This is a genomic window from Asticcacaulis taihuensis, from assembly GCF_900100255.1.
Classification (GTDB): Bacteria; Pseudomonadota; Alphaproteobacteria; order Caulobacterales; family Caulobacteraceae; genus Asticcacaulis; species Asticcacaulis taihuensis.
Window position 1 is genome coordinate 1 of sequence record NZ_FMTS01000011.1, and the last position, 56,291, is coordinate 56,291.

Consider the following 56,291-nt stretch of genomic DNA (forward strand, 5'->3'; position numbering starts at 1 on the left):
GGCTGCCGATATCGACGCGCTTGCCGGTGGCGAAGTCATAATAGTGCCACGAGCCGGGATCGTCACCGCCCTGGGCGAACAGGATCATCTGCGCCGGATCGCGGCCCATGGCAGCGACACGCACGGACTGGCCCGGCGCCGTATCGAGCGCGTGCCGGTAGATATCCGCCAGGTCAGGATCGAAGAAGGTGTAGGTGGTGATCTCGCCATCATGGGCAAAGCCGGACAGGGCGCCGCTCTCCGGATTGAAGATCGGCCGGTCCTGCGCGGCGTCTTCGTCGAGCGGCGCCGACAGCTTGCCATCGGCCGCCAGTTCGTAATAGCGGAAGCGGCGCGGGCCGTCCGCGCCGGGATCGGCGGCATCGAGGATCAGCAGGGACTGGCCGTCGCGCCCCAGACCGGCCAGAAACGGCGCGAAGGTATGCGCCTTGGCGTCGATCTTGCGCGTCAGGATCGGCGTCCATTTGCCGTCCTTGCGCATCTCGATGCGGAAGGTTTCATCGAGATAGGTGTAGGTGGCCCGAACCGTCGGCTGGCCACTGGCATCGGTCAGCCAGTCATCGACATAGCTGCCGATCCGGTCGAGATCGCCGCCGTGGTCATCGACGATCCGTCCCCGGCCGGTATCCGGATCGACCTTCCACAGATAGACGCGCTGCGCCACCTGGCCGGCGATCGACTTGTCACGCAGTTCCAGGAACGGCCCCACCAGTTGCATCTTGCCGTCTACCGTCACGGCCTTCGGCAGCCCAAGCGGCATTCCCTTGTAGTCGCCCCCCATGCGGTCACCGAGGCTTATGGATTGTTTGTTGCGCAGATCGACGATCGTTCCCGCCTCCTGGGACCGCACGCCATACTGTGCGCAGGCCGGCGGCGTAAGCGTGCTTTGCAGGATAAGACTCAGGATCGGGTCCGGTGAAGTTACGTCCGTGCCGGAGCCGCCATTGAAGCCGCTGATAGACATGGCTGCGCTAAGATCGGACTGAGCCTGTGCCGATTGAAAATTCTGCCGCAGACCAGAAGGACACGTGCCCCGCAGGCCTGTGTCCGTAGCGGATAAGAGGATATGGTCGTTATCCAACCAGGTCATGGCCGATAACGGATCCTCGCTAAGCTTAATGACCTGGTTTGTGCCCTCGGTCACATTATAGGTTGTCAGGAGACGCTGGCCACCCTTGCGGGTCACAAAGGCAAACCGGCTGCCATCGTCGGATAACGCAATCTGTTCAATGCGTGGAGATTGGGTAAAAACGTCCAAAGGCGGCGGCGGAACCTCGTCCGCGGGTTTGGGCCGAATGGCGCCCTTGACAATGACCTCGGTTGAGTCAGTCGGAGTGGTCTGCGCTCCCACCTGTGTAGCGGCTAAACACAATATGACGGCCAGAGCCGTAAGACACCTCGTCATGATATTCCCCTCCTTGTTGTTTATCTGACAATGACATTTAGCCGTCGTCAGTCCCCCTTCTGTCCTTAAATCCCAGACTCCGGGATGGACAACCGACCATTGGCTACACGGATACAAAGTACGCTTACGCCAGTTAGTAAAAGCGGCCCCCTGCGGGTAACGGTGGCGACTGACTCTGCCGGATATTCATGAGACCCGTTCAAACAGTTGTCCCCTAGAGCACTTTTCGGAAAGTGCTCAAAGCAAGGAATTAGAGCGTTGATCTGATGCAATCAGATCGGAAAACGCTCTAAATATTTATCTTCAGACGTTCGGTTGTCCACCCGCATTTTTCAACTAAAAAGACGTCGATCAAGCCTTTTTGGGCGGCAGACTAACCCCGGCCTGCGACTGCTGAACATACTGGATCGTTCCGTCCGGATTGTAATACAGATAGTCGAGGCAGACACATCGCCGCCCGGTAGCTCCTGCTTCGCCGTTCAGGGTCAGGGTGGCCTTATGATAGAAGAAGTACCACTGGTCCTTGAATTCGATAATGCCTGGATGGATCGTGAAGCTGTTTTCCGCCGTGCCGGTAATCAGGCCACGGTAAGTCCACGGTCCGGTTATGGTATTGGAGGTCGCGTAAGCAATCGTTTCCATGCGCTTTTCTTTGTCCATAGACGCATAGGTCAGGTAATAGAGCGCGCCACGTTTATGCAGCCACGGGCCTTCGACATAATCCGGCAGATCGAAGGTGCGGACCTCACCATCCAGTTCGATCATATTGGCCTTGAGTTTCGCAAAGTAGCACTTGCCATTGCCCCAGACCAGCCAGGTGGTGCCGTCCGTATCCTTGAAAACCGTCGGGTCGATATCGTCCCAGGAATGAGGACCGTTTGGCGTCGTCCTGTTATTGCCAATCAGCGCCGTGCCCCGGGCATCGACAAAGGGGCCGGTCGGGCTGTCGGAAACAGCGACGCCGATGGCCTTGCCCTTGTCGGAATCATCATGCTCGACCGCCGCGTACAGATAGAATTTGCCATTGGCATGAATCACCTGCGACGCCCAGGCATCCCTCACAGCCCACTTGAAATCCGTCGGTTTCATGATCGGGCCATGTGGCGTCCAGGTCTTCATGTCATCCGATGAATAGACCAGCCATTCCGTCATGTTGAATAACTGATCGCCATGCGCTTCATCGTGGCCCACATAGAGATAGACTCGTCCGTCATAAACCAGCGGCGCCGGGTCGGCCGTAAACGCGTTGGTAATGATGGGATTGGTACCGGCCGGCGGCGCTGTTTCGGCGTGCGTTATGCCGGCCTGACTCACTGCGGCGGCAATGGCGCCGCCTCCCAGCATGGCCAGCGATTGACGACGGGTGTGAAACTTCATGGGGTTCCCTGACCTTTTATTTAGACGGTTTGAGCGCATTCCTGCGGACACTTCGGACGCAGCGAAGCACCGTTCCTTAATTGATATTCTTGCGTTCCAGGGTCAGCCGGCTATCCCGGCAATAGGCGCAAGCATCTCCCTGAAATTTCTGCGCGGCAGCGGGCAGTCCCTTCAATTGCCAGTCGAGCCAGTTGACAACGACCTCTGCGGCCACACCGCCGTGCGGCTGCATGTAGGTGCCGCCATGTCCTACCGGAATATTGACCAGGGCCGCCGGCAGGCCGGACAAACGGCTGAAATCATCAGTGCCGTTCTTGTAGGCGATATCTTCCGGGCCACCGAGCACATACAGGGCCGAGCCGTGCAAACGGCCGAGGACCGACTTGTCAATGTCGATGCCCGAAATCTTCATCGCTGAGTCATTGAACACGCCGCTGTTCATCACCACGACGGTACGCACACGCGGATCAGGCGCCACGGTCAGGGCCTGCAGACCGCCGCAGCTCCAGCCAGACACCGCAATCTGACCTGTGTCGATCCGACCGTAATATGGACTGCCCGCCCTGCCATTTTCATGCATCACCCAGTCAATGGCATCGGTCAGCTCACTGGCATTGGTCGGCGCCGATAACTGGCCGTTGGTCATCTGGGGCGACGGCGGCGGTGCCGCATGGCGGGCGGGATCAACCCCCAGGGCAATGGCCACATAACCATGCGAGGCGATTTCCAGCAGGTGGTTTCTCGAACTCGTGCCGTCCGCGCTGCACGCACCATTGCCGAAGATGTAAACGCCGAGCTTTTCCCCTTTCAGCGCCGCCATATCCTTCGGACGATAGACCACATGCGCCGGCAGGGTGGAGTCTTCTTCATAGGTCGCCGGATAGGCGCCGCTGCCCTGTTCCACAGCCGCCTCTGATGACGCGGATACCTGCCAGGCCAGTACAGGGCCGGGGGAAATGGCGAAGCCGAACATCAAGGCCGCCAGCACAGACCCCGCCCGCGAAAAGGGCGTTGAAAATCCGCCAAAAACCTTGCGTGTACGCGCACCATTCCCCTTTGTCATTTTCCACCCGCTTTATATTTGTCTGATTATTGATAACGGTAACATATCGCTATTCTGGCGACAAGCCTGATTGACCGGATGGAGCGATTTATCGGATGTAGCGCTCCAGGAAATCCGGATGTCGCGCCATGAGACTGACACCCGCCGCCACCTGTCCTTCGATACGTTTCATACGCGTTTCCAGTTCCGCCGCCGGCATGATATCCGCAATCGGATGGTAGCGCTTTGGCCGGATATTCTGGCCGTGCAGGACGGCAAGCCAGCTAGTCTCATCGAACAGTTCGTTATCGTGACGATACAGACGGGCGTTTTCAGAGTAGACCGCCAACCGGTCAGCCAGGGTCTGCGGTATCTGCATAGTCCGGCAGTAGTTCCAGAAAGGACTGTCATCACGCTGAGTGGCACAATAGTGAAGCACGATGAAATCGCGCACCTGCTCGTATTCCAGTTGGGTGCGCCGGTTGTAGTAGTCTATGTCCGGTTGATTGAATGTCTTGTCGGGAAAATTCTCCATCAGGCGGGCGATGGCCGACTGAATCAGGTGGATCGATGTCGATTCCAGGGGCTCCAGAAACCCGGAGGAAAGACCAATGGCGACGACATTCCTGTTCCAGGGGGACTTGCGAACCCCGGCCTTGAATTTCAGGAAATTCGGTTCTGAGGTTACCGGGCCGTCCAGATCACGATTCAGGCCCTCCAGGGCCTCTTCATCGCTGATGAATTCACTGCAATAGACATGGCCATTGCCTGTGCGCGACTGCAGCGGAATGCGCCATTGCCAGCCCGCGCTTTTCGCTGTCGCGCGCGTGTAAGGCAAGGGGGGGGCCACGCGCTCACACGCCCGCGCCACGGCCCGGTCACACGGTAAATAGGCGCTCCAGTCCTCGAAGCCGGATTGCAGGGTCTGCTCGATCAGCAGCCCGCGGAATCCGGAACAGTCGATAAACAGGTCGCCGGGAACCGTTTCGCCCGTTTCCAGCGTGACGCTTTCCACGTGACCGGTTTCAGGCTGCCGGGACACATGGCTGATCTTGCCCTCCGTGCGCTTCACGCCCCCTGCCTCGGCAATTTCACGCAGATATCGGGCATAGAGACCGGCATCAAACTGGAACGCATAGGAATAGGCGCCAGATGACGCATTAAGGCGTCCACCTTCCGGCTTCTGAAACTTGCCCAGACGCGCCGCCTCTACGATCAGATTATACTTATCCAGAGGCTGCGCCTTGCCCATCTGATCGTAACGCAACCAGGAATGATGAAAGTGAAGCGAGTTCATGGGCTCGCCATAGGCGCCGAACGGGTGAATATAGCGCTGGCCCAGACCGCCCCAGTCTACGAACTCAATGCCGGCCTTGAAGGTGGCGTGGGTACGGCGCATGAACTCGCTTTCATCAAGGCCCAGGAGCCTGTTGAAATAAAGAATATGCGGGATGGTCGCTTCCCCTACCCCCACCGTCCCTATGGCTTCAGATTCGATCAGGCGAATGCTGATCTCATCATCGCGCAGCAGCCTGGCCATCGCGGCAGCCGTCATCCAGCCAGCGGTTCCACCACCGACAATCACAATTTTTCGAATTCTGAGATCGTTCATGCCGAAGCCACATCAATGGAGGTGAGCCTGCGCGCCGCGCAGTAGTTTTGAATAAAGTCCGCGTGGGTGGCCATGCGCCCCACTTCATTGATCATGGCCACACGCATGGATTCAAGACTTTGACTGACTTCGCCCGGCGGCAGATTACGGACAATCGGATCATAGGACCTGGGCAGGATCCCCTGTCCCAGGAAAACAGCAACCCAACTGGCTTTGGAGAACAATTCTTCTTCATAACGAAACACGCGGCCGACCTGCCTGAAAAGCTCAATCTTGTGAACCAGACTGTCAGGCAGGGACATGGTGCGGCAATAATCCCAGAAGGGGCTGTCACTGCGTTCAGTGGCGCAATAGTGCAGGATGATAAAATCGCGCACCTGTTCGAATTCCGTCTGCATATGACGGTTATATTCATGGCGCACGATCTCCGGCGCCGGCAGGTCGGGATACAGGGAGATAAAGCGGCTGATACCTTCCTGGATCAGGTAGATCGAGGTTGATTCCAGAGGTTCAAGAAAGCCTGCCGAAAGACCAATGGCCACGCAATTCTTGCTCCAGAACGTTTCCCGATGACCTGCCCTGAACTGAATGCGACGCGGTTGGCCGATCATTTCACCATCGAGATTGCGCATGAGTATCGATTGAGCCTCGTCGTCACTCATAAAATCGCTTGAATATATGTGTCCGTTTCCGGTCCGCTGCTGCGTCGGGATTCGCCACTGCCAGCCGGCTTTACGTGCGGTTGAGCGCGTGAAGGGCAGCAGTCCGCCGGCGTGTTTACAGGCGACGGCCTGCGCGGTATCGCAGGGCAGCCAATGCTTCCAGTCAACGAAGCCGGCGCCCAGCGCCTTCTCGATGAGCAGGGCTCGAAAGCCCGTGCAGTCGAAGAAGAAATCACCCTCTATCACGCTCTCGTCATCGAGATGGAGGCGAAGGATGTCTCCGGTATCCGCATCCTGATCAACGGTGCGCATCTGGCCTTCAATCCGCCTGACACCGCGTGTCTCGGCATATTTGCGCAGGTAGGCGGCATAAAGTCCGGCATCAAAATGATAGGCGTAGCGAAGATGGGACCGGAGGCTGCGCGGATTGGCATCCGGCAAGGCGAAGCGCTCTTCCAGGGCCGCGACAGCACACAGGCTGTAGCGATGGATGGGCTGCGGATTGCCGCCGTTGCGACTGTGAAGCCAGTAATGATGAAAATCTATGCCGTTCATATCGACGCCGTGACTGCCGAAAGGATGGACATAGACATCTCCCTTTCGCCCCCAGTCGACGAATTCGATGCCCAGCTTGAAAGTCGCCTGCGTGGCCTTCATGAACTCGTCTTCCCGGATTCCCAGAAGACGGTTGAAGTTGATGATATCTGGTATCGTGGCTTCGCCCACGCCGATTGTGCCAATGAGTTCGGATTCGACCAGCGTGATGGACACATCCTTGGACGCAAGAACGCTGGACAGGGCCGCCGCCGTCATCCAGCCGGCCGTGCCGCCTCCAAGTATAACGATTTTTTTGATGGGCCTGGTCACGGTTCAAGTCTCTTGCTGTCTGAGGTAGCGCATGAAATTTTGCATGTAATCTGTGTGGTTCGGCATCGCACTCACACAACGTTCGATATCCTGTCGCATGCCGGACAGGAATTGCCGTACGCGATCGCGGTCCGCCCGATCGGCGATGCGATCATATCGCCCTGGGCGTCTACCCATACCATAGCTCAGGATCAGCCAGTCTTCCTGGGTAAAAGGTTCCAGATCATAGGCAACATGCAGGCCGCGGCTTTCAAACTGCGCCAGCTTGGCCGACAGCCTTTCATCGATCGGCTGGGCTCGGGCCGCCCGCCAATAGGACGTATCGGGAAAGGCGTGGCCTTCGTAGAAGGCGCGGTGAAACAAACCGGCATTGCGGTAGTCTTCGTCATATTGCCGGTTGAATTCCCGGCTTTCCACCCGCATGTCACGGGTATTGGGAAGAAGCGACAACAGGCGGTCTACATCTCGTATCAGCAGGACCACCGGCGCGGCTGTCAAGGGCTCGACCACACCCGCAGCCTGACCGATGGCGACACAATTGCCGGCCCATGCAATCGGATGACGTCCGATCGGAACTTCCGCTACGGCGGCGCCTTCCGGTACAGCGATCAAAGCGGCCTGACCAGGCATCTGAGGATCGAAGACGGTCAGCGTAGCGACGTGCGATTGCAGGGGCGTATCGGACACCCAGCCAAAATCACATCCCGTCAGCGTCCGGACAACACCTTCTGCCCCGGACAATGGCCTGTACTGCATATGCGCCGCCAGGCGTCGCTCTGCCTTAAACACCACACCCAGGGATGAAAGGAACACAGCCCCGGCGCCAGAGCCATCGACATACAGGTCAGCAACCAGTTCGCGTCCATCCGACAGCCTGACCGTTTCGATGTCACCGTCGTGGACAACGATGTCCGCTATCTCTCCCGCTGCAATATCGACACGGTCTCGCGGCACCATCCGCTCGAAAAAGCGTCCCCAGTCCAAGGGATCGATGTGGTATCCGTACTCGGCGCGCGACAGTGCGTGTCTCCGATCCTCCGGGGGATGCGCAAAAGCGCCTTTTTGTGCCGCCACGGCTGACACCAGGAAAGGTTCAAGCTCGAAGATATTTTGCTGGGACAGATAATGGTGGAAAAGGACACCATCGATAATCGGCAAGGGTTGCTGAAAGCATTGCGTCCAGGCAGCGCCGCCCCAATTCTGATAGCGGGTGCCAAATGAAAACGAGGCTTCAGAGCCTGACAGAAGTTCGGGTTCCGAAATGCCCAGGTTTAAATTGAATTCATACGTCGCAGGGGGCGCTGTATTTCCATAGAAGATATCGGACTGTTCACTCCCCGCTATCCGCAGCCAGGTCAGTTGAATCTGATCCGGAAGCTGGCGCGCCAGGGCGCAGACGGTCATCTGCGCTGCGAGACCATTGCCGCAAACGACAATTTTTTTGACATTATCATCAGATTTATGCAGTGCCACCGTCTTATCACCCCTTCGCCATCAAGGGGCCCGTATCGGAAGCCGCGCGCACCTGCTTTATGTACTCCGCCTGACCTGATGCCCGCTCAACCGAAGACCGGATTCGACCGCGCAGGGCATCAGCGCCCTCTGCGATCTTGTCGCGCATCGCCTTGTCAGCCCTCAGGTCATGCCGTCGCGGGATCAGGTTCTGCCCCAGAAGGACCGCGACCCAGCTCGGCGGCAGAAAGACGCCAAATTCGTAACGAACCAGATGTCCCCGCGTTAACCAGGCATCAATCTTCTCTTGCAGGCTGTCCGGCAGGGTCATATTGCGGAAATATCTCCACATCTCGCTGTCATCACGTTGCGTAGCCACATAATGGAGAAGCAGGAAATCGCGCACACGTTCAATATTCAGCGACATGCGGCGGTTGTATTCTTCGATGTCAGACGCCAGAAACTGCTTGTCTGGAAATATCTGCAACAATTCGGTGATGCCTTCCTGAATCAGGTGGATCGAGGTCGATTCCAGCGGCTCAAGAAAACCCGCCGCCAGACCGATCGCCACGACATTCTTGTTCCAGAACTGACGCCGGCGCCCGGTCGTAAAATACAACTGGCGCGGCGCGGCCAGGGCGGGTGCATCGAGATTGTTCAAAAGGCGTGTCGCGGCTTCGTCATCCGTAATGAAATCGCTGCAATAGACATGACCATTTCCCGTGCGATGTTGCAGGGGAATACGCCATTGCCAGCCGGCCTCCAGGGCCGTAGCCCGCGTAAAGGGCGTCAACGGGCCTCGTGACTCGCACGGGACCGCTATCGCCCGGTTACAGGGCAGCCACTGGCTCCAGTTGTCGTAGCCGGTATGCAGTGCCTGCTCTATGAGGATGCCGCGAAAGCCCGAACAGTCGACAAACAGATCAGCCTCAATGTCCCTGCCGTCATCCATTTTGAGGTGCGAGACGTGGCCGGTTACGCTGTCCAGACTCGTTTCTACAACCTTCCCCTGGACGCGCCGCACCCCCTCGGCTTCCGAAAATTGCCGCAGGAATGCGGCGTAACGTGTGGCGTCAAACTGGTAGGCATAGCCAAAGGTCGATTCAATATCTCCTTCATTGGTAGAGGGATGGCGGAATTTACCCTGCTCCGCCAGCATGATGCCGTAACAGTATTCGTCGAGACGCTCCCCCTGCCCCAACCGGTGCCAATAGTGGTAAAACGGTAGGCCGTCGATTTTCTGTCCGTAATCGCCGAACGGGTGAATGTAGCGATCCCCGATCCGGCCCCAATTCCGAAACTCGATCCCCAGCTTGAAGGTGGCTTCGGTGGCGCGCATGAACGCAGCCTCGTCAATCTGCAAGGCCGAATTAAAACTGCGGATAGCGGGCAGCGTCGCTTCACCGACACCGACCGTGCCGATTTCATCAGATTCAATAAGCGTGATAGCGACAGGAAGACCGCGCAATTTATGCGACAGGGCAGCGGCCGTCATCCAGCCTGCCGTACCACCGCCGACGATGCAGATTTTTTCAATTGTCCCCGGATGTGCAGTCATCGGCTCCTACCTGTCAGCGGTCCAGATTATAGTACGGTCTCCACCACTCCAGGTTCACCCTGGTTGCCAGCGTCGACTCAAATATTTGCAGGCGCGTCATGGCTGCCCGCCATTCAGCCTGACGAATATATTGGCGGTGAGCCGCCCGTTTCGCGGTGCGCTGTCATAGGCAAAGCCCGGACCGATCCTACCGGAATGCAGCAGACACCCCTGATACATAACCAGGCGATTAAACCGCGCTGCGGCAAAAAAAACAGGCTCACAGAACGGATTTGTATCATCGGCAAACCCGGTTTCCATCTCGCTCAGCCGCAGCCCGTCCTGACGAAGGGCTGCCCTTAAGGCCGCTGAATTCGATACATCCGCACGCTCAAGCCCCGTAGCGATGTGCCGATAGAAAGCCGTCCCGCTATCCTCAATGGTATGCAGGTGGTGGATGATCGCAATCACATTCGGATCATCGAAATCAAAATGTGGAACACGCTGCACGGGACGCAAGGCCTCCGGCCGGGTCGTCACCAGCGAAAAACTCGCCTCCATGACAGAAAAGGCAGGCGCCCCAAATTCGCTGCGCAGGAGTGGCGCCGCCTGGCGCAACAGGGCCATAACATAGGCGGAGGCTTCATCCCCAGGCGAAATCTGCCGCCTCAAGCCAGGGTAAGCCGTTTCCTTTTCCTCCGGAAAAGGCGCCAACGCCTCGGCCAAATCCACCACACGATCCGCATTGGCAAGAAAATCGTCAGCAAGCAGCACACGAGATCCGGAAACGCCAATATCGTGTCGCTCAACCTTCATACGCCAACCCCGTTTCCGGCCAAACTAAACGCACCTGTGTTGCGCGGCAACCTTGTCCGTAAAAAATTTGAGACACACCCAAGCAGACAATACGCACAATCTAAAAGAGGTGTCGCGTTCTCGGCGCGACACCTCAAACACACACAGCGGTAGCAATTTTTCGGGAGAAGAAGAATTGAAACCAAATAAAAAATATCAAAATGTCAGACATTTTTCAAATGAAAATTGTAAAATAAAATTTATAATTTTTTCATATAAGTATTAACAATAAAAGAGGCGAGCCATTATTAGTATAATGGCCCGCCATCACTTATGCCTGAAAAACGATTTCTCTTAGAGCAAAAGAGCGAAATCCTATTGTTTCATTGATGCTCTGAGCTCTTCTGCCGTTGATTTGGCCTCAAAGATATCAGGCTGCTTTGTGGCCCCTTCAAAGTTAGCCTCGTCGCCGTTCCCCATCTGGATAATCAGAACAGCCTGGACCGAGGTTTTGGGACGCCATTTTTCCAGCACGTTTTGCGGGACATCGCCACCACCGTAGCCGCCGGACATTCCGGCCCCCATGCCCATGCTTCCGCCGCCGGCAGACTGGTCAGTGCCCGTGCCCGTGCTGGCCGTTGCCGTATTACCCATAAAGTTGCCGGTACGGCCCGCCACATCTTCGGCGCTGCCAACCTCGACCTCTCGCACAGAAGAATTGAGGACCGCAAACCACTCAAAACCCGATTCCTGCGTAAATTCAGCCGCTCGCAGCAAAGCATAAGACGCTGCCTGATCACGCTTCATCTTCTGATCGCCGGTATAGGTCACCACATAGCGATTTTTTTCGATTTGGGTCGTTGAATAACCCACCCCGCCCTTAGGCCCCGCGGCCTGGTAAACGGGTGCCTTGGCTATAGCGCTAACAGGCAAAACCGCAGACACGCCAAGCAAAAGCAAAGCTGACGCCAGAGTGAAAGAGTGTCTCATATTCTGCTTCCTCTTATATTTTAATTTCACGAGGCTGCATTTAACCATTGGGCTTAATACCGCCACTTGAGATGGCCTATCTCAAAAAACCGTCACTAAAGCGGCTTTTGTTAAGTTTAATAGAAATCCAATATCCAGCCTAATCACTTTGTAATCAGGCTGGATATTGAATTCGGAAGTGGGGCAAGGAGTCATGGCCAGAGCCAGACCCTTGCCGGGCACACCCTTAGTACTGATAGCGAATGTCAAGCACGAAGCGACGATCATTCAGGAAGCTGAAGCGATCAACGCGCGTACCGTCGGCATTAATCTGAGCCGTCGCCTTGTTCTTCGTGTCCGTCAGGTTGGAAGCGTTCAAAGCAATCTGCAGATTTCTGTTGACGTTATACTTGATCGACGCATCCACCTGGCCGTTGTCCGAGTTGAAGACCGGGTCGCCGGTGATGTAGTCACGATAGGTCAAGAGGTTCTCGGAACGCCAGTTATAGGCGATACGACCTTCCCACTTGCTGTCCTGGTAGATACCTACGATGTTGTAGATGTACTTGGACTGACCCAGCAGATTCTTCACACCAAAGCGATAGATGGTGCCGAAATCGTCTGGTACGCCATTGCCATCCGCATCGATATACGCCGGAGGCGGCGTGGCACTGGCATCAATATAGGTGAAGTTGGCCTGCAGGCCCAGGTGCGAGAACGCGCCGGGGAGGAAGTCATAGAACTGCTGATAAGCCAGTTCCACACCCTTGATCGAGGCCGTATCCTGGTTAACCTGACCGCCATAGACAACATTGACCGTCTTGCCATCCAGAGTCATCGAACCGAGGGTCTGATCACCGCCCTGGATGATGTTCTTCAGATCCTTCTGGAAGATACCTGTCGAAACCATACCGCCCTTGAAGTACCACTCCCACGACAGATCATAGCTGTTGGCCGTGGTCGGTTTCAGGTTGGGGTTACCGCCCGTGACACGGATCTGGTCGAGCGAGATATTTTGCACGCCACGATCAATACCGAACAGAGGATCCTCCACGCAAGTGGTTGCCGGAGCGACCGGAACGCATGGCTGGATAGTCGGATAACTGGTCCGGGTCGTGATCGCACTGGTCGTTTGGCCTGCGCGGAGATCCGAAATATTCGGACGGCTCAGATTTTGGCTGGCGCCAAAACGGATGAGCATTTCACTGTTCAGGTTCCACTTCAGGTTAAACGAGGGCAGCCAATGCGTATCTTTTTGAGACACGGTCTGCGCTTCCGACTTACCGATATTCGCATCTCTCGGGCAGGCGCGGTTAATCTTGGTCGCGTCCGTATAGCCAGCAGTCGTGTCGGCTGCTGTGAGAGCTGCGGTTGCAACAGTCGGGCAAAGCCAGACCGTCGTTTCCGGCAGGAAGTCTTGCTCAGCATCATGCGATTCGGCATCGGCAGTCCGTACAGTCTTTCCGTCAGAATTCACAACCGGCGTCTGCTGATCAATACCGAAGGCGCGATAAGCCATGAAGCCATGTGAATCCAGGGTCGTCGTGGTGTAACGCACGCCGAAATTACCATCGAGCGACATGCCATTGTTAAATTCCTTGCCGAAATTCAACATCAGATAGGCGTCAGTGGTCTTTTCACGCACGTCCGAAATGTTCGCGGGATCGTATTTCGGCGTACCATCGGCGTTCAACTGCGCCACGTACGGAATCTTGGACGTGCCATCAGCATTGGTGAAGGTCGGCTCGTTCTTGATATAGTTCTGCATGGCCACCGGATCGAGCAGCAGGTCAGACTTGATTGCCAGGACCTTGGTATTCGAACCCTGCAGAACGCCACCACGATAGAAGTCAGCGAAATCAACTTCTTCATAGGCCGGCGTCTTTTCGGATCCGAATAGACCCAGACCCGAACCTGCCCAGGCCGGCGCGACGCCCGACCAGTTGACGCCAGCGTTTGCGTCGGTTTGGCTACGATCGGTATAGCGCGCGCCGAACTTCACCGACTTGAACCAGCTCTCGCCGGCAAAGTCATACTGGACATCGGCCTTGTAGCCCGTCAGCTCGCCCGTACCGTTATGGTGGCCGTCACCGGCATAGAGCCAGAAAGCAGCGTCCGGATCAGCCGTGCTGGTCTGGACGCCCGGCGTATAGGCATAGGTTGCATTGCCATTACCATCAACGCCGGTCTGGACGTGACCCGCCACGATATCAGGATGGATCTGTGTACGGGGGTCCGTAGTCAGGGTCAGTTCCGGATGATCCAGGCCTTCCACGACGTGAGCAATCGCGTAGGTTTGCGAACCACCCCAGGTTTCGTTAGATTTCGCCGAGGCCGTAGTCTTTTGTGCGTCAAGCTCGACATACAAGCGCTCCGTCGGGCGCCACTTGAAGTTCAGGCTGAGATCGTCGGTAATCGTTGTTTCTTTCTTACCGATACCCAGGACCTGAGCACCAAGACCGTAGGCGCCGGTCCAGCTGTCGAAGTTATTGGTTATGGTACCCGACGTCATATAGCCGCCATCGACCGGAAACTGGGTTTCGCAGTAGTCAACAGGTCGCACAGGCGAGGTGCTCACCGCCGGAACGTTACACCTGTTGAGTGGCGTTGTGCTGTTATCAAAAGTTGCGTCGGTAATTTGGTAACGCTGATTGTTGCCGCCATCGGGGAAGGATTCGAGCGTATGCTCGACACTTACCGTCTTGTTGATGACCCGGATATACTTACCGGTCAGCTTCATCGTATCGTTTTTCCACTGCGCAGCCAGATAGGCGCTGGCGCGGTCACGATCGATATCGCTGGTACGCATCTGGAAGCCTTCGATGGCCCCCACAGTCTTACCAGGAACAATCTCGGTTACGCTGGATGGTTCATTAGCCGCGTCCGTCGGATTGCCGGTATTCGGACCGCGCGGAATCGGCGCAGGCTGTTGCCAGCCGTTATAGGCGGACTTCAGATTGGAGGTCGAGACCGCCCCCATCAAGCCAATCTCACCAATGCTCGTCTGCCAGCGATTGCCGATAATGGCATTATATGATGGCGAGAACTTCTTGGCGAGGTCGCCATAGTTTACGTCCATCGAAACGGCGGCGAAATAACCCTTGCGGTCGAACGGTTCAAGGGTGCGCAGGTTGATCGTGCCACCGATACCGCCCTGAACCAGATCGGCCGAGCTGTTCTTGTAAACGTCAACGGCGCCGACGAGCTGCGGCGGGATGCTGGACCAGTCCAGCGAACGACCGCCATTGGCCGTAAAGGCGTCGCGGCCGTTAAATTCCGAGCGAACGAAGCCCAGACCACGGATCAGGTTACCGCGGCCTTCAGGCGACGGAAAGTCAGGACTGCCACCGAGCGTAAAGCGCGTAACGGTAACGCCAGGCACACGAGCCAGGGCCTCAGCAACCGACAGATCCGGCAGGGACGCAACGTCCGAGGCCGTGATCGAATCAACAAAAGTATTGGCCTTGCGCTTTAGGGTGGCCGCAGTCTGAAGCGAGTTGCGGATACCGGTGACGATGATAACCGGCTCTTCATCGGCCGGCTTTGCGGTATCGTCCGCAGGAGTGTTTTGAGCGGCAGGCGCCGCATCCTGCGCGAACACGGCAGGCGCTACAAAGGCAGCCGCAAGAGCGGTCGATCCCAGCAACAAACGATACATTACGGAACGTGATTTCATTATTAACTCCCCGAAATCATGAATTTTATAGGTTTTTTTTAACGCGATATGGTCCGTTGAAACGGAATCGACAACTGTGAATTTATGCTGGACAGCGCAATACTGGCCATCGCAAAGGGTCACGAACCCGCATTTCGGCACCATGGCCGATCCCTTAATCCTCCCTGTGTTTTTGTTAGCAACGCCCCCTCCACCACAACGGCGGATGTTAGCGCTACCTTATAGTCAGACAATACATGGCCTATTTTCCGGCGCAATCACCATTACGGAACTGTAACATCTTTTTAAAACCATGTTGCGCCAATAACACTATTTTTTGCCAAAAATGTCAAAAATGTATGACATCGATGCCATTCATCAGCGCATTAAATTAAACATTTGTTTTTAAATAATCTTTTCATCCCATTGAGAGCGCATACTGAAAAGTGCAATTCAGGAGAACACAACCAAGATTTCATGGCCAAAAGCTGTTTTCATATGCGGCATTTACCTTCAGTAAATCGTGCAAATTTTCGCCACATTTGAGATGTCAAGAATGATGGCCCGCCCTGAAACCGGCCCGAAAGGCAGCCAAAAAGCAGTTTATTTTGATTTCAGCAGAGCTTAATTATGCCTCGAACCTCTGTATGGCGCGATGTTGATACGGCGAGATTTTAACTGTATGAGATTCGCATGACCATAAAGGCAAAAGTCTCACCAGAATCCGCAGTTAAAGCTCATACCTATACTGCGCCTGCCCTTGAAAAGGGGTTCAATGTTATTGAACTTCTGGCTGAGCGCCCCCATGGCCTGACCGTCTCAGAAATTGCGGCAGGTCTGGGATTGTCGATGAGTGAGATTTTTCGCATCCTGATGGTGATGGAACGGCGAGGATGGCTGAGGCGCACGGCAGGCGACAGGCTGCGAGTGGCCACCAAGGTGCTGGACCTGGCTTTTAAAGCCACCCCGGCAGAGGAATTGATACAGGTCTCGGCGCCATTCATGCGTGAACTGGTGCAGCGTGTCGAGCAATCCTGCCATCTGGTCATAGGTAACGGTGACAAGGGTCTGGTGGTCTTCCGGCAACAGACGCCGGGGCCAACCGTTTTTGCCGTTCGCATTGGCGCAGAAATCACGCTTGAGGAAACCTGCTCAGGCCATGTTCTACTGGCGTATGATGCGGCTGATTTGAACCCGGAACGTGTAAAGGCAGCCCAAAGCGGAGTCCTTGCCACTCCGCTGCAACGCATTCGCTCTCGTGGCTACGAAATGATGAAAAGCGCCAGAACCCTGGGCGTCACCGATATCAGTTGTCCGATCTTCGACGGTCAAGGCCGGGCTATCGCGGCCTTGACCATTCCGTATCTGCAACTGGTTGACGGAACACAAACGGTCGAAAAAGACGAAGCCCGCGATTGCCTCCAGGAAATCGCAGCCCGAATTTCCGATGAAATGAACGGCACCCGGTAACACTTCTGTTAGGTTGACCGGCGCCGAGGTGCAAAAGCGCTGGCTATTGCCACCAGCGGAGATTACGGGCTCTGCACAGAAGAAGAGCCCGAAAAGTGCCCCGCCGTTCTCTTAGCGTGGCACCTCTGCCTACAGGATCAGGTCAGTCCGTGGGCATCGAGGATAGCCGCGCAGGTCGATTTCAGCAGGGTGGCGACCTCCGAAGGTGTCCGGCTCTCGATCAGGATGCGGAACATCGGCATACTGGTGGCGCCGAACAACAGGTCGGCGGCGTCGGTCCTGGCCTTGTCCTCGCCGCTCATGCGCGCCAGCAAATTGGCGAACAGCAAACGGCGGCGTTCATTGCGGGCATTGATCGCCTCGGCAAATTCGGGATCGAGACCGGCGGCGCTGTGCAGCTTGGTGAACCCCGGATGGCTGCCCCAGAATTCGCACATCAGGTCGATGCAGGCAAAAAGCGCTGCCCTGGGGTCGGGCAACTGCATAAGCTCGCGCAGCCGCATGAGACCGCCCTTTTCGGCATTGGCGTCGAACACCGCTTCCAGCAGACCGCGCCGTGAACCGAACTGCTTGTAGACCGTCAGCCGCGTGACTCCCGCTGCCTTGGCAACCGCTTCCATGGAGACCATGGCCGGCCCGTCATTGAGCAACTGGCTGGCAGCCGCGATCACCGCGTCGCGCTTTTTCGCGGCGGCGGCCTCGCGTTTGGCGCTGACATATGGACGGGATTCGGAAACTTCAGGGCACATGACGCTTGCAATTCAATTTACGGCGTGTATATCTATTATTTCAGTAAACGTATTGTATATCACATTTTACTGACCAGACCGGAGTCTGCCATGCAAATCCTGATCATCCTAGCCCTTTCCTTGCATGTGCTCGCCGCCATTTTCTGGATGGCAACTACGGGTATGCTGGCGCGTGCCGGCGGGATGGGGGCGGAGACGCTGTTCCCTAGACAAATAATTGCGGTGGTTCTGGTCGTGCTGACAGGCGGGTATTTATGGAGCCAGCTCCATACGGGTGGGTTCGGCACCTATGAAAAAGTGCTGGCGGCAGGGGCGGCGTGCGCCATCCTGGCCGCTGGCATCCAGTCCATAGGTGTCGGTGTCAGCTTAAGAGCGCTAAAAGGCGATCAGGGGGCCGGGGCGCGCAAAAGGATCGCGGCCATTCACCGGATCGCCGCGCCGCTTCTGGGCATCTGTTTGCTGTGCATGGTGCTGGCGCGATATATCTAGCGCGTCCACGTAAACAGGGGTTGCGGCTCGACCTGCCAATGACCGTCTTCGCGTCTTCTGACCGCGTAACCTGTGGCTGATTGGCACCCCTTGGCGCAGTCGCCATCGACCTGGACATACAAACGACCGTCGGGCAACTGCCGGGGCAGGATCATACGCCGAATTTTTGGCTCCCCATCAGCCATCGAGAAACCCATGGTCAGAACCTGCGAGGCACAGTCAGGTCCAGTCTGGGCCTCATGATCCCAGAACAGGGAATCGACCGGCTGGATCTCTCCACGCGCACGCTCGGCGCTCAGGACGACAATGGCAATGTCACAAAGATCACCCACCTTTGGGTAGACCGGATTTGCCAGCCAGGTATTGTCATCTGTCTGCGTATGCTCGACGCGCCAGCCATTGCCTGTCACCGTCGTTGTCCGGGTCGTCGTCTGGCCGTCACTGGATACGGTTTCGCTGCGCGTTTCGTGATAGGGACCGCTGTAGACTACGCATCCCGCCAGCGGCAGCATAACAGCCGCAATCCATCTGTTTTTCATTTATCCCTCCCCTATTTTTGCGGGGTCAGGATACCACACGCCAGACGCGTGACAAGCCTGACTACGCCGGGCGCGGGCTGGCCAAGGCGGTGTAAAGCTCCGGGCGACGATCACGGAAGAAGCCCCAGGCGGCGCGATGGGTATTCAGATAGTCGAGATCGAACGACGCGACCAGCACGCCCTCTTCCGTGGCGCCGAATTCAGCCACCTTGTCGCCGCGATTATTGGCGATGAAGCTATGGCCGTAGAAGGTCTGGCCGGCACCGTTCTGCGGCGAGATCAGGCTTTCGGTGCCGATACGGTTAGAAGCAATCACCGGCATGACATTGGCCACCGCATGGCCCTGCATGATACGCTGCCAGGGCGCGGCGGTATCGAGTTCGGCGTCATGCGGCTCTGAGCCGATGGCGGTCGGGTACATCAGGATTTCGGCGCCCAGAAGGGCCATGGCGCGCGCCGCTTCCGGATACCACTGGTCCCAGCAGATACCGAGGCCGACCCTGGCATATTTCGTACTCCACACCTTGAAGCCGGTATCGCCGGGGCGGAAATAGTATTTTTCCTGATAGCCGGGGCCATCGGGGATATGGCTCTTGCGATAGACGCCCATCAGGTCTCCGCCGGCATCGATCATGACCAGCGAATTGAAATAGTGCGGCCCTTCCTTTTCGTAGATCGAGGTCGGGATGACAACATCGAGTTCCTGCGCCAATTTCTGCATGGCCAGCACGCAGGGGTGTTCGCGCCAGGGAAAGGCGGTGGCGAACCAGCGCTCTTCCTGGGAGACACAGAAATATTCGCCCTGGAACAGTTCGGAGGGCAGGATGACCTTAGCGCCTTTCGCGGCGGCCTCGCGCACGAAGGCTTCGGTCTTTGCGATATTGGCGGCCATATCGGGACCGTACGAGGTCTGGATAGCGGCGACGGAAACGGTACGGGTCATTACGGAACTCCTCATGACATGAATATCTTATCCTCCCCACCTGGAGGGGAGGTGCCGAGCAAACGCAGTGCGTCGAGGCGGAGGGGTAAGGCCCCACATTCCAAACGGCGTTTTACCCCTCCACCGTCCGTCTTTCGCCTGAAGGCTTCGCCGGACGGTCCCCCTCCCCTCCAGGAGGGGAGGATTAATCGGTCTATGCCTTAATCAACGGAACCTGTTGGCTGATGCAGTGAAACGAACCGCCGCCGGTCAGGATGGCGCGCGACGACAAGCCCAGCACCTGGCGTTCGGGGAAGAGGCTTTGCAGGGCCTCCACCGCCAGTTCGCCGGGGCGTTCCTTGTAGATCGGTACCACCACACAGTCATTGGCGATCAGGAAATTCATATGGGAAGCCGGCACGATTTCGCCATCCTCGTCCAGCACTTCGCCGGGCGACGGAATGCGCACCACCTGGATCGGTTGTCCGCGCGAGTCATGCTGGGTGGAAAGCAGCTTTGCCGTGGCGTCATACACATCGGCATTGGGGTCTTCGCGGCCGAACGCCACCGGACAGGCCACCACGCCGGGCGCCACGAAGCGCGCCAGGTTATCGACGTGGCCATCGGTATGATCGTTCAGCAGACCATCATCGAGCCAGATGACCTTGCGGATGCCGAGCGCCTGAAACAGGGCCTTTTCGGCCAGGGACTGCGTCCAGCCGGGATTGCGGTTCGGATTGAGCAGACACTGGCGCGTGGTGATGGCCGTGCCGTAGCCGTCATGATCGAGCGCGCCGCCTTCGAGGATGAAATCCTGCAGTTCCTGCGGGAAACCATCGGCGGTGCTGATCTGGAGCGCCACCTCATCATCGTGCTTCAGATGATACTTGCCGCCCCAGCCATTATTCTGGAAGCTGACCGGCAGGGCCTGGTGCAGGTCGTCGTCATCGGCATCATCGCTGACATAGATCGGGCCCGTATCGCGGAACCAGATATCGCCGAAGCTGCCATCAATGATTTCGAGCTTGGTCAAATCCCCCAAAAGCTCTTCGGCCGCGGCGCGGGCCTCCGTCCCCATGACCATCAGCCTGACGTGCTCATCACCGAGTTCGCACAGGGCACGTACCAGCGCCGCCACCTCGGCCTGTGCCGGGATCAGGTCTTCCTGCCACAGGTTTTCATGGCTGGGAAAGCCCACCCACATCGCCTTGTGCGCTTCCCATTCCGCCGGAACACATCGTGTCATTCTGGATTTTCCCTGCCGATTGGCCTCTACGGTAACCATTCCGCTGCGGCGCCGGTCTATGGTCTGGCCTATTAGCACAGCCCTTCCCGATTTGGCCACCGCCCGCACAAAAAAACGGCCCCCGCAAGGAGGCCGTTTCTCTTTATTTCCAATATTTCCAGGATGAATATCCTGGCAAGGGCAAAGCCCGCCGCCGCCTTTGCGGCGAGCCATGCGGCTTGAGCTACAATTAGAAAGCGGTGTGCAGCGACAGCATGACCGTGCGCGGCGCGCCGACGTTGAACGACGGCTTGTTCGAGGCAGCGACCGTGCTGCTGATCGAACCGTAGTAATATTCGTCCGTCAGATTTATCACGTTGAGCTGGGCGTAGGTGCCTGGCTTGAGGAAAGCCAGGCCCGGCAGATCCCAGCGCACCGAACCATTCAGCACAGTGTAATCCGGTGTCTCCAGGTCGTTCAGGTCGGTGGCGAAGCGCTTGCCGACATATTTGCCGCTCAGGTTAAAGGTGAAGTCGCTGAGCTTGTAGGTCATGCCCAAAGTTCCCATCCAGTCCGGTACTTCCGGCAGGGACTTGCCCTTGGTATTAACCGTCGCCGTAGCGCCCGAAGCGTAATCGCTGAGGATCTCGGTGTCGGTATAGGTCAGGCCGCCGAAAAGCGACAGGCTGGAGGTCGGTGCCCAGGCCGCCGAAGCTTCGAAGCCCTTCAGATCGACACTACCGACGTTACGATCGAAGTAGCTGTCCGAATCCGGATCATAGGAAGACACGATACGGTTTTCGTACTTCTGCGCCCAGACATCCGCCGTGGCGGTGAAGGTCGAAGAGGTAAAGCGGTAGCCGAGTTCGATCGTCTTGTTGGTTTCGGGCAGCGGGTTGGCCGGCTTGACCGTGCCGGTGCCATCGACGATGACGCCATAATAGTTATCGGTACGCGGGGCCGACAAAGCTTCCGAGTAGTTGACATAGGCCTGGTTGGCGTCGGTGATCTTGTAGGTCAGGCCGAGGCTCGGCAGGGTCTTCGAGAAGTCGACATTGGTGTGATACGGCTTGATGAAGGCGGTGTGCTTGATGTCGGGTTGGCCGGCAACCGGATTTTTCGTAGTCAGGTAAGGCTTCGTCGGGTCGAACACGACGGTGCCATTGCCATTGTCGATCACAGGCGTACGCGTGGTGCAGAACGGCGCATAGGAGCCCGAACCGTCATCCGGCGAGTAACAGTATTGGTTCAGGTCGCGTTCCATCTTCTGTTGCTTGACGCCGAGCGAAACGAACAGCTTGTCTTCCAGGAAGTGACCGCGATATTCGAGGAAGAAGGTATCGACATTGGCCAGCGAGAAGCGATAGCGGCGCTCGTGCGTCGACCCGTCCTTGCCAATAATGCGGATGCTCTCGTCGTTACGCCCGCCAAACGGATCGATATAGATGCCGTTCTTGTTGTAGTTGCCGTTATCATCCACCACCAGGGTGCTTTCGCCGCTCTGACGGGTACGGCCGCGATCGAACGAGGCGCCGAAGCGGATGACATCACCACGGGTGAAGGTATAAACACCGGTAGAGGTCAGCGAATAGCGGTTGGTCACCGTCGTATTCGGATTGTAGATGCTGACGCTGGTATTAGTCGCCTTGCCGTCGCCGTCGATATCGACGCCGGCCAGTTCCGAATAGTAGAAGGTGCGGCCGGAAACCGACATCTTGCCGTCGACTTCGCTGATTCCGCCCGTGCCGCCGCCATTGGCCATGACATACTGATAGGTCGGGTCAACCGTGAAGAAGAAATGATCGCTGATCACCCACTTCGAATAGCCGCGGATATTGCCTGTATTGGACGGGTTAACGTTATTGATGCCGGCGCTGTTGTAATATTTACCGTTGGCGGCAAAGTTGGCCAGGGACTGACCAAAGATGAAGCGGTTGCGGTTTCCATTGTAGTTGCCGCGCACGCCGAAATAGCTGCCATTGGCCAGTGGCTGATAGATGTTGAAATTGTACTGCTGCTTCTTCAGCTTGCCATTGTCCGTCGGCGATTTTTCGATCGTGAAGGTGTCGTAGTTCTGGTTCGAGGCGGCAAACCACGCCTGGGTGCCGAACGGGCCAACCGAACCGGTATTCAGCATCAGAAACTGACGGTTGTAGTTGAAGGAACCGGTCGAAATGGTCGCCTCGACACCGAAGGTATCAGAGGTCTTGCGGGTAGTGTAGCTGACCGTACCGCCGGAAGCCGAAGCGGTCATCGAGTCAACGTCGGTGGCGCCGGTGATGACGGTCGCCGACTGGATCAGTTCCGGATCGAGTTGCTGGTTGGTGTAGATGGCGTAGTTGCCGGCGTCGTTGAGCTGGACGCCGTCCATGGTCAGCGACACGCGCGAGCCATCCAGGCCGCGCAGACGGACGTTACCGCCGGACGAGCCGTAGGGGTCGTTGTTGGTGAAGTTATAGCCAGGCGCCAGGTTCAGGGTTTCGGCGATGGTCTGGCCGGCAGACTGCGCGCTGATATAATCCTGCCCGATGGCGGTTTTGGTCTTGGTGCCGGTTTCCTTATTGACCGGTCCCAGGCCCTTCTTCGCGCCCTTGACAACAACGACTTCGACTTCCTCGGTGGCGGTCGATTGGGCCAGGGCGGCGGAGGCCAAGAACAGGCCCGTCAGGGCCGTGCCGGCCAGGATGATGGATTTGGTGAATTTCATCGGGAGTATCCCCTCTCCGGGTTAAAGAACAAAGCAATTCCGATCCTGTGAGAGCGCAGTTCCCCGTCGCGCAAAGCGGCGGCTTTCACCGTCCTGCATGCTGCTGCCTTCTATGGATCGTTTTTGCTGTCTGTCTTTTTAGTGGCGTCTATGTCGCTTTTTTTACAAGACGCGCGAACCTTTTGTGACAGTCGTCACTGTTGCAACGATTGTTGTTTCAGGGTCACAGGTTACTTTAGGTAAGCCTTTGGAGAAGACAAAGAAAAACCCGGCCTGATTGCTCAGGCCGGGCTTCGTCTTGTTTTCGACTTTTACGTCGCGTTCTAAATTAGAACGTGATGTCGATGGTCGAACGACGGTTCAGCGGTTCCTTCACGCCGTCGCCGGTGGCGACAGCCGGGGCCGATTCACCCTTCCAGTCGACAGCCAGCTTGGAGCCGTCAACGCCGAGGCCGGCGAGGGCGTCAGCAACGGTCTTGGCGCGGCGCTCCGACAGCTTGATGTTGTAAGCCGCCGAACCGGAAGTATCCGTGTGACCGACGACAACGATACGGGCGGCGTTACCGGCCTTGGCGTAGTCAGCGGCAGCCGAGACAACCGATTGCGCATCAGCGGTCAGGTCCGACTTGTCGAATTCGAAGTACACGATGAACTCGCGGGCTTCATAGACAGGTGCGGCAACCGGAGGCGGCGGAGGCGGCGGAGGCGCTTCAACCGGCGGCGGGGGCGGAGGCGGAGGCGGCGGAGGCGGCGGAGGCGGAGGCGTTACGCCAAAGGCCCAGCGCAGGCCAACCGTCAGAGTCTGGTCGCTGAACTTGCCGGTGAAGGTTTCCGGGTCTTGCCAGCCACCGTTCGGCTCGATGCCGGCGTTGAACTTGGCCTTGCCAGCGTCGAGGTAACGATAGGTGACGTCAAGGCTCAGACGATCTGAGAGCGCCCAGGCCACACCAGCCAGCAGTTGGTAAGCGCCAACCGTGTCCTTGCCAACCATGCTCAGGTCGGAAACGCCACCACCAGGACCTGAGGGGCTGGTGGAGAGTTGGCCGAGCATCTTCGCCTTCACGCTGTCGAGACCGACACCGGCGCCGACGAACGGATGGAATTGCGATTCCGGAAGGAAGTCATAGTACAGGTTGACCATGACAGTGGTTTGCTCGAACGAGCCCTTCGGCGAACCGCAGGGATCGCCGGCAGCGCGAATCACGCCGGTGGTGCAGATCGCGGTGTCAACCAGAGCGGCCGAACCCGGATAGGTGCGCGGGAAGCCGACAGCCGAGCTGATGTCGCCAGGGCGGTAGCCGCCTTCGAATTCAACGCGCCAGTTGGGGCTGTAACGATAGCCGAGGCGGGCGAAGCCGGCCCAGTCATCGTCGGTCGCCACGTCGTAGACATAGGCGCCGCCGTCAGGCATGGCGCCTTGCGAACGGGCCTTGTAGTCCGACTTCCAGTTATAGCCCAGGTCAGCGGCTGCATACCAGCCGTTAGCCTGTTCGGCAGAAGCGGAACCCGCTACTGCCATCGCAGCGAGAGCAGCGCTCGCCAGCAAAATGTGTTTCATGTTATTGCCCTCTCATGGCCATCTAACGAACAGCCGATCATCTCGACTGAAACCTTAGTACGACGCTTCATAACTTTACCAGCCCGTTTTGCATAGCACCCAAATGCAACTTTGGTTAAATTCGTGCTGTTTTTTAGCCTCTTTGGCGATAACTGACACCAGAAAGACACGCTTATCCGAGTGAAGCCGTACAATAGCTCATATAGGTCAAACTTGACCGTTAAAAAGCTATAGCGCCCCCATATCGCATTATAAAAATATCATAAAGAATATAAAAGGGCTTGCGGTTTGCATGGGCTTTCAGTAGAGACACGCCCTCTGATCGACCCTGGCGGCCTGAGCCGCCCTGAATCAGGCGCAATCAACCCTTTGCCTCAAATCGGTTTTTGCGTAATTCCCCCTTACGGAGAGGTGGCAGAGTGGTCGAATGTACCGCACTCGAAATGCGGCGTAGGTGCAAGCCTACCGTGGGTTCGAATCCCACCCTCTCCGCCATACCACAGCAAAACGCCTCCCCGGACCACGGGGAGGCGTTTTGCTGTGGTATTTTAGCCGCTCCAAATAAGACCAGGCGCAGGACATAATGCGCAGGCCGATCCTCTTTGCGTTAATGCCCCAGCTCTCCAATTCATGATGGTTCCACTGGTTACCGCACTCAGGCCGGTAAAAAATGACCACATATTGAGTTGTTTTTGAAAATTTATCGCGCCGCAATATATGCGCCTGCGAATCAAGAGCGCCAATCTTCCAAACCTGAGAGCCCGGGCCCTTCGGTTAAAGATGCCACTTCAGCGCGATCTGGAACTGGGTCTGATTTTGCTTCGCCTCAAGCCCCTGGGTTTGCCGTGCCGGGCGGTCACTGACCACATGCAGTGCCTCGGCCCCCAGATCGAGATACTCATTGACCGGTTTCATCCATGCTAGGGTGGCACTGTAGCCGGTTTCACTGTTATCATCCACCGCCCGCCGCGAATGGTCCTTGACGGCAAAATAATCCACCCGCCCGGTAAGTCGCGCGCCGTTGTCACACCTATGCGACACCAGCAGGTAGGCCGACTCGAAACCGGTATCGACAACGCGGTGCCCCTGCCCTAGCGGCCAGCCGGTAGCGGTTTGTCCGGTCATGTACTGGCTCAGCCACTCATCTTTCGTGGTCAGCCGCCAGGCCAGGCCGAGATTGTAGAAACGCGTTGCCCAGCCCCACTGGCCATTGCGCAGGGCCATCGGATCGCCCTGATTGTCGTAGATTTCGAGATTGACCGCCACCGGCGCCGGCGGGCGCCAGTCCAGGCGGGCATAATAGCCCAGCCGGCCGTCCAGTTCGACCATGGGCTTGCTGACCGGCGCCTGGTTGTCGTCGAATATCCGATACCAGCCCTGGTCTTCGCCCTCGGGCAGTTTCAGCCGGGTGTTTTCAGCCGAGGCCATATCGTGCAGCGCCCAGCCGCGCCAGCTCAGCAGCGTCCCCGCCGTGTCGTCGCGCGTGAAGCCGCCCAGGGTCAGGCCCAGCCTGTGACCAGCGAAGGTTTGCTGCGCGTTGACCTCCAGCCCGCGCACCAGCACTTCTTCGCCGATCCACGAATTGATGGCCGAAGGTGTAAGGCTGCGCGGCGTCGTCCACCCCGTGCCGTCGTGCTCCATGGAGACCGGCGGAAACATCTGGCCAAGACGCAGGCCGTAACGAAAAGCGGATTTCGGCACCGGCTTCCATTGCAGATAGGCTTCCTCGACACCGACCGGCACTTCGGCATCGGAGACTCCCTGAAGCAGGACATAGCCGGAGAAGGTATCGGTCAGTTGCGGCTTCCACAAAATCGCCGCCTGCGCGATATCGGCCGCCATTTCATTGCCATGCCTGAGCTTGCCGAAACCACCGTCAAGCCAGCCCCGTTCGCCATTTGTCTGACTGAGGCGCAGATCGATCCAGGCCGTATAATTGGCAGGGGCAAAAAGGCTGGTTTCCGCATAGGCCGAGGTGACGCACACCATGCCCGCCGGCAACAGCAGGGAGGCCAGGGCCGGCGCCATTCTTCCCCGGAATGCCTTCATGCGATCAGACCGCCTTTCGATTGCGATAGGTTGGCATCTGGGTCTTTGTCTCCGACATGCCGCTGAAATCGTTCAGGAAGAGAATCAGGTCACCGAAGGGCATGGGCTTGCCGATCCCATAGCCCTGGGCGATATCGCAGCCCATGGATTGCAGCAGTGTAAAGGCCGCCGCCGTCTCCACGCCTTCGGCCGTCACCTTCATGCCGAGGCCGTGCGCCAGATCTATGGCCGAGCGCACCAGCAGGGCGTCGCGCTGGCCGCTTTCGATCTCCATGATAAAGGAGCGGTCGATCTTTAACTCGTGCGCCGGAATCTGCTTGAGATAGGCCAGAGACGACAGCCCGGTGCCGAAATCATCTATGGAGATTTCCAGCCCGCGGTCGACAAAGGTATTGATCGCCGCCAGGCCGATCCGCGGATCCTCGATAACCGCCGTCTCGGTGATCTCAAGGCATATCTGCCCCACCGCCTGGTCGCATATGTTGAGCGCATGGGCATTATAGGCTTCGTCGCTGAGCAGGCGGCCGGAATAGTTGATGCTGATATCGAGGTCGAAACCGGCCGATTTCAGGCGCCCCTGGTCGGCGATGCAGGTGTGCAGAACTTGAGTGGTTAGGTCGCGGATGGCGCCGGTTTCCTCGGCGATCTGCACGAAGCGCTGCGGCGAGACATAACCCCGCTCGGCATGGTTCCAGCGCACCAGCGCCTCCACCGAGATGATGCGGCTTTCCCGGTAGCTGAACTTGGGCTGATACCAGACCTGCAGGGCCTTGCTGGCCAGGGCGGCGTAAAGCTGGTCGGTCAACAACAAGGTATCGGCCAGTTCGGAATAGATGCGGGGGTCGAACAGGGCGATCCGGGTCTTGGCAGCGCGGGCCTGGTCGAGCGCGATCAGGGCGCGTTCGATCATTTCATCGGGCGTTGGGCGGGCATTGGCCATATGGTAGACGCCCAGGCTGACCATGACGTCGAGGCTCTGGTCTTCGGTGACCTTGATTCGTTTGTCGAGGCGGGCGGCGATGGCGCGGGCCAGCGGCAGGGCCTGGTCGACCTCACACGGATGAAGGCACAGGCCGAGCGTATCGGCCGACAGGCGGGCGATATAGGCATTGGCGAAAATGCGGACCAGAATGTCCTGCAAACGGGCGATCAGCGTATGGGCGTAAGAAACGCCCCAGACGGCGCGGATATGGGCGTAGCGGTCGATCCCGATACAAACGACGACCACGCCACTATCGATGCCCTTGTCACGCAAGCCTCCGATATAGTCCTCGAAGGCCGAGCGGTTCGGCAGGCCCGTGGCCATGTCGCTCTTGGCCAGCAGGGTAATGTCGCGTTCACGATCCTCGATGGAGACGGCCATGTCGTTGAAGGCCGAAGCCAGGTCGGCCATTTCATCCTGGGTGGTGATCCGCACCTGGCCGGGGCGGCCGTCACGCAGGGCGAAGGCGGCGTCCTTCAACGCCAGGATCGGACGGGTCAGGTTGCGCGCCAGATAGAGACTGGCGGCCACCACCATGCACAGGCCAAACAGGCCGATAGCCAGCAGCGCGGTCAGCAAGGGCTGATAGGATTTCAGGGCGGAGCTTAAGGGATAGCTGAGCAGCAGCACGCTTTTTTGCTGGCTGTCCAGATTCGGCAGGGGCGTGGCCACGGCGATCATGGTGCCGCGGCTGGAATGGACCATGCTGGCGGCTTTAGTTTGCAGGCTCTTGTCGATGAAGAAGCTGAGTGAACTCGGCTTGTAGTCGCGGGTCTGTTCCTGCGGGCCCAGCCACAGGCCGCCGCGCGTCTGGGTCAGGATGCCCGCCTTGATGGGAATCGATGACAGCCCTTGCAGGTTCTGCATCTCGTTGTCATCGAGCCTCTGGGCGAAAACGACCCAGCCGAGGCGGTCCGGCGCCATGACCGGCGCGGCCACGGCCTGGTAGGGGTGCGTGTCTATGGCGATGATGCCATTGACGGCGCCGAACTCATCCTTGCGGCTCAGGGCGCCGGCCAGGGTCTGGCCCAGGGAGCCCTGCTCGCCCGCCATCGGCTGGCCGTCACGGCCAATGATCAGCCCGGTCTCGATATTCAGCCGGCCCTGGAGATTGTCGAAGGCCGATTCGACCGTGGCCGTGTCGTGCGTCGCCAGAGCGGACTTGAAGCCGAAATCGCGCGACAGCAGGACGGCATTGGTTTGCAGTGCGTCCGATTTAAGGGTCCAGATACGCTTGAAAACACTGGCCGACGCCTGCAATTCCTTCTGGACCGACGCACGGGCATAGGAGACCACCGCCATGTAGCTCGCGAGCGCGATCAGCAGCAGGGCCAGGGCGAAAAGCCCGCCGAACATCACGGCCAACCGGGTACTGAGGCGTTTGAAAATAAGCATGTTCTAGTACTGGCCCGCCGTCGGCGCGACCTGACGCACCTTGATACTGAAGGTCTGGACGGCGTTCGCCTTGCCCACCGTCATGTTTTTTGCCGTTTGACGCTCGGGCGTTTCCTGGTTCGGATGCCACACAGCCAGGCTGCCGGCGCCTTCCGGCACGCTCAGGGTGACGCGGCCGTCAGCACCGGTCGTGGCATAGTAGGGCGTATCAACCACACGGATATAGGCGCTCATCGAATCGTGAATGTTGCAGCCGAGCGCCACCGAACCCGGATGATCGAATTTCATCGTACGGCTCTTGCCCTTGCCATAAAGGGGAAACTGGAAGGGCTGGGCCGGTGAAAAGGAATAGACGTGGTGATTGACACGGTCCATGTTGGGAAAGGCAACGGTCGCCCCGGCCGGCACGGCCAGCACATAGGGGCTGAACTGGACGTTCTTCTGCGCCATGACAAAGGCCCGGCCTTTTTCCGCGGCCGGTATGGCCGCACCACCGGCGGGCGTCCAGGTCACCACCGCAAAAGCGACCGGCCGGCCCGAGGCGTTGTTGACCGTAACGGCCAGGTCAGCGGCCGTGGCGGCCGCTGCGGACGCGAACAGAAGGACAGCCAGGACAGGAAATACATATTTCATGCGCCCGAAATATCACAACAGTTATAAAACTCGGTTAAGCGCGCATTTAATAAAAAGTAATGAAAGCCGGTTTGGGGCGGCAAACTATACCGTCGCAGAAACTGGGGAAGTATAGAGTTTTCAATAGAGGAGGGCGCACATGAGCATAATGAGATTGAATGAATTCAAAGCCTTGCCTGGAAAATTCGAGATGCTGGTCGGGCTTTTCGAAGAAATAGTGGGGCAGATTCGCACAGTAGAGGGCAATGAACGCTGCGAACTTTACCTGAAGGTTGCAGACGGCGTCGACGAAGACGAAAAGTTGATTGTTCTGGAAGTCTGGAAAAATATTGCAGCGCACAAGAACGCAGCTTCGGCGATCGATCCGAAACAGTTCAAGGCGGTCATGGCCCTGCTCAGCGAACGACCTTCCGGGCAGTATTACACGGCGACCGAAAGTTAAGCCCTTCCCTCGGCTTCGGGCAAATTCTATAGGAAACCTTCAGCTATCGAAGAGTTTCCCATGGCCAGTTTCGCCAGCGACAATACCGCCCCCGTCCATCCGAAAGTCATGCAGGCCCTGATCGACGCCAACAGCGACAATATGTCGGCCTATGGCAATGATCCGGTCACCGAAAAATTGCAGGAAACGGTCCGCATGACGTTCGGCGCCCCGCAGGCCCGGCTCTTTCCGGTATTCAATGGCTCGGCCTGCAACGGCCTGGCCCTGGCGCGGATGATCCGGCCCTATGAGTCGATTCTGGCCCATCGCCAGAGCCACATCAATAACGACGAATGCGGCCTGCCTGAGTTCTTTACCGGCGGCAGGATCATTGGCCTTGAGGGTGATCATGCCAGGCTGACCGTAGCCTCCATTGGCGATCTGATCGAGCGCACGCTCGAACACGCGCCGCATACCTCACGGCCGAAAGTGATCAGCCTGACGCAATCGACCGAACTGGGCACGGTTTATTCGCTCGACGACCTGAAAGCCCTGTCCGGTTTCGCCAAATCGCATGGCCTGTACATCCACATGGACGGTGCCCGCCTGGCCAATGCCGTGGCCTCGCTTGGCTGTACACCGGCGGAGGTCGTCGCGGGCGTCGATATCCTGTCCTTCGGCGGCACCAAGAATGGCGCCATGCTGGCCGAGGCGGCCATCATCTTCAATCCGGAACTGGTCACCGATTTCGCCTATATCCACAAACGCGCCGGGCAACTGCCTTCCAAGGCGCGCTATGTCTCGGCGCAGTTGCAGGCCCTGCTGGAAAACGATCTGTGGCTTGATCTCGGCCGTCATGCCAATGCGATGGCCAAGGTGTTGTGCGACGGCCTGATCGACCGTCCGGGCGTCGGCCTGCTGCACCCGGTCGAGGCCAACGAGCTGTTCGTCACCCTGCCGAAAGTCACTGCCGACCGTCTGTTCGCCAGGGGACACCGCTTCTATAACTGGCCGAACGAAGGGCCCGACGCCTACCGCCTCGTCACCAGCTTCGCCACCACCGAAGACGACGTAAAGGCATTTCTGGAAGACTGCTGATGTCCAAAACCACACCCGGCACTCTGATGCTCAGCAAGCTCGGCATCGCCTTCGAACTGCATCCCTACGATTATGATCCCGACGCCCCCCGCGTCGGATTGCAGGCGGCAGAAGCGCTGGGCGTCGATCCGTCCCAGACCTTCAAGACCCTGATGGCCGAGGTGGACGGCAAGCCGGTCTGCGTGGTGGTGCCGTCGGATTGCGAGGTCAGCATGAAGAAGATGGCGGCGGCCTTCCACGGCAAGTCCGGTAATATGATGAAGGTGCCCGATGCCGAGCGCCTGACCGGCTATAAGGTCGGCGGCATCTCGCCCTTCGGCCAGCGCAAGACGACTCCAACCGTGATCGACGAGACGGCGCAATTGTTCGATGTCGTTTACATAAACGCCGGCCAGCGCGGGCTGTTGCTGAGTATTACGCCAGATGACGCGGCGCGGTCATTAAACGCGCCATTCGTGGATTTGACGGCTTAACTCCCCCCAAACCAGTTATAGCCCAGGTCTTCCCAGTAACCGCCGGGATAGACATTGGTGACGAAGATTTCGACAATGTGCTTCGGGTTCTTGTAACCGAGCTTGGTCGGCATCCGCAGCTTCATCGGAAAGCCGTATTTGGCCGGCAGCAACTGGCCGTCAAAGGTAAAGGCCAGCAGGGTCTGGCTGTGCAGGGCCGTCGGCATGTCGATCGAGGTAAAATACCCATCGGCGCACTTGAAGCCGACATATTTGCAGGTGGTATCGGCCCCTACCCGCCTGAGAAATTCCGAAAACACCACACCGCCCCAGCGGCCGATGGCGCTCCAGCCTTCAACGCAGATATGGCGCGTGATCTGCTCGGTGTGCGGCAGGGCATAAAGCGCCGGCAAATCCCACGGCCGGCGGTCAGCTATCTTGCCGGAAAGCTGAAGCCGGAAGCTGCCGGGATCGACCACCGGCGCCTTGTCGACACTGTAAAAGGCGTTGAACGGAAACGGCTGTTTGATATCGGCCTCGGTATAGGTCGGGGCCAGGTTATGCGGGTTGAAGATCACGCCTTGCGCCCCGTCATTAAAGCGCGACACCGCCTTCAAAATCTCTTTCACCGAGCCATAGTGATTGAGCGTTATACCGGTGGCCAGCGACAGCCCGCCGAGCGTCAGCACATTGCCGAGCAGGCGGCGCTTGGCGGGGTCTTTCAGCAGGCCATTGGCCTCCTTCAGGATCGCCTCTTCGTCTTTTTTGATTTCCGGGTCCATATCAGCGCCCCCACAACATAGCTTTGATCGTTTTCGGCACCAGCAGAGCCATGACCACATGCACGACGATAAAGGCGACGATGGCCGCCATGGCATAAAAATGGATATAGCGCGCCGCCTCATAGCCGCCGAGCAGGACACGCAGCCAGCCGAACTGCACCGACTTCCACAGCACCAGGCCAGAAGCGATCAGCACCACCAGATCGACCATGGCGAAGAGGTAGGCCAGTTTTTGGATCGTATTATACTGGCGAATATCGGCATGGCTCAGATGGCCTTTCAGGAACGCCTTGATATCGCTCCATAACCCACGCGGTGTAATCGGCAGAAACTGTTTGCCACGCCGGGAAGCGATAAACAAAACTGCATACAGAATAGCGCTGGCGAACAGCACCCAGATGGCGGCGAAATGCCACTGTATGGCGCCGCCCAGCCAGCCGCCGAGCGTCCATTTCGCCGGGAACAGCCGTTCATGTGTAAAGGGCACATTGAGGTGCAGGAAACGCGTGGCGTTATAGATGCGCCAGCCGCTCATGATCAGGATCACCACCGCGGCCGCATTGGCCCAATGGATGATCCGCAGCCATAACGGATGGATACTGGTCCGGTCATCGTCCATGCGCGCCTCCCTGTCTTGCCTCAGCTTAACACGTATACGCGCCCCACCCAAATCCGGTTACATTTTAGAAGATCATTGACTTGGGGGTAGCCACATGTTGACGTTCACGGAAACAATCACGCGAGTCTCCGATGGCCAAGATTGAACGTTTCAAGAAGATCAACTGGTATCCGCCACTGATCGGCGCCGGCATCCGGGTCATTGAAACGGCGCCGGATTTCACCGCCATCACAGTCGAGATGAAGCTGCGCTGGTGGAACCGCAATGTCGTCGGCACCCAGTTCGGCGGGTCACTTTACATGATGTGCGATCCGTTCTTCATGGCGATTTTGATGACCAAACTCGGCCGAGGCTATATCGTCTGGGACAAGGCCGCCTCGATCCGCTTCCTCAAGCCCGGCCGCAAGACGGTGCGGGCACATTTCCATATCCCGCTACAGGAAATCTCCCGCGTAAAGCTGATGGCCGATACGGATGGCAAGTGCGAGCCGGAATATGAGGTCGATGTCGTCGATACAGACGGCGTCATAGTGGCCAGTGTCCACAAGACGCTCTATGTCCGCCGAAAGGACTTCCAGAAGCCGGTTTAGGGCAGCTTCATGCCGCGCTCGACGGCCGGGCGGCGGCCCACCTCGGCCAGCCAGTTGGTGATAAACGGCCGCGCCTGGATCAGCGGTTCGACATGATCGGGCACGCGCGTGCGATACTGCTGGAGCCACGGATAGACGGCGATATCGGCGATGGAATATTCCGCGCCGCCGACATGCTGCGATTCACTCAGGCGCTTTTCCAGCACATTGAACAGGCGCTCGACCTCGGCGGCATAGCGATTGACGCCTGTGGGTGTCTGGCCCTTATCCGATACCACGAACCAGCCAAGCTGCCCCATCATCGGCCCCAAACCGCCCATCTGCCACATCAGCCACTGTATGACGGTATGGCGCGCGTGAAGACCGGTCGGTAGGAAGCGGCCGTACTTTTCCGCCAGATAGATCAGGATGGCGCCACTTTCAAACAGGCTCAGCGGCCCGCCATCGGCTTCGTCATCGACAATGGCCGGTATCTTGTTATTGGGCGATATGGCGAGAAATTCCGGCCGGAACTGCTCATCCTTGCCGATATTGACCGGATGGCTTTCGTAAGGAATACCAAGCTCCTCCAGCATGATGGTGGCCTTTCGGCCGTTCGGGGTGCCCCAGGCATAGAGATGTATCATGGTTCGTTCCTCTCGATATTACCGTACAAGATGGGCGCTGGCTCTTGGCTTGCAAGCCTAGCCGGGCCGGAAAACCATTAGCCAGAAGCTAACCCGCTTTGGTGAAAGCGGCTGTACAAAAAAGGCCCCGGCATCCCTGCCGGTGCCTTTCTTGCATTGGTCTTGTCGGGCTCGAAGATTATCTGAGCGAACTCAAGCGCTTCGATATCGAGACCTTTGAGGTTTAACCACCCAGATAATCCGCCTTGCCGAGCGGCACGCCGGAATGGCGCAGGATGGCGTAGGCGGTGGTGACATGGAAGAACATGTTGGGTATAGCGAAACCGGTCAGATAGTCCAGCCCCTTGAATTCGATGGTGCGCGACGGAAACTTCAGAACGATATCGCGGCTCTCGGAGCCGGCAAACCCAGTGGCATCGACCGATTTGACGAAATCGATCGTTTTTTGCAGACGCTCGTGCAGTTCGGCGAAGCTCGCCTCATCATCGGCATAGGACGGGTTTTCGACACCACCCAGACGCGCCGCCACGCCCTTGGCGGTATCGCTGACCAGTTGGATCTGCTTCGAAAAGGGCAGCATGTCGAGCGCCAGGCGCGCATTCAGCACGGTGGCGTCCTTGATGTTCTTTTCCGCCGCCCAGGCTTCAGCCTTGCTTAAGATGGCCTTCAGATTGGTCAGCGCATTGAGCACCACCGGCACGGACGCCTTGTACATATCGATTTGAACTGCCTCAGACATAGTCTTCCTCTCGTGTGTCAGGTAGGGAAGCCCGCATATGGGGTCAGTTGGCCGGCTTGGAAGGTCTGGTCTGCGCAATATATTCAAGTTCGCTCTGGGCCGTTTCATTATCCGGTTCCAGTTTCAGGGAGTCCTTGTAGGCGGCCTCCGCCTCGTCCCAGCGCTCAAGCTCGACCAGCACATAGCCGCGCTTGCGTAGGGCATTGGCCATCATTTCATCCGGCAGGTCGGGATTGCGCGCCAGATAGGCGTCAAGCTGGCCAAGAGCCTCCGGGCTGCGGTGCAGCGCCGCCAGGGTCAGGGTATCTTCCATGATCAGGTAATCGAAATTCGGATCGTTCAGCAATCCCTTGGCATAGGCGTCATGCGCCGACTGAAAATCTTTGTTCTCGAAATAGATCCAGCCGACGACAAAGCCCAGAAGCGGATAGGGCAGGGCTTCACGTTGTTCGACCTTCGTGGCGCCAAATTCTTTTTCATGCCCCTGGATCATGGCCGAAAGGGTCAGGAAATCGCTCAGTTCATCCGAATAGACAATGATGCTGTCGCCGCAATGCTCTGGGTGGGAAACGATATCCGGTGCATGGCCAAGCGCCGTTTTCAGGTCAGGCAGCAGGACGTTCAGCTTGTCGATATCATGCGCCTGCATGAGATCGAGCGCCGACATCGCCAGGGCCATATCGGCCTTTTCCTGCGCCGCGTCATGCGTGCGGCATTCGACGATCTGCACATTGGGCAAGCGCGGCGCGGCCTCATCCGCCAAGACCGGCGACGCCATGAAAAAGACCGCCGCTAAAAGACCCGCAACACGTATTGTCATCATGAATATTCCCCCCTGCTGTGCCCCGCGAGCAGACCACATTTTCATCCCCCAGGCAATTACCGTTTCCGATCATCCGCTGCCGCAATTACGCCGTATAACCGGGTGATGAATTTCGCTCGAATTGTGACGGCGGCCACTTGAAATTCATAACGGTAACTATTATTGTTACGTTTCTGATTTTGTTTCACCTCCGTAAGAGAGTTCCCATGACCAAGTTCGCTATCAAATCCCTGTTCGCCGCCTCCGTCTTCGCCCTGGTGGCGTCCGCTTCCGCCTTCGCCGCTGATACTTACAAGCTCGACGCCGGCCATACCTCGGTGACCTTCCAATATACCCACTTCGGCTTTTCGCACCCGACCGGCAAGTTCATGAACGCCGTGGGTTCGGTCACGCTCGATGACGCGACGCCCGCCAACAGCTCGGTCGAAGTCTCCTTCGATATCAACGGCATCAATACCGGCGTGGCCGCGCTTGACACCCACCTGAAAAGCGCGGATTTCTTCGACGCCGCCAAGTTCCCGACCGCTACCTTCAAGAGCACCAAGGTTGTCCAGACCAGCGCCACCACGGCCGACGTGACGGGCGACCTGACCATCCACGGCGTTACCAAGCCGGTGACCCTGAAGGTGACGCTCAACAAGAAGGATGTCCATCCGATGATGAAGAAGGTCGATGCCGGCTTCACCGCCACGGGCACCATCAACCGCTCGGATTTCGGCATGGGCAACTATGTACCAGCCGTCAGCGATCAGGTTGACCTCTATATCGAAGCGGAAGCCATCGCCCAATAAGACCCCGGAGGGTTCGAATGTTCAGATTCGCTACAGTTTGCCTGGCTTTTGGTCTCATGACCACACCGGCTTTTGCCGCCGATACGCTGACATTCGAACCCGACCACACCTCGGTCGTCTTCCAGTATCCTCACTTTGGGATGTCGCATCCCTCAGGCAAGATCATGGGCGCCACCGGCACACTGGTGCTTGATAAGGATGACCCGGCGAACAGCACGGTCGACATCACGCTCGACATGAAGACCCTGACGACCGCCCTGCCCGATTTCGACACCCTACTGAAGAGCGAAAAGTATTTCGATATCGCACAGTTCCCGACCGCCACCTTCAAGAGCACGAATGTGGAACTTACCGGCGAGAATACCGCCAATATCACCGGCGACCTGACGATTCACGGCATTACCCAAAACGCGGTGCTGGCCGTCACCTTCAACAAAAAGGCCTTCAATCCGGCCCTGTTCAAGACCGGCTACGGCTTTTCCGCCACCGCGCATCTGAGCCGTAAAGCCTTCGGACTGGGTAATCTGGAGCCGATCGTCGGCGACGATATCGATCTGATCATCGACGCCGAAGTTTATTGAGAGACATGACATGACCAGAACCCCGACCGTCTATATCCCCCACGGGGGCGGACCGTGCTTTTTCATGGACTGGAATCCCGCCGGCATGTGGGACGAGATGGGCGCCTACCTGAAGCGCCTGCCGGCCGATGTCGGCGAGAAACCAAAGGCCCTGCTGATCGTATCGGCCCACTGGGAAACGCCGGAATTCACCGTCATGACCAAGCCGGCGCCCGGCATGTTTTTCGACTATTATGGCTTCCCGCCGCATACCTATGAACTGAACTATCCCGCGCGCGGTTCGGAAGTGGTGGCCGCACGCGTCCAGGCCCTGGCCGCCGCAGCCGGCATCACGGTTGTGGCCGACAGCGACCGCGATTTCGACCACGGGGTCTTCATCCCCATGCTGATGGCCTGGCCGGATGCCGATATCCCGACGCTGCAACTCTCGCTGAAAAAGGGCTTGAGCCCGCAGGAACATATCGCGCTGGGCAAGGCCCTGGCCCCCTTGCGTGACGAAGGCGTGCTGATCATCGGTTCGGGGATGAGCTTCCATTCGATCCCGCGCCTGATGGGTCGCGGGTCGGGGAGCGGCCCCGCCTCCCACGCCTTCGATGACTGGCTGACCCGGACAGTGAGCGGCGATATCAACGGCCTGAATGACTGGGCCGGCGCCCCCGGTGCGCATGAATGCCATCCGCGCGAAGAACACCTGATCCCGCTGATGGTGGTGGCGGGTGCGGCGGGAGGCGATACCGGCCGACGGACCTATCACGAGGATAGTCTCGGCAATACTGGCATCGCCATCAGCGCGTTTCAGTTCGGGTGATACCTGCTAAAAAAATCCTCCCCTGTAGCGAAGCGTACGGGGGAGGTGGCGCGGCTTGTCCGCGACGGAGGGGGCGTAATAACGACAGAAATTTGCCCCCTCCGTCAGCACACCAGCCCTTCGGGCTTCGCCCAAAGAACTGGGCGCTGCCACCTCCCCCGCCTTGCAGGGGAGGATCATTTTTTATCTACAGCCCGTCGAACAACGCCGTCGAGAGATAACGCTCGGCGAAAGACGGGATAATCGCCACGATCGTCTTGCCGGCATATTCGTCCCTTGCCGCCAGGCGGAAGGCGACTTCCAGCGCGGCGCCCGACGAGATACCGACCGGCAGGCCCTCGACCTGGGCCGACTTGCGCGCCATGGCGAAAGCCGCGTCATTGGAAACCGTTTCCACGCCATCGATAATGCCGCGATCCAGGATACCCGGAATGAACCCGGCGCCGATGCCCTGAATTTTGTGCGGGCCCGGTTCGCCGCCCGAAAGGATCGGCGAGGCTTCCGGCTCGATGGCGATCATCTTCACCGAAGGCTTCTTCTTTTTCAGCGTGTGACCGATGCCGCTGATCGAACCGCCGGTGCCGACGCCTGAGACCACCACGTCCACCGCGCCATCGGTATCATTCCAGATTTCCTCGGCGGTCGAAACTTCATGGACAAACGGATTAGCCTCGTTCTCGAACTGCTGCGGAATGACCGCGCCGGGTGTCTCGGCCAGCAGCTCCTGGGCGCGATTGACGGCGCCGCGCATCCCCTTCTCAGCCGGGGTCAATTCCAGCTTGGCACCCAGGATCAGCAGCATCTTGCGACGTTCTATCGACATCGATTCCGGCATGACAAGAATGCACTTGTAGCCCTTGGCCGCAGCCACGAAAGCGAGGGCGATACCGGTATTTCCGGAGGTGGCCTCGATGATGGTGCCGCCCGGCTTCAGCTTGCCCGAGGCTTCCAGCGCCTCGACCATGGAAATGCCGATGCGGTCCTTGACCGAGGCCATCGGGTTGAAGAATTCGAGCTTGGCCAGCACGGTCGCCTTGGCGCCATATTCAGCCGACAGGCGCGGCAGGCGGATGAGCGGGGTATCGCCCATGGTGTCGAGAATCGAATCAAAGATCTTGCCGCGGCCCTTGCGGGCGAGTTTGGATTGTGCGTCGGCCATGTGGGGTCTCCAGTTGTGGACTTTGTGGCAGGTTGTTACGTGTGAAATTCGGGGAACTACAAGGGATTTACGATCCGCGGCCCAGGCGCCCGTGCGCTTTGTAAACCGCTCGTTAAACTTTATGAAAACATCTTAGCGCTTCCCGCCTTCAAGTTTAAGGCAAATCACCTCACACTTCGGATCAGCCAACCTAAACTGACCAGCAGGACTTCAAGATGAGCATGGATGATCTGTCAACACCGAACCTGACCCGCAGCGCCAGCGAACCGGCCGCGCATGTGGATACCGCGCCGGCTGTTGCCGAAGCCCCCGCTGACGAAATACAGGCGACGGAAGGCTTCGAACTGAGCCCGCACGACCTGGCTACGCAACTGGTCGGCAAGCTGTGTCACGATTTCATCTCGCCGGCCGGCGCCATCATATCGGGTCTCGACCTGCTGGAAGATCCTTCGGCGCAGGATATGCGCCAGGAAGCGCTCAACCTGATCTCAGCTTCGGCCAAAAAGATGGTGACGCTGGTGCATTTCGCCCGCGTCGCCTTTGGCGCCGCCAGCACCTCGGAAGCTTTCAGCGGCGCCCAGCTTGAGAAAATCCTCGGCGACATGTTCACCACCATGCGCGCCGAACTCGATTTCGCCATCCCGTCAGACATGCTGTTCCAGAAACCCGCCGCCCGCGCGCTGCTCAATCTCGGTCTGCTGGCCGGCAATTCGCTGCCGACCGGCGGCAAGGCGACCCTGACGGCTATGGCTGGTGATGATGGCCTGACCCTGACCGCCGATGCCGCTGGTCCGCGCGCCCGTCTCAAGGCTGAGGCCATCGAAGGTCTCAAGGGTCTGCCCCTGGGTGATGGCCTGAACGGTCAGTGGATTCAGCCGCACTGGCTGTGGTCGACCGTGCATGAAGCCGGCGGCACGCTCGATTTCACCGCCGAAACCGATCATCTGGTGCTGACGGTGAAACTGCCGGGTTAGGGTCTGGCAGCTCAGCCGCCAGGCGTTTTCGGTTGACGTCAAGCAGTCTTGTGACGTTGTTTGCAGAGGTTCACAAAGAGACGACTATGCAAAGAAATAACGCCATCACGCTCATGATTTGCGGTCCCCTTATAGCCGCGTTTCCCCTCATCATGACTTTTGCAATAATAGCCGTCGTCAGCATTTTGCGCTTTCCGGGATGGCAGGGCATTTGGGACATGGCAATATTGGCCGGCATGGGTTTGCTGATCAGCATTCCCGCCGGGACAGTCGTATTGATCGTTGGCATTGCAGGCTTCTTCTTTTTTAAATCAAAGCCAACACAGTCTGACGCCCGTGACCTGATGCGTTAATTCGCAAAGAGCACCATTTAATTCGATCCCACCAGCACAACGCCCACCAAGATCGCCACATAGTGCAGGACCGCGCCGGTCAGCACATGGCCATGCCAGATGGCGCGGCGGAACTTCAACTTTTTCATGGCGTAAAAGATGGTGCCGACGCTGTAGGCCACGCCGCCGAGCACCAGCAGGATCATGGCCGGCAGCGGCACTTCGCGCACCATCGGCTTGATGGCGATAACCACCAGCCAGCCCAGGATCAGATAGAGGGCAATCCAGAAGCCTTTGCCCAATCCAGGCAAAAGCAGCTTAGCCAGAATGCCGAGGGCCGCCAGCGACCAGACGCCGACGCTCATCCACAGCGCCCAGCCGCCTTTCAGCGCCTGGGTGGTGAAAGGGGTGTAGCTGGCGGCGATCATCAGGAAGATGCCGGCGTGATCGAGCCGGCGCAGGAAGGGCTGCCAGCGCGGCACAGCGAAATTATAGGCCATCGAAAAGGCCAGCATGGCGATCATGCCGATGGCGTAGATGGTGATGGCGGCCACCTTGCCGAGCAGGCCGTGATTAACCGCCAGACCCAGCGCCACGCCGCCGCCAAACAAGGCAAAGGTCAGTGCCACGATATGCACGATGAGATCGGCATGACGCGCCCAGCGTGTGGGGTAGTGAGACAGCTTTTCGGTGAGTTGTTCGATGGTCATGTCTGTAGTTTAAGCCTCGGACGGCAGCCTTCCCAATCACGATTTCGCGTTTGCGAAGACTTAAAAAATCTTACGTTTACGTAAGCGGCAAATCAGGCGAAGTAAAGGCCGGGCGCCATCAAGAAAAGTGACCGGTTCTTTCGACGCGGCTTGCCTCTGTAACTCTGCTGGTTATATGTCGCATCCGGGCCTCCCCGCCCCCAGAGATATAAGCATGACCTCCGCCAAAACCACCCTTACGCCCAGCCTTGTCGGTCTGTTCGCGCTCGCCTGCGGCGTCATCGTCGGCAATCTCTATTACGGCCAGCCGATCATCGCACTGATCGCACCGGATGTCGGGCTATCCGACCAGACCGCCTCGCTGATCGTTTCCCTGACGCAGATCGGCTATGGCCTGGGCCTGCTGTTCATCGTGCCGTTGGCCGACCGCACCGAAAACCGCCGCCTGACCCTGATCCTGCTGGCGGCGGCGTTCGCAAGTCTGCTGATGGCCGCCGTGGCCACCAATGGCACCCTGTTCCTGATCGTTTCCCTGCTGATCGGACTGGCCACTGTGGCGGTGCAGGTACTGATCCCGCTGGCGGCGCATATGGCTACGGACGAAAATCGCGGCCGGGTGGTCGGCAATATCATGGGCGGGCTGGTGCTAGGCATCCTGCTCTCGCGGCCGCTGTCCAGCCTGATCGCCGATCATTTCGGCTGGCGCGCCGTCTATTTCACGGCCGCCGCCTTCATGGTGCTGATGGGCGGGCTATTGGCCCTCACCCTGCCGAGCCGGCAGCCGGACCACAAGGTCACCTATGTCAGGCTGATCCATTCGCTGACCGTGCTGTGGCGGGCGCATCCGGCCTTGCGCCTGCGCACGCTGTTTCAGGCGTGCATGTTCTGCGCCTTCTCCCTGTTCTGGACGGTGGCGCCGCTGGAGCTGGCCAGCCGCTTCCACCTGTCGCAGACCCAGATTGCACTCTTCGCCCTGGTCGGCGCTACCGGGGCTTTGGCGGCGCCCCTAAGCGGACGGCTCGCTGATGCCGGCCATACGGTGACGGCCACTTTCGGCGCTCTGGCCGTGGGGGGCGCCGCCATGCTGATCACGCTGCTGCCGTCGATGCGTGGCGTCATTGTGCTCGCGGTGCTGGGCGTGGTGCTCGATTTCTGCGTCCAGATGAACATGGTGCAGGGCCAGCGCGCCATCTATGCGCTTGATCCCATGAGCCGGGGACGCGTCAACGGCATCTATATGGCGGGGATTTTTACTGGCGGCGCCATCGGCTCGGCGGTGGCCAGCACGCTTTATGAGAGTGGCGGCTGGGCATATGTGGCGCTGGCCGGCGGTCTGGCGCCGCTTCTGGCACTGGGGGTTTTTGTGGCGAATTACCGGAAGGCATAGATACTTCTCCTCCCTTGCGAAGCGGGGGAGGTGTCGAGCAAGCACAGCGCGTCGAGACGGAGGGGGCAATTCTAGCCGCCGTTTTGCCCCCTCCGTCGCGGACTTCGCCGCGCCACCTCCCCCGCTTCGCAGGGGAGGAGAAGGTTACACCACCTCGTCCGGTGCCAGGGCGCACGGATGGGCGCTGTCACTCATCTCGATCTGGATCGTGGCGTGGATAATGCCGTGGTGATGTTCCAGCTCCTCGGTCAGTTCGTGCAGGAAGGCGTCGCCCGGATGGCCACCCGGCATGGTCAGGTGCGCGGTCAGGGCCACCTCGGTCGTGCTCATGCCCCAGATATGCAGGTCATGGACATCAGTGACGCCCGGTTGCCCGGCGAGAAAGGCTTTTACCTTGTTGAAGTCGATATGCGGCGGCACGCCCTGCAAGCTGAGGCGCACGGAATCCCGCAACAGCCCCCAGGTGCCCCAGACGATCACCGCCGAGACGACGATGCTGAGCAGCGGATCAAGCCAGGCCCAGCCGGTCAGCAGCAGCACCAAACCGGCCACGACCACTGCGGCCGAGACCACCGCATCGGCCGCCAGATGGGCGAAGGCGGCCTTGATATTGAGGTCAGACTGGCCTTGCGCGAACAGCCAGGCGGTAAAGCCATTGACCAGGATGCCGGCGCCGGCCACCCACATCACCAGATCGCCCTGCACCGCCTCATGCGAAGAGAAGCGCTGCACGGCTTCCCACACAATACCGCCCACCGCCACCATCAGCAGGATGGCATTGAAGAGGGCCGCCATGATCGAAGCCCCGCGATAGCCGTAGGTGAAGCCTGCCACAGGCTTCTTCTTCGCCAGCCACCACGCCGCCCAGCTCAGGATCAGCGAAATCACATCGCTGAAATTATGACCGGCATCGGCCAGCAGGGCCAAGGAATTGGCCTTCAGGCCGTAGATGATCTCGGCCAGGATAAAGGCGGCATTGAGCGCCGCCGCCCACAGGAAACGCGTACCGAAATCAGTCGGAGCGTGGTGATGGTGGTCGTGATGCGAATGGCCATGATCATGGTCACGGTGATCATGCGAATGAGAGTGGTGATCATGGGCCATGTGCAGGTCTCGTCTGTAACTAGACGGCCAGCTTAGAAGCCTTGCGCGACCAAGACCAGTGGCGCACAAAAATAAATATCCAAATCAATGAGTTAGAACATTATAACATCACATTTGACGGACTATTCCGGCTGTGCGATTGCTGCGGACATAAACAGGGACACCGCCATGCTTCACATCACCCGCCGCGCCGCTCTTTTCAGCCTCGCCCTGATGCTGGCCATGCCTGTTCTACCCGCCTTGGCGAAAGATCACGCGCCCAAGTGGATTCCCACATGGTATGCCTCACCGGAGCCTTCCGGTGTCGAGGCGAAGATCAGTGACAAGACCCTGCGCCAGGTCGTGCGGGTCAGCGCCGGCGGCACCTCGGTGCGGCTGCGACTTTCCAATGCCTATGGCGCCGCTCCGCTGAAGCTGGAGGATATCCGTGTGGCGAAGCGCCTTACAGGCAGCCGCGTCGATCCGGCCACCGACAACGCCGTCACCTTCAATGGCCGCGCCACTGTCACCATCGCGCCCGGCGCCTATGTGCTCAGCGATCCCCTGCCGATGACGGTGGCCGCCGACAGCGATCTGGCGATCAGTCTTTATGTGCCGGAAGAAACCCCACTGGTGACGGTTCACGATATCCAGCGCGGTGTACTCTATATCGCCGACGGCCGCGTCAGCGGCGCGCCTGAGATACCAGAGGCGAAGACCGATATCGGCATCGGGAATGCCTTCCCGTGGCTGGCCGAGGTTGAAGTTTCCGGTTCGCCGGCGAAAGCCGCCCTGATCACTTTCGGCGACTCGATCACCGATGGCTACGGCATCACCCCAGACCTGGGCCGCACCTGGCCTGAGCTTTTGAGCCGTCGCCTGCATGAAGCAGGCATCAAACTCAGCGTCGTCAATGCGGGCCTGAGCGGCAACCGTCTGCTGCATCACGGCCAGTGGGCGCGCTTCGGCGATGGTGGGCTGTCACGTTTCGACCGCGATGTGCTGGCTCAGCCGAATGCCGCCGCGGTGATCGTGCTGATCGGCATCAACGACCTAGGCCATGCGCAAGGCCCCGGTTCGGACGGCTATGTCTCCGCCGATGATCTGATCGACGGCCTGAGCCAGACGGCGGCGCGCGCCCACGAACGCGGCCTGAAGATCTATGCCGCCACGATGACGCCCTTCCGCGACACGGTCTTCGAGGGTTATTTCTCCGAAGACAAGGAAACCGCGCGCCAGGCAATCAATGCCTGGATACGGAAACAAACCCTATTCGATGGCGTGATCGATTTCGAAAAGGCAGTCGAAGACCCGGCCAGGCCGGGCCACCTGCGCAGGGAATATGATGTCGGCGACCATCTGCATCCAAATGATGCCGGCGCGGCGGCCATGGCGGCGGCCATTCCATTGGGGCTTTTCAAATGACAACCTGGAAAGACCGCCGGATACTGGACCTGCTGGAGATCGGCCTGCCGATCATCCAGGCGCCAATGGCCGGCGCCAATGGCGCGGAGATGGTGATTGCGGTCAGTCAGGCGGGTGGTCTGGGCTCCCTGCCCTGCGCGCAGTTATCACCTGAACAGGTGCGTGAGGCCGCGCGACAAATCCGGGAGGAGACCGCTGCGCCGTTCAACCTGAATGTCTTTTGCCATGCTGCCCCGGCCCCGGAAGATCCGGCGGTGAAAGCCAGGTTAGCCGAATGGCGGCGGCATCTGACGCCCTACTACGAAGAGGCCGGACTGCCCGCCGATACCCCGGTGCCGCTGTCCGGGCGTGCCCCGTTTGATGATGCCTGGTGCCGCGTGGTCGAAGAGATCAGGCCCGCCGTGGTCAGCTTCCATTTCGGCCTGCCGGCGCCTGACCTGCTGGCGCGCGTCAAGGCCACCGGCGCCAAAATCCTGTCCTCGGCCACGACGGTTGCCGAGGCACGCTGGCTTGAGGCAAAGGGCGTAGACGCGATCATCGCCATGGGCGCGGAAGCTGGCGGCCACCGCGCGTCATTTCTGCAAATGGACATGTCGCGCCAGGTCGGCACCTTCGCCCTGGTGCCGCAGATTGTGGATGCCGTATCCGTGCCTGTCATCGCTGCCGGCGGCATATCCGATGGCCGGGGCGTGGCCGCCGCGCTTGTGCTGGGGGCTTCGGCGGTTCAGGTCGGCACGGCCTATCTGCTGACCAGGGAAGCCACCATCAGCGACGCCCATCGCGCCGCGCTTATGAGCGCGACTGACGACGGCACGCAGATCACTAATATCTTTACCGGCCGCCCAGCGCGCGGCATCAACAACCGCGCCATGCGGGAACTGGGGCCGCTGTCGGACCTGGCGCCGGACTTCCCCCTGGCCGGCGGGGCGCTTGCCCCATTGAAAGCCAGCCCGGCGCTTAATGGTGCAACGGAATTCAGCAATCTGTGGGCCGGGCAATCCGCGGCTTTGGCTAACCTAACCGACGCGGCATCTCTGACCAAGGCTCTGGCAGCCGATACAATAGCCCGGCTAAATAATATGGTTTAGAGGCACATATGTCCAAAACCCATAAACCCTTACGGGTTTTGGCAATGGCAAGGCCCGCCGCGCACGCCTTAGAAGCTTGCTAACGCTTCGCTCCTTGAGCACATGCGCGTAATCTCTTACGAAAAAAGTTAAGGCCCTGTGGCCTTAAGCGGCCATGCGGTGCCAGACCTCGTTATCGACCTTGCGGGTGTCGAGCTGGCCAATCTTCTGCTGCGCGAACATCAATTCCATCGCCATTTCGTTCAGCGACTTGAAGCTGGCATCCACGCTTTCCAGCCCGCCGCCGGTCGAGGTGACGAAAAACTGGGCCGCGTTGATACGCGGCATTTTTAGTTGGATCAGGTAGGCCAGCCGGCGGGCGCGTTCGGGATTATTGCGGTGCGCCTGGACATCCTCGGCGAACATTTCCTTGCCCAGTTGCGCGATATAATCGGCGCTGAGCGCGGAAAAGCGATCGGCGTCCAGCGGCTGCATCATGCGCGTGGCGTCGATATCGAGGATGAGGTCATTCAGCAAAAAATACAAAACGCTACCTGTACTTGGTTGTGGTCGATTTCACCCTAACCCAGAGGTTTTGTTATTCCGTTGAAAGACAAGGTAAATCAGCGATTCATCATATCCTCGACGGTTTCAGTCAGGAAATGACGGCCCTCCGCGTCCTCGATTTCAACCACCCAGATATCCGGATCATACCGGACCTGTCGCGCGATCCAGGCGTCGAGATCGGCCTCGTCCTTCGTCTCGACCGGCTGCATCCAGACGCTTTCTTCGCCCTTTTGCGCCTCGCGCAGCACATAGGTCTCGCGCGTCTTCAGGTTCAGCACCTTGACCAGCACGGCGCCGAACGATTTATCGCCCCGCCGCGCAATATAGGCGAAACTGCCCGCCTGCTCAACCCGGCGGGTAAGCGCGCTGACCCAGAGGTCGCTTGATAGTAACATTTGGCTAACCCTGATTGGAAACGCTGTCTAAAGCCCAATGGGCTATAAGGGATGAAAAGACATTCCTGACAGCCCGTGTAAAGCCGTTTTATGAACCTCCGTCCTCATGTCAAAAAGCTTGTGCTTGGGGCTGCTGCCGCGACAGCCTGCATAACGGCGCCCCTGCTGGCCAGGACGGCGGACGACTATACCCTGCCGGTGGTCAAGCGCTACTTCATGGTGCAGGCCGATGCGCGCTGCCATTTGCTCGATGCGCCGACCAGCCAGGCGCTGAAGGCTGGCTATCTGCAGGCGCGTAATGACGCCCTGCGCGCCGGCCTCAGCATGGCTTATCTGGCGCCCTGGCTGGAAAAGGCGAAGGCCGCCGCGGATCAATCCGATTGTGCCGCGCCGTCACTGATGGCCGAGGTCAATACCGCCGAAGGGGGCTTCCGCCGCTTCATGGCCGTGCCGCATCTCGAACTGGCCTCCGGCCGTACCGAATGGCGCGCCAACCGCGCCTATGGCGACGATCAGGTCTGGCGCCTGGTGCAATATCAAAATACCGATCAGGCCGACATGGCCTTTGGCCTCTATGGCGGACTGCACCAGAACCGTTTCAGCCTGATGGCCCGTTTCAAGGACGGCACGCGGCCCTACAGCGCCCGCCTGCTAGTACGCAATACCGATATCCTGACCTCGGGCCTGATCAATCGCGCCCCCTATTCAATCAGCGACACCCTGCCCGTCGGCTTTTCCGATTACAGTTCACTGAGCTTCATGGCCAGCGGTATCAGCGAGGTCACCACCGACCTGCGCCCGGCCGTGAAGACCAATATCGCCGGCTTCACCTTGACTGGCAATTATGTCGGCACGCAGGCACCGGAAGCCGCCCAGCGGTTCGACTTTCCCAGCCGCGCCTGGCTGGCGATCGCCAAACTGGATCCGCGCGAGGATATCGTCGTTGAGTTTTCGACCGATAACGGCCCGCTATATGCCCGCTTCGAGGTCGGCGATTTTATCACCGGTCTGAGCTATGTCGCCTTGCCGGCGCCCTATACGCATAATCAGGTCAATACACGCCTCTGATTTGGGCTTGACTTATTCATAGCTGAGTAGCTATATGTCAATTCATAGCCATTGAGGTATGAATTGACACCCTCGCCTGACATCTTGTTCCGCACCCTGGCCGACCCGACGCGGCGCGCGATCTTCGAGCGCCTGTGCCGCGACGGCGAAACGACCGTGGGCGGTCTGACCGAACAGGCCGGCGTTTCCCAGCCAGTGGTTTCCAAACACCTCGGCCTGCTGAAAGAAGCCGGGCTGGTGCGCGGCCGCGTGGATGGCCGCCAGACCCATTACAGCGCGCAAATCGGAGCGCTGTCGCCGCTGATGGAATGGACCAGCCAGATGGCCGGCTTCTGGGAGAGCCGCTTCGATAATCTTGAAAACCTGCTGAAGAGGATGGACCAATGAACCTCAATCACTGGATACGCCAGAGCCACCGCTGGGTATCGATCCTCTTCGCCCTGCTGGTTGCGGGCAACTTTGTCGCCATGGGTTTGAAGCATCCGATGACCTGGCTAACCTATGCGCCGCTGCCGCCCTTGTTCTATCTGCTGTTTACAGGGCTTTACATGTTCGCCTTGCCCTATATCAGGCCGCGCGCGCCAAAAAACGCTATTGCCGGGAACTGATCATGTCAGACTTGCCACGTCTGCTTTCGGGCGGCAATCCGCAGATCGCCAAGGGTTATGGTGACGCGCCAGTGCAAGCCTATATCGCCGCCATGCCCGGCTGGAAAAGCGGGGTCGGAAAGCGCCTTGATGCGCTGATCGAGCGCACGATCCCCGATGTGCTCAAGGCGGTCAAATGGAATTCGCCCTTTTACGGCACGTCGGACAAGGGCTGGTTTCTCAGCCTTCACTGCTTCACGAAATACATCAAGATCGCCTTTTTCAATGGCACGCACCTCGAACCTTTACCGCCCGGCATGTCAAAACAGAAAGACGTGCGCTATCTCGACATCCGCGAAAACGACACAATGAATGAGACGCAACTGGCCGACTGGATCAGACAAGCGAGCCAATTGCCGGGCCATAAACTATAAGGAAACGCATATGAAAAAACCGCTCAAAAGCACAGCCGGCATTCCCGCCGCGCAACTGATCGACGAAAATATTGCCGAATATCCCGACTGGCGCGGCGACACCCTGGCCACCCTGCGCCGCCTGATCAAAGAAGCCGATCCGGAGGTAGTCGAGGAATGGAAATGGAATATTCCGGTCTGGTCGCATGACGGCATCATCTGCACCGGCGAAACCTACAAGGCCGCCGTCAAGACAACCTTCGCCAAGGGAGCATCGCTGGCTGATCCAGAGGGCCTGTTCAATTCCAGCCTGGAAGGCGCTACGCGCCGCGCCATCGATTTCCGCGAAGGCGACGCCATCAATGAAGCGGCCTTCAAGGCCCTGATCCGCGCCGCCGTAGACCTGAATACCGCCAGCAAATCAAAGAAAGCCTGATCATGATGACCATGACCGAAACCCGCTCCGTTGTTGTCGAGCGTGACTTCCCACATCCACCCGAAAAGCTGTGGCGCGCCCTGACCCAGCCGCATCTGATGGAAGAATGGCTGATGAAGAATGATTTCCAGCCAGCGGTCGGCCACAAATTCAATCTGCGCGGCGACTGGGGCGGCGTGCTCGATTGCGAAGTGCTCACCATCGAGCCAGGCAAGACCCTGGCCTATAGCTGGGACTTCGCCAACGAAAACCCGGCTTTTGATCTGAAAAGCGTGGTCACCTTCACCCTGACGCCGACCGATACCGGCACGCATCTGCGCGTCGAACAGGCAGGCTTCCGTCCAGACCAGAAGCAGGCATTCGGCGGCGCCCTGCATGGCTGGCAGGGGTTCCTGGGCAAGCTGGAAACCGTCGTTGCAGAGCTAGACTAGCTCTTCGGCGGGCGGATCACGAAATCGCTGAACCGGCTCAAGGACTCCGGCGTGTGGCTGATGTCCTCCAGCGGATTATGTATCGCGTTTTGGGCCGCCCGCGCGAAGGCTTCCAGCGACTGCACCGCGCTTTGCGGTTCCGGCTGGACTGGCCGGCTGTTGACTGGTCCCATATTTACCGGCCCCATATTTACAGGCATGGGCATCGGCAGTTCCGGCTGCTCGTCCGCCTGCACCACCGGCAGGGATATTGTCACGGTCGTACCCTCGCCCAGGGTGCTGGAAAGCGTCAGGCTGCCGCCCAGAAGATGCGCCATGGCCTTGACGATCGATAAGCCGAGACCCGTCCCCATGGCCCTTTGTTCCGCCGGACCTGACTGTTCATAAGGCTGGCCGATCCGGCTCAGGTCTTCGGCGGAAATGCCGATGCCGGTATCGGTGATGACAATATCGACCACGTCTTCCCGCTGGCTGAGGCTGAGCCGCACATCCCCGCCCTGCGGCGTGAATTTCACCGCGTTCGACAACAGGTTCAGGCAAATCTGCTTGATGGCGCGTTTGTCGGCGCTGACCAGAAGCGGCATTTCCGGCATCTGGCTGATGATATCGATGGCCTTTTCATGCGCCTGCCCGCGGATCAGACGCAGCGCCGCCGACACCGGCTCACGTATATCGAAGCTTTCCAGGGCCAGTTCGTATTTCTGTGCTTCGATCTTCGACATATCGAGCACATCATTGATCATATCGAGCACATGCTGGCCGGATTCCCATATCAGTTGCGCATATTCGGCATATTTCGGCGGCAACTCGCCGAACATCTTCAGGCGCATGATATCCGAAAAACCGATGACCGCATTAAGTGGCGTGCGCAGTTCGTGGCTCATGCTGGCGAGAAACTGCGTCTTGCCCTTGTTCAGGCTTTCGGCCTCGATGCGCGCCGCCTCCAGCGAGGCTTCGTGGGCGTGCGACAGCGAGGCGTCATGCATGACGCCATAGACGCGGCCGTCCAGCCCCCGACGCAGCGACAGGAGCACATAATGATCCATGGCGGCGTGGGGCGTAAAACCGATATCGGCCCGCCCCTCGATGACGGCGGTTTCGATTGCGGCCTTGACCCCCATCCGGTCCGGCACATGCGCCGACGCCGGCACCCCCAGTTGCAGCAGCGCCTTGAGGTCCAGCCCCGCCGGCGCTTCGCCATAGGCCGCCACCACCCGACCGTCGCCATCGAGGCAGATCAGCAGGCCGGGCTGCTCGGTCAGGATTTTCAGCAGGCGGTCGCGGGCCTCCTCGGCCTCGCTGGCGCGCTCGGAGCGCATCCGCAGGGCCGGCAAAACCGCCAGTCCCAACCCCGCCACGATCGAGACATTGGCAATGACCGACAGCCAGAACCCTTCCTGCTCGTCAGGCAGCCTAATGCCATGCCAGACGCTGATCATGATTCCGAACAGGGTGATGCCGAAGGCCAGGGAGGCGCCAAGCGTGATCAGGGTACGCTGATTGAGCACCACGGCCGCCAGCAGGGGCAGGATGCACCACACAGCCAAAGGCCCGGATATCCCTCCTGTAAAGGCCACGGCCAGCAGGGCGCCCACCGCCCAGACCCACATAAGGGCCTGACGCATGAACTGGCTGTCGCGGCTGAGCAGGATCACACAGGCCGCGCCGGGCACAGTGATGGCCACCAGCGCCGCGATCACCAGAGGCGAGGCCGGCAGCAGCAGCAGGCCCATCAGCCCGAAGAGCGTATAACCCGCCCAGCACAGATGCCAGACCACGACGCTTAAACGCAGGCCGGGCAGGCGCAGGCCGGCCCCGCCTTCGGTGGCATTCGGGGCCTCATCCTGAAAGTAGGCTTTAAGCGACACGCCTGCGTATTTCCCTAAAGACGAACAAAAACATCCCGATGCTATATAATAAGCATCTGAATTTTAGCCAGAAATGTGACATTGCCCACGGATATCCCTCACGACGGGAGATTCCGGGCGTCAGATATTACAAAACCGGGTCTTTTTAACCATGGCACGCTTCGGGGTAACCGATGTTTAATACCCCCTGCCTAAATTGACATTTTGTGCCGCGCGTCCTGACCACCGCGCCGCCTTCAGGGTGTTGTATGTCTTTCCCGCAGCCGGCAGAAGCGCCAAACTGGCCCCTGGAGGCCGCCCGCGAAGCGGCGGCTGAAGAGGCTGCGAAGATGTCTGGCAAGGACGATTTCGGAAGGCGCGCCTTCCTGCGCATGGTCAGCCACGAACTGCGCACCCCGCTCAACAGCATTATCGGTTTTTCCGACATCCTGAACCAGGAACTCTACGGCCCCCTTGGGTCTCCGCAATATGTCGAATATGCCGGCATTATCCGCGACAGCGGCAAGAAACTCCTGAGCCTGTTCAATAATGTGCTCGATATCGTGCGGCTGGAAAGCGGCGGCGGACTGGCACCGATGAACGAGCCGGTTCTGCCGATCATCGAGGAAGCGATTGCCAAGCTCCGCCCCCAGGCCACGGCCGGCGGGGTCACGCTCTATAACCGCGTCGCGGACGAAGACCTGCACGCCTGGCTGGACCCGCGGGGGCTGGTCTCATGTCTCGACCATCTGCTGCGCAATGCCATCGAATTCAGCCCCGCGGGCGAGATCGTTGAAATCAACGCCCGCCGGACGGACGGCCATGTCATCCTCACCGTCTTCAATCGCGGCGACGCCCCCGACCAGGGCGATGTCGAGAGATTGATGAAGCCCTTCGAGCAGGGCGAGAACGCCGAGAACCGCCGCCATGAAGGCGCCGGCCTGGGCTGGGCCGTCGTCCGGCTCAATGCCGAGGCCATGGGTGGTGCCTTCGGCGTTGTGTCGCGCAAGGGCGAGGCGCTGAAGGCCATAATCCGGCTAAAGGCCGCGTAGCGCACGTCCTGCCTTGATCCGGGCGCCCTTAGCGGACATATAGGCCCTGTAACCAGCATGAGCGCCCGTATGTCCGAATTCCAAGCCCGCCTGAATGACCTGCTCGACGAGTTCGAGTTGTTCGATGACTGGGAGGAACGCTACCGGTATATCATCGATCTTGGCAAGGATCTGGCGCCGCTGAAGCCGGAAGAAAAGACCGAGGCCACCAAGGTTCTGGGCTGCGCCTCTCAGGTCTGGCTGGTGATGGACGCAGGCCCGGAAGGGATTCTGCGTTTTCGCGGCGAGTCCGACGCCTTTATCGTCAAGGGGCTGATCGCCGTGCTGATCCGCCTGCTCGATGGCCTACCCTACAGCGAAATCCAGGATTTTTCCATCCGCGATACACTGGCGAAGCTGGGTCTGAACGAGGCGCTGTCCTCCCAGCGGACCAACGGCCTGATGTCGATGGTCGAGCGCCTGAAAAAAGCGACGGCCTGAATTGTCGCCATTCGTTTACGCCACCATTTCCATCAGGTTGGTGCTGAGCAGCTTGACATCGAACGGATCCGGCGCGCTTTTCAGGCACTTTTCCAGATGCTCCAGCCGGATATCGAAGGCCCGGTCGTCACGCAAATCTTCCACCAGGCGGCAGGCATACCCGGCCGTGGTGCGATCCCGGCCGAAAGCCGCACCGATGCGCGCCAGCGGCCATTCAAAGCTGACATAGGCCAGGTACATGGCCACCTGCCGCGCCCGCGCCGCACGGGCCTGGCCGCGGGTCGCGCCTCGAATCTGCTCTGCGGGAACGCCTGTCGCCAGCGCCACCAGATCCATCACGAACAGGGCGCGCGCGACATCGCGCCGCAAGCCGTCGCCGCGCCCTTGCGCCCGGCTGTCACGCATAAAATTATCCGCGGTATTTTGTGCCTTTATCATCTGAACTCCCATCGCCTGTGAGCCGTGTGTAACCCACGGTCAAAATCATAGGCGCGCCCCAGGAGAAGAGGATAACTTTCCTATCCAAAAATGTGAATAGGTATAATTTCCTTTTTAAGGCACGTTAAAGGCGTTATTTTTATTAAAATTTACCACAGGTTGCATTTGCTGCTTGCTTCTACAAAAGCGGGCATAGATGATGTAAACGTTCAGGGATTAAGGGATGAAGCACGGCCCGTCGACCGTTTCCGGCAGCATCTGTGCCCACCGGCCATGTTTACGAAGCGGAGCGTATGCCCGACTGTACCAGATCGACCTTGCCGATCAGGGCATCGTGGCCCAGGATCATGTCGACATTGACGCCATCCGACGCCAGGGGCAGGCGCAGCCAGAACAGGCTGAGCCCCTTGGCGCCGCGCCAGGCCATGGAATGCAGGCCGACATTGGGCTTGCCGGTCTCGACGACAAAGGTGAGGTGTTCGGCCCAGTATTGGGCCTCCGGTTCAGTATAGATGCTGTCGAGCCGCTTGCCGGTAATTTCCTCGCCATAGGCCGTGAAAAGCTCTGTGCCGGCCAGGCGCTGGCGGAAGACTTCGGGGTTGTTTTCGGGATTGGGTGACAGCACATCGATCAGGCTGATGGTCGGCAGGCGGCGCTTGATCGCCACAGGATCGAGGTCTTGCCGCGAGGGCAGCCTGCCGCACCGGCGCAGACTCTTCCAGTAACGAAAGATATCTTCGTGCGAGCGCAGGGCCGCCAACATATCCGAAGCTAAACCAGCCATAAGTAAAAGTTTGTCTGCCCCTTCGCTAAACCCCGTTCCATTGGAAAAACCAAGGATAAGGTCTTCGCATATACACCTACAAAATGGAACAAGACGCGAACACTTGAATCAAGTCTGTATAAAACAGTCCATGCCCGCGAATCACCCAAATTCACCTTCTCTTAACTGGTGAATCCTTGGCAAGCAAAAAAGGGTTAACGCAGACTTTATCCCAAACACGATAATCCACTGTTTCATGGGGATTAACAGGTATCGACTAAGGTATACGGACCTTTTGCGGGGTTGCTCTCGCGTCAAACTCTGGCCAATTGAGTCATATTGGTCACAGGAAAATACTGCCGCCACTCTGTATAAAAATGCCATCCTGAAATAAAAAGGCCCCGGCAGGTGCTGCCGGGGCCTCCTTAATTCATATTGAGAGCAGACTTATGCCTTGCTGGCGCGGCCCTTGCGGGTGACCTGGCGGCCGCCCTGACCGAGGCCCATCTGCTTGGCCAGGTCCGAACGCGCCTTGGCGTAGTTCGGCGCGACCATCGGATAATCCTTCGGCAGGTTCCACTTGGCGCGATAGTCTTCCGGGCTCATGCCGTACTTGGTGCGCAGATGGCGCTTCAGCGACTTGAACTTGCGGCCGTCTTCGAGACAGACAATAAAATCGGAAGAAATCGACTTCTTGACCGAAACAGCCGGCTCCTTGGGGGCTTCGACCTTGGTTTCTTCGCCGGAAGAAATAGAGTTGAGCGCAGCATAAACGCTTTGGATCAGCGAGGGCAGTTCGCTGGCCGGCACGGAATTATTACCGACAAAGGCAGAAACGATATCCGCCGTCATGTCCAGGGTGTCCGTCTTGCTTTCCATTATATTGTCCTTTGCACTTTGTGGACTTTACCTATGACAGCAGACTGCAATATTCAAGCCTTATCGTCAAAAAAAACGCACATGCCACAGATGTGAGCAATGAATTACTTGATATATGGCAATTAAAGTCAGTTCAGACCTGTTTAGGCGAATCACAGATTACGTCTATATCCAGATCGCGCCGTCATTCAGCTCTTTAAATCTTGGGCAAAGGCCAGCATGGCGCTCAAGCAGCGGAGGGGCCGGCCATCCGGCGGTAACGCGAATCAAAATGCCATGCAGGCTCAGCATTACCCTTTTAAATCTTGGGCAAAAGCCAGCATGGCGGCACGTTGCGGCACGCTCAGCGAATCAAGATCGACGTCTTCGCCGTTTGA

At 58.6% G+C, this 56,291-nt stretch carries 55 protein-coding genes, 1 tRNA gene and 1 pseudogene (1 of these 57 running past the window's edge); 23 read left to right on the forward strand and 34 right to left on the reverse strand.

The window, feature by feature from the left end:
* The 10 genes and pseudogenes from BLO49_RS17325 to BLO49_RS17370 all read right to left on the reverse strand — a co-directional run.
* Positions 1–964, reverse strand: a pseudogene (locus BLO49_RS17325) (alpha/beta hydrolase family protein); the annotation flags it as partial.
* 792 nt (positions 965–1,756) lie between these two features.
* Positions 1,757–2,782 (reverse strand): glycoside hydrolase family 43 protein, encoded by a 1,026-nt coding sequence (locus BLO49_RS17330; RefSeq protein ID WP_090650793.1) that lies wholly within the window; start codon positions 2,780–2,782, stop codon positions 1,757–1,759.
* Positions 2,783–2,858: 76 nt separating this feature from the next.
* A complete protein-coding gene (locus BLO49_RS17335) occupies positions 2,859–3,845 on the reverse strand; it encodes a poly(ethylene terephthalate) hydrolase family protein (RefSeq protein WP_245679086.1) in 987 nt (328 codons plus the stop codon).
* Between the two features lie 88 nt (positions 3,846–3,933).
* Positions 3,934–5,436 (reverse strand): tryptophan halogenase family protein, encoded by a 1,503-nt coding sequence (locus tag BLO49_RS17340; protein WP_090650794.1) that lies wholly within the window; start codon positions 5,434–5,436, stop codon positions 3,934–3,936.
* Positions 5,433–6,965: a tryptophan halogenase family protein gene (locus tag BLO49_RS17345; protein WP_090650796.1), complete on the reverse strand. Its 1,533-nt coding sequence runs from the start codon at positions 6,963–6,965 to the stop codon at positions 5,433–5,435. Before BLO49_RS17345 ends, BLO49_RS17340 begins: the two co-directional genes overlap by 4 nt.
* 3 nt (positions 6,966–6,968) lie before the next feature.
* Positions 6,969–8,438, reverse strand: a complete 1,470-nt coding sequence (locus BLO49_RS17350) for a tryptophan 7-halogenase (protein ID WP_090650797.1) — start codon at positions 8,436–8,438, stop codon at positions 6,969–6,971.
* A gap of 7 nt (positions 8,439–8,445) precedes the next feature.
* Positions 8,446–9,975 carry a tryptophan halogenase family protein gene (locus tag BLO49_RS17355; protein WP_090650799.1) on the reverse strand — a complete coding sequence of 510 codons (1,530 nt, stop codon included), beginning with the start codon at positions 9,973–9,975 and terminating at the stop codon, positions 8,446–8,448.
* Positions 9,976–10,071: 96 nt separating this feature from the next.
* Positions 10,072–10,770 carry a DUF6445 family protein gene (locus tag BLO49_RS17360; RefSeq protein WP_090650800.1) on the reverse strand — a complete coding sequence of 233 codons (699 nt, stop codon included), beginning with the start codon at positions 10,768–10,770 and terminating at the stop codon, positions 10,072–10,074.
* A 354-nt stretch (positions 10,771–11,124) separates the two neighbouring features.
* Positions 11,125–11,739, reverse strand: coding sequence for a CC0125/CC1285 family lipoprotein (locus BLO49_RS17365; RefSeq protein ID WP_090650881.1), 615 nt, complete (start codon positions 11,737–11,739; stop codon positions 11,125–11,127).
* A gap of 226 nt (positions 11,740–11,965) precedes the next feature.
* Positions 11,966–15,394, reverse strand: a complete 3,429-nt coding sequence (locus BLO49_RS17370) for a TonB-dependent receptor (RefSeq protein ID WP_090650883.1) — start codon at positions 15,392–15,394, stop codon at positions 11,966–11,968.
* 672 nt (positions 15,395–16,066) lie between these two features.
* Here BLO49_RS17370 and BLO49_RS17375 point away from each other — a divergent pair.
* The gene (locus BLO49_RS17375; RefSeq protein WP_090650802.1) at positions 16,067–16,843 is read left to right on the forward strand and encodes an IclR family transcriptional regulator; all 777 of its coding nucleotides are present in this window, start codon (positions 16,067–16,069) and stop codon (positions 16,841–16,843) included.
* Between the two features lie 137 nt (positions 16,844–16,980).
* Here BLO49_RS17375 and BLO49_RS17380 read toward each other — a convergent pair whose 3' ends face one another.
* A complete protein-coding gene (locus tag BLO49_RS17380) occupies positions 16,981–17,592 on the reverse strand; it encodes a TetR/AcrR family transcriptional regulator (protein WP_090650805.1) in 612 nt (203 codons plus the stop codon).
* Positions 17,593–17,682: 90 nt separating this feature from the next.
* Between BLO49_RS17380 and BLO49_RS17385 the strand changes: the two genes are divergently transcribed.
* Entirely contained in the window at positions 17,683–18,081 is a 399-nt protein-coding gene (locus BLO49_RS17385; protein WP_090650806.1) for a hypothetical protein, read from the forward strand.
* On the opposite strand, the gene BLO49_RS17390 is transcribed toward BLO49_RS17385, so the two are convergent.
* From BLO49_RS17390 to BLO49_RS17410, 5 genes are all read right to left on the reverse strand, one after another.
* Positions 18,078–18,620 (reverse strand): hypothetical protein, encoded by a 543-nt coding sequence (locus BLO49_RS17390; protein WP_139159732.1) that lies wholly within the window; start codon positions 18,618–18,620, stop codon positions 18,078–18,080. The genes BLO49_RS17385 and BLO49_RS17390 overlap by 4 nt on opposite strands.
* 61 nt (positions 18,621–18,681) lie before the next feature.
* Positions 18,682–19,563, reverse strand: coding sequence for an N-carbamoylputrescine amidase (gene aguB, locus BLO49_RS17395; RefSeq protein WP_090650809.1), 882 nt, complete (start codon positions 19,561–19,563; stop codon positions 18,682–18,684).
* A 193-nt stretch (positions 19,564–19,756) separates the two neighbouring features.
* Positions 19,757–20,788, reverse strand: coding sequence for an agmatine deiminase family protein (locus BLO49_RS17400; protein WP_090650811.1), 1,032 nt, complete (start codon positions 20,786–20,788; stop codon positions 19,757–19,759).
* A 229-nt stretch (positions 20,789–21,017) separates the two neighbouring features.
* The gene (locus BLO49_RS17405) at positions 21,018–23,474 is read right to left on the reverse strand and encodes a TonB-dependent receptor (RefSeq protein WP_090650813.1); all 2,457 of its coding nucleotides are present in this window, start codon (positions 23,472–23,474) and stop codon (positions 21,018–21,020) included.
* 328 nt (positions 23,475–23,802) lie between these two features.
* Complete coding sequence (locus BLO49_RS17410) at positions 23,803–25,032, reverse strand: OmpA family protein (protein WP_090650814.1); 1,230 nt, start codon at positions 25,030–25,032, stop codon at positions 23,803–23,805.
* Positions 25,033–25,437: 405 nt separating this feature from the next.
* Here BLO49_RS17410 and BLO49_RS17415 point away from each other — a divergent pair.
* Positions 25,438–25,527, forward strand: a tRNA-Ser gene (locus BLO49_RS17415).
* A gap of 279 nt (positions 25,528–25,806) precedes the next feature.
* Here the strand turns inward: BLO49_RS17415 and BLO49_RS17420 are convergent.
* The 3 genes from BLO49_RS17420 to BLO49_RS17430 are packed head-to-tail and all read right to left on the reverse strand — an operon-like array spanning position 25,807 to position 30,091.
* Positions 25,807–27,060, reverse strand: coding sequence for a porin family protein (locus BLO49_RS17420; protein ID WP_245679087.1), 1,254 nt, complete (start codon positions 27,058–27,060; stop codon positions 25,807–25,809).
* A gap of 25 nt (positions 27,061–27,085) precedes the next feature.
* Entirely contained in the window at positions 27,086–29,458 is a 2,373-nt protein-coding gene (locus tag BLO49_RS17425; RefSeq protein WP_090650817.1) for a bifunctional diguanylate cyclase/phosphodiesterase, read from the reverse strand.
* A gap of 3 nt (positions 29,459–29,461) precedes the next feature.
* On the reverse strand, positions 29,462–30,091 hold the full coding sequence (locus BLO49_RS17430) for a cupredoxin domain-containing protein (protein ID WP_090650818.1): 630 nt from the start codon (positions 30,089–30,091) through the stop codon (positions 29,462–29,464).
* Between the two features lie 139 nt (positions 30,092–30,230).
* On the opposite strand from BLO49_RS17430, the gene BLO49_RS17435 reads away from it, so the two are divergent.
* From BLO49_RS17435 to ybaK, 3 genes are read left to right on the forward strand one after another with little or no spacing between them, the layout of a single operon-like run.
* Positions 30,231–30,533, forward strand: a complete 303-nt coding sequence (locus BLO49_RS17435; RefSeq protein ID WP_090650819.1) for an antibiotic biosynthesis monooxygenase family protein — start codon at positions 30,231–30,233, stop codon at positions 30,531–30,533.
* 60 nt (positions 30,534–30,593) lie between these two features.
* Positions 30,594–31,610, forward strand: coding sequence for a threonine aldolase family protein (locus BLO49_RS17440; RefSeq protein WP_090650821.1), 1,017 nt, complete (start codon positions 30,594–30,596; stop codon positions 31,608–31,610).
* Positions 31,610–32,083: a Cys-tRNA(Pro) deacylase gene (gene ybaK / locus BLO49_RS17445; RefSeq protein ID WP_090650822.1), complete on the forward strand. Its 474-nt coding sequence runs from the start codon at positions 31,610–31,612 to the stop codon at positions 32,081–32,083. The genes BLO49_RS17440 and ybaK overlap by 1 nt, the downstream gene beginning before the upstream one ends.
* Here ybaK and BLO49_RS17450 read toward each other — a convergent pair.
* Positions 32,080–32,844 carry a molybdopterin-dependent oxidoreductase gene (locus BLO49_RS17450; RefSeq protein ID WP_090650824.1) on the reverse strand — a complete coding sequence of 255 codons (765 nt, stop codon included), beginning with the start codon at positions 32,842–32,844 and terminating at the stop codon, positions 32,080–32,082. The genes ybaK and BLO49_RS17450 overlap by 4 nt on opposite strands.
* Before the next feature lies 1 nt (position 32,845).
* Positions 32,846–33,463 carry a cytochrome b/b6 domain-containing protein gene (locus tag BLO49_RS17455; RefSeq protein WP_090650826.1) on the reverse strand — a complete coding sequence of 206 codons (618 nt, stop codon included), beginning with the start codon at positions 33,461–33,463 and terminating at the stop codon, positions 32,846–32,848.
* Positions 33,464–33,594: 131 nt separating this feature from the next.
* On the opposite strand from BLO49_RS17455, the gene BLO49_RS17460 reads away from it, so the two are divergent.
* Entirely contained in the window at positions 33,595–34,053 is a 459-nt protein-coding gene (locus BLO49_RS17460) for a DUF4442 domain-containing protein (RefSeq protein ID WP_090650827.1), read from the forward strand.
* Here BLO49_RS17460 and BLO49_RS17465 read toward each other — a convergent pair.
* The 3 genes from BLO49_RS17465 to BLO49_RS17475 all read right to left on the reverse strand — a co-directional run bounded on the left by BLO49_RS17465 (position 34,050) and on the right by BLO49_RS17475 (position 36,241).
* Positions 34,050–34,679: a glutathione S-transferase N-terminal domain-containing protein gene (locus tag BLO49_RS17465; protein WP_090650829.1), complete on the reverse strand. Its 630-nt coding sequence runs from the start codon at positions 34,677–34,679 to the stop codon at positions 34,050–34,052. The genes BLO49_RS17460 and BLO49_RS17465 overlap by 4 nt on opposite strands.
* A gap of 223 nt (positions 34,680–34,902) precedes the next feature.
* Positions 34,903–35,418 carry a DUF1993 domain-containing protein gene (locus BLO49_RS17470; RefSeq protein ID WP_090650831.1) on the reverse strand — a complete coding sequence of 172 codons (516 nt, stop codon included), beginning with the start codon at positions 35,416–35,418 and terminating at the stop codon, positions 34,903–34,905.
* A gap of 43 nt (positions 35,419–35,461) precedes the next feature.
* On the reverse strand, positions 35,462–36,241 hold the full coding sequence (locus BLO49_RS17475; protein ID WP_170828390.1) for a tetratricopeptide repeat protein: 780 nt from the start codon (positions 36,239–36,241) through the stop codon (positions 35,462–35,464).
* A 206-nt stretch (positions 36,242–36,447) separates the two neighbouring features.
* Between BLO49_RS17475 and BLO49_RS17480 the strand changes: the two genes are divergently transcribed.
* From BLO49_RS17480 to BLO49_RS17490, 3 genes are read left to right on the forward strand one after another with little or no spacing between them, the layout of a single operon-like run.
* Positions 36,448–37,032, forward strand: coding sequence for a YceI family protein (locus BLO49_RS17480; RefSeq protein WP_090650834.1), 585 nt, complete (start codon positions 36,448–36,450; stop codon positions 37,030–37,032).
* Positions 37,033–37,049: 17 nt separating this feature from the next.
* A complete protein-coding gene (locus BLO49_RS17485; protein WP_245679088.1) occupies positions 37,050–37,613 on the forward strand; it encodes a YceI family protein in 564 nt (187 codons plus the stop codon).
* Between the two features lie 10 nt (positions 37,614–37,623).
* Positions 37,624–38,421, forward strand: coding sequence for a DODA-type extradiol aromatic ring-opening family dioxygenase (locus tag BLO49_RS17490; RefSeq protein WP_090650836.1), 798 nt, complete (start codon positions 37,624–37,626; stop codon positions 38,419–38,421).
* A gap of 187 nt (positions 38,422–38,608) precedes the next feature.
* On the opposite strand, the gene cysK is transcribed toward BLO49_RS17490, so the two are convergent.
* Complete coding sequence (gene cysK, locus BLO49_RS17495; protein ID WP_090650838.1) at positions 38,609–39,580, reverse strand: cysteine synthase A; 972 nt, start codon at positions 39,578–39,580, stop codon at positions 38,609–38,611.
* A gap of 215 nt (positions 39,581–39,795) precedes the next feature.
* On the opposite strand from cysK, the gene chpT reads away from it, so the two are divergent.
* Entirely contained in the window at positions 39,796–40,554 is a 759-nt protein-coding gene (gene chpT, locus BLO49_RS17500; protein WP_090650839.1) for a histidine phosphotransferase ChpT, read from the forward strand.
* An 86-nt stretch (positions 40,555–40,640) separates the two neighbouring features.
* Positions 40,641–40,907, forward strand: coding sequence for a hypothetical protein (locus BLO49_RS17505; RefSeq protein WP_139159734.1), 267 nt, complete (start codon positions 40,641–40,643; stop codon positions 40,905–40,907).
* Positions 40,908–40,924: 17 nt separating this feature from the next.
* Here the strand turns inward: BLO49_RS17505 and trhA are convergent, their stop codons facing one another.
* Positions 40,925–41,596: a PAQR family membrane homeostasis protein TrhA gene (trhA, locus tag BLO49_RS17510; RefSeq protein ID WP_090650842.1), complete on the reverse strand. Its 672-nt coding sequence runs from the start codon at positions 41,594–41,596 to the stop codon at positions 40,925–40,927.
* 214 nt (positions 41,597–41,810) lie between these two features.
* Between trhA and BLO49_RS17515 the strand changes: the two genes are divergently transcribed.
* Positions 41,811–42,983: an MFS transporter gene (locus BLO49_RS17515; RefSeq protein ID WP_090650844.1), complete on the forward strand. Its 1,173-nt coding sequence runs from the start codon at positions 41,811–41,813 to the stop codon at positions 42,981–42,983.
* Positions 42,984–43,127: 144 nt separating this feature from the next.
* Here BLO49_RS17515 and BLO49_RS17520 read toward each other — a convergent pair whose 3' ends face one another.
* Entirely contained in the window at positions 43,128–44,087 is a 960-nt protein-coding gene (locus tag BLO49_RS17520) for a cation diffusion facilitator family transporter (protein ID WP_090650845.1), read from the reverse strand.
* 168 nt (positions 44,088–44,255) lie between these two features.
* On the opposite strand from BLO49_RS17520, the gene BLO49_RS17525 reads away from it, so the two are divergent.
* Together BLO49_RS17525 and BLO49_RS17530 are read left to right on the forward strand one after the other, a co-directional pair.
* On the forward strand, positions 44,256–45,491 hold the full coding sequence (locus BLO49_RS17525) for an SGNH/GDSL hydrolase family protein (RefSeq protein ID WP_090650846.1): 1,236 nt from the start codon (positions 44,256–44,258) through the stop codon (positions 45,489–45,491).
* Positions 45,488–46,579 carry an NAD(P)H-dependent flavin oxidoreductase gene (locus BLO49_RS17530; RefSeq protein ID WP_090650848.1) on the forward strand — a complete coding sequence of 364 codons (1,092 nt, stop codon included), beginning with the start codon at positions 45,488–45,490 and terminating at the stop codon, positions 46,577–46,579. The genes BLO49_RS17525 and BLO49_RS17530 overlap by 4 nt, the downstream gene beginning before the upstream one ends.
* Before the next feature lie 144 nt (positions 46,580–46,723).
* Here BLO49_RS17530 and BLO49_RS17535 read toward each other — a convergent pair whose 3' ends face one another.
* Positions 46,724–47,095, reverse strand: coding sequence for a hypothetical protein (locus BLO49_RS17535; protein ID WP_245679089.1), 372 nt, complete (start codon positions 47,093–47,095; stop codon positions 46,724–46,726).
* A gap of 86 nt (positions 47,096–47,181) precedes the next feature.
* Positions 47,182–47,520, reverse strand: a complete 339-nt coding sequence (locus BLO49_RS17540) for a DUF1491 family protein (RefSeq protein ID WP_090650851.1) — start codon at positions 47,518–47,520, stop codon at positions 47,182–47,184.
* A 90-nt stretch (positions 47,521–47,610) separates the two neighbouring features.
* On the opposite strand from BLO49_RS17540, the gene BLO49_RS17545 reads away from it, so the two are divergent.
* The 6 genes from BLO49_RS17545 (at position 47,611) to BLO49_RS17570 (ending at position 50,455) form a co-directional block, all read left to right on the forward strand.
* Positions 47,611–48,588 (forward strand): hypothetical protein, encoded by a 978-nt coding sequence (locus BLO49_RS17545; protein WP_090650853.1) that lies wholly within the window; start codon positions 47,611–47,613, stop codon positions 48,586–48,588.
* Between the two features lie 63 nt (positions 48,589–48,651).
* On the forward strand, positions 48,652–48,975 hold the full coding sequence (locus BLO49_RS17550; protein WP_090650854.1) for an ArsR/SmtB family transcription factor: 324 nt from the start codon (positions 48,652–48,654) through the stop codon (positions 48,973–48,975).
* A complete protein-coding gene (locus BLO49_RS17555; RefSeq protein WP_090650855.1) occupies positions 48,972–49,196 on the forward strand; it encodes a hypothetical protein in 225 nt (74 codons plus the stop codon). Before BLO49_RS17550 ends, BLO49_RS17555 begins: the two co-directional genes overlap by 4 nt.
* 2 nt (positions 49,197–49,198) lie before the next feature.
* Positions 49,199–49,609: a DUF1801 domain-containing protein gene (locus tag BLO49_RS17560; RefSeq protein ID WP_090650856.1), complete on the forward strand. Its 411-nt coding sequence runs from the start codon at positions 49,199–49,201 to the stop codon at positions 49,607–49,609.
* A 10-nt stretch (positions 49,610–49,619) separates the two neighbouring features.
* The gene (locus BLO49_RS17565; RefSeq protein ID WP_090650858.1) at positions 49,620–50,024 is read left to right on the forward strand and encodes a DUF1801 domain-containing protein; all 405 of its coding nucleotides are present in this window, start codon (positions 49,620–49,622) and stop codon (positions 50,022–50,024) included.
* A gap of 2 nt (positions 50,025–50,026) precedes the next feature.
* Positions 50,027–50,455: an SRPBCC family protein gene (locus tag BLO49_RS17570; protein WP_220083768.1), complete on the forward strand. Its 429-nt coding sequence runs from the start codon at positions 50,027–50,029 to the stop codon at positions 50,453–50,455.
* Here the strand turns inward: BLO49_RS17570 and BLO49_RS17575 are convergent.
* Entirely contained in the window at positions 50,452–52,323 is a 1,872-nt protein-coding gene (locus tag BLO49_RS17575; RefSeq protein ID WP_090650861.1) for a sensor histidine kinase, read from the reverse strand. The genes BLO49_RS17570 and BLO49_RS17575 overlap by 4 nt on opposite strands.
* 248 nt (positions 52,324–52,571) lie before the next feature.
* Here BLO49_RS17575 and BLO49_RS17580 point away from each other — a divergent pair, with 248 nt between their 5' ends.
* Entirely contained in the window at positions 52,572–53,354 is a 783-nt protein-coding gene (locus tag BLO49_RS17580) for a sensor histidine kinase (protein ID WP_090650863.1), read from the forward strand.
* A 69-nt stretch (positions 53,355–53,423) separates the two neighbouring features.
* Complete coding sequence (locus tag BLO49_RS17585) at positions 53,424–53,834, forward strand: SufE family protein (RefSeq protein WP_090650865.1); 411 nt, start codon at positions 53,424–53,426, stop codon at positions 53,832–53,834.
* Positions 53,835–53,849: 15 nt separating this feature from the next.
* Here BLO49_RS17585 and BLO49_RS17590 read toward each other — a convergent pair whose 3' ends face one another.
* The 4 genes from BLO49_RS17590 to BLO49_RS17605 form a co-directional block, all read right to left on the reverse strand.
* The gene (locus BLO49_RS17590) at positions 53,850–54,239 is read right to left on the reverse strand and encodes a helix-turn-helix domain-containing protein (protein WP_220083769.1); all 390 of its coding nucleotides are present in this window, start codon (positions 54,237–54,239) and stop codon (positions 53,850–53,852) included.
* A gap of 310 nt (positions 54,240–54,549) precedes the next feature.
* A complete protein-coding gene (gene mopJ / locus BLO49_RS17595; protein WP_090650866.1) occupies positions 54,550–55,056 on the reverse strand; it encodes a motility/cell cycle regulatory protein MopJ in 507 nt (168 codons plus the stop codon).
* 426 nt (positions 55,057–55,482) lie between these two features.
* On the reverse strand, positions 55,483–55,914 hold the full coding sequence (locus BLO49_RS17600; RefSeq protein ID WP_090650868.1) for a Ros/MucR family transcriptional regulator: 432 nt from the start codon (positions 55,912–55,914) through the stop codon (positions 55,483–55,485).
* A gap of 290 nt (positions 55,915–56,204) precedes the next feature.
* Positions 56,205–56,291, reverse strand: partial view of a DUF2336 domain-containing protein gene (locus BLO49_RS17605; protein ID WP_090650869.1) — the final stretch only. The gene runs 1,221 nt beyond the window's last position; only the last 87 of its 1,308 coding nucleotides appear in the window; its start codon lies off the right edge, out of view; its stop codon occupies positions 56,205–56,207.

Bases quoted from the DNA above. Each gene is read 5' to 3' on its own strand.
- BLO49_RS17330 (WP_090650793.1), bottom strand. From the start codon at position 2,782: ATGAAGTTTCACACCCGTCGTCAATCGCTGGCCATGCTGGGAGGCGGC.
- BLO49_RS17335 (WP_245679086.1), bottom strand. From the start codon at position 3,845: ATGACAAAGGGGAATGGTGCGCGTACACGCAAGGTTTTTGGCGGATTT.
- BLO49_RS17340 (WP_090650794.1), bottom strand. From the start codon at position 5,436: ATGAACGATCTCAGAATTCGAAAAATTGTGATTGTCGGTGGTGGAACC.
- BLO49_RS17355 (WP_090650799.1), bottom strand. From the start codon at position 9,975: ATGACTGCACATCCGGGGACAATTGAAAAAATCTGCATCGTCGGCGGT.
- BLO49_RS17360 (WP_090650800.1), bottom strand. From the start codon at position 10,770: ATGAAGGTTGAGCGACACGATATTGGCGTTTCCGGATCTCGTGTGCTG.
- BLO49_RS17365 (WP_090650881.1), bottom strand. From the start codon at position 11,739: ATGAGACACTCTTTCACTCTGGCGTCAGCTTTGCTTTTGCTTGGCGTG.
- BLO49_RS17370 (WP_090650883.1), bottom strand. From the start codon at position 15,394: ATGAAATCACGTTCCGTAATGTATCGTTTGTTGCTGGGATCGACCGCT.
- BLO49_RS17375 (WP_090650802.1), top strand. From the start codon at position 16,067: ATGACCATAAAGGCAAAAGTCTCACCAGAATCCGCAGTTAAAGCTCAT.
- BLO49_RS17380 (WP_090650805.1), bottom strand. From the start codon at position 17,592: ATGTGCCCTGAAGTTTCCGAATCCCGTCCATATGTCAGCGCCAAACGC.
- BLO49_RS17385 (WP_090650806.1), top strand. From the start codon at position 17,683: ATGCAAATCCTGATCATCCTAGCCCTTTCCTTGCATGTGCTCGCCGCC.
- BLO49_RS17390 (WP_139159732.1), bottom strand. From the start codon at position 18,620: ATGAAAAACAGATGGATTGCGGCTGTTATGCTGCCGCTGGCGGGATGC.
- aguB (WP_090650809.1), bottom strand. From the start codon at position 19,563: ATGACCCGTACCGTTTCCGTCGCCGCTATCCAGACCTCGTACGGTCCC.
- BLO49_RS17400 (WP_090650811.1), bottom strand. From the start codon at position 20,788: ATGACACGATGTGTTCCGGCGGAATGGGAAGCGCACAAGGCGATGTGG.
- BLO49_RS17405 (WP_090650813.1), bottom strand. From the start codon at position 23,474: ATGAAATTCACCAAATCCATCATCCTGGCCGGCACGGCCCTGACGGGC.
- BLO49_RS17410 (WP_090650814.1), bottom strand. From the start codon at position 25,032: ATGAAACACATTTTGCTGGCGAGCGCTGCTCTCGCTGCGATGGCAGTA.
- BLO49_RS17420 (WP_245679087.1), bottom strand. From the start codon at position 27,060: ATGGCGCCGGCCCTGGCCTCCCTGCTGTTGCCGGCGGGCATGGTGTGC.
- BLO49_RS17425 (WP_090650817.1), bottom strand. From the start codon at position 29,458: ATGCTTATTTTCAAACGCCTCAGTACCCGGTTGGCCGTGATGTTCGGC.
- BLO49_RS17430 (WP_090650818.1), bottom strand. From the start codon at position 30,091: ATGAAATATGTATTTCCTGTCCTGGCTGTCCTTCTGTTCGCGTCCGCA.
- BLO49_RS17435 (WP_090650819.1), top strand. From the start codon at position 30,231: ATGAGCATAATGAGATTGAATGAATTCAAAGCCTTGCCTGGAAAATTC.
- BLO49_RS17440 (WP_090650821.1), top strand. From the start codon at position 30,594: ATGGCCAGTTTCGCCAGCGACAATACCGCCCCCGTCCATCCGAAAGTC.
- ybaK (WP_090650822.1), top strand. From the start codon at position 31,610: ATGTCCAAAACCACACCCGGCACTCTGATGCTCAGCAAGCTCGGCATC.
- BLO49_RS17450 (WP_090650824.1), bottom strand. From the start codon at position 32,844: ATGGACCCGGAAATCAAAAAAGACGAAGAGGCGATCCTGAAGGAGGCC.
- BLO49_RS17455 (WP_090650826.1), bottom strand. From the start codon at position 33,463: ATGGACGATGACCGGACCAGTATCCATCCGTTATGGCTGCGGATCATC.
- BLO49_RS17460 (WP_090650827.1), top strand. From the start codon at position 33,595: ATGGCCAAGATTGAACGTTTCAAGAAGATCAACTGGTATCCGCCACTG.
- BLO49_RS17465 (WP_090650829.1), bottom strand. From the start codon at position 34,679: ATGATACATCTCTATGCCTGGGGCACCCCGAACGGCCGAAAGGCCACC.
- BLO49_RS17470 (WP_090650831.1), bottom strand. From the start codon at position 35,418: ATGTCTGAGGCAGTTCAAATCGATATGTACAAGGCGTCCGTGCCGGTG.
- BLO49_RS17475 (WP_170828390.1), bottom strand. From the start codon at position 36,241: ATGATGACAATACGTGTTGCGGGTCTTTTAGCGGCGGTCTTTTTCATG.
- BLO49_RS17480 (WP_090650834.1), top strand. From the start codon at position 36,448: ATGACCAAGTTCGCTATCAAATCCCTGTTCGCCGCCTCCGTCTTCGCC.
- BLO49_RS17485 (WP_245679088.1), top strand. From the start codon at position 37,050: ATGTTCAGATTCGCTACAGTTTGCCTGGCTTTTGGTCTCATGACCACA.
- BLO49_RS17490 (WP_090650836.1), top strand. From the start codon at position 37,624: ATGACCAGAACCCCGACCGTCTATATCCCCCACGGGGGCGGACCGTGC.
- cysK (WP_090650838.1), bottom strand. From the start codon at position 39,580: ATGGCCGACGCACAATCCAAACTCGCCCGCAAGGGCCGCGGCAAGATC.
- chpT (WP_090650839.1), top strand. From the start codon at position 39,796: ATGAGCATGGATGATCTGTCAACACCGAACCTGACCCGCAGCGCCAGC.
- BLO49_RS17505 (WP_139159734.1), top strand. From the start codon at position 40,641: ATGCAAAGAAATAACGCCATCACGCTCATGATTTGCGGTCCCCTTATA.
- trhA (WP_090650842.1), bottom strand. From the start codon at position 41,596: ATGACCATCGAACAACTCACCGAAAAGCTGTCTCACTACCCCACACGC.
- BLO49_RS17515 (WP_090650844.1), top strand. From the start codon at position 41,811: ATGACCTCCGCCAAAACCACCCTTACGCCCAGCCTTGTCGGTCTGTTC.
- BLO49_RS17520 (WP_090650845.1), bottom strand. From the start codon at position 44,087: ATGGCCCATGATCACCACTCTCATTCGCATGATCACCGTGACCATGAT.
- BLO49_RS17525 (WP_090650846.1), top strand. From the start codon at position 44,256: ATGCTTCACATCACCCGCCGCGCCGCTCTTTTCAGCCTCGCCCTGATG.
- BLO49_RS17530 (WP_090650848.1), top strand. From the start codon at position 45,488: ATGACAACCTGGAAAGACCGCCGGATACTGGACCTGCTGGAGATCGGC.
- BLO49_RS17540 (WP_090650851.1), bottom strand. From the start codon at position 47,520: ATGTTACTATCAAGCGACCTCTGGGTCAGCGCGCTTACCCGCCGGGTT.
- BLO49_RS17545 (WP_090650853.1), top strand. From the start codon at position 47,611: ATGAACCTCCGTCCTCATGTCAAAAAGCTTGTGCTTGGGGCTGCTGCC.
- BLO49_RS17555 (WP_090650855.1), top strand. From the start codon at position 48,972: ATGAACCTCAATCACTGGATACGCCAGAGCCACCGCTGGGTATCGATC.
- BLO49_RS17560 (WP_090650856.1), top strand. From the start codon at position 49,199: ATGTCAGACTTGCCACGTCTGCTTTCGGGCGGCAATCCGCAGATCGCC.
- BLO49_RS17565 (WP_090650858.1), top strand. From the start codon at position 49,620: ATGAAAAAACCGCTCAAAAGCACAGCCGGCATTCCCGCCGCGCAACTG.
- BLO49_RS17570 (WP_220083768.1), top strand. From the start codon at position 50,027: ATGATGACCATGACCGAAACCCGCTCCGTTGTTGTCGAGCGTGACTTC.
- BLO49_RS17580 (WP_090650863.1), top strand. From the start codon at position 52,572: ATGTCTTTCCCGCAGCCGGCAGAAGCGCCAAACTGGCCCCTGGAGGCC.
- BLO49_RS17585 (WP_090650865.1), top strand. From the start codon at position 53,424: ATGTCCGAATTCCAAGCCCGCCTGAATGACCTGCTCGACGAGTTCGAG.
- BLO49_RS17590 (WP_220083769.1), bottom strand. From the start codon at position 54,239: ATGCGTGACAGCCGGGCGCAAGGGCGCGGCGACGGCTTGCGGCGCGAT.
- mopJ (WP_090650866.1), bottom strand. From the start codon at position 55,056: ATGGCTGGTTTAGCTTCGGATATGTTGGCGGCCCTGCGCTCGCACGAA.
- BLO49_RS17600 (WP_090650868.1), bottom strand. From the start codon at position 55,914: ATGGAAAGCAAGACGGACACCCTGGACATGACGGCGGATATCGTTTCT.